Source organism: Vibrio satsumensis, assembly GCF_050337435.1.
Lineage (GTDB): Bacteria > Pseudomonadota > Gammaproteobacteria > Enterobacterales > Vibrionaceae > Vibrio > Vibrio satsumensis.
The window spans coordinates 173,015-221,179 of sequence record NZ_JAKJSX010000012.1 but is presented as its reverse complement, the minus strand read 5'-3'; the positions used below and the strand labels follow the sequence as shown (position 1 = coordinate 221,179).

The 48,165-nt window shown below is 41.7% G+C and carries 43 protein-coding genes and 7 tRNA genes (1 of these 50 running past the window's edge); 16 read left to right on the top strand and 34 right to left on the bottom strand.

Features of this window, described 5'->3' with window-relative positions; translation table 11 throughout:
* Window positions 1-8 precede the first annotated feature (8 nt).
* From L4C44_RS17040 to orn, 8 genes are all read right to left on the bottom strand, one after another.
* Window positions 9-85: transfer RNA gene (locus L4C44_RS17040), tRNA-Met, on the bottom strand.
* A 51-nt stretch (window positions 86-136) separates the two neighbouring features.
* Window positions 137-212 (bottom strand) — tRNA-Gly (locus L4C44_RS17035).
* A gap of 60 nt (window positions 213-272) precedes the next feature.
* A tRNA-Met gene (locus L4C44_RS17030) sits at window positions 273-349 on the bottom strand.
* A gap of 49 nt (window positions 350-398) precedes the next feature.
* A tRNA-Gly gene (locus L4C44_RS17025) sits at window positions 399-474 on the bottom strand.
* A gap of 56 nt (window positions 475-530) precedes the next feature.
* Window positions 531-607 (bottom strand) — tRNA-Met (locus tag L4C44_RS17020).
* 49 nt (window positions 608-656) lie between these two features.
* Window positions 657-732 (bottom strand) — tRNA-Gly (locus tag L4C44_RS17015).
* A gap of 53 nt (window positions 733-785) precedes the next feature.
* Window positions 786-861: transfer RNA gene (locus L4C44_RS17010), tRNA-Gly, on the bottom strand.
* 180 nt (window positions 862-1,041) lie between these two features.
* Entirely contained in the window at window positions 1,042-1,587 is a 546-nt protein-coding gene (gene orn, locus L4C44_RS17005) for an oligoribonuclease (RefSeq protein WP_017055371.1), read from the bottom strand.
* A gap of 150 nt (window positions 1,588-1,737) precedes the next feature.
* On the opposite strand from orn, the gene rsgA reads away from it, so the two are divergent.
* The 5 genes from rsgA (at window position 1,738) to L4C44_RS16980 (ending at window position 8,790) form a co-directional block, all read left to right on the top strand.
* Window positions 1,738-2,793, top strand: coding sequence for a small ribosomal subunit biogenesis GTPase RsgA (gene rsgA / locus L4C44_RS17000; protein ID WP_048663217.1), 1,056 nt, complete (start codon window positions 1,738-1,740; stop codon window positions 2,791-2,793).
* A gap of 125 nt (window positions 2,794-2,918) precedes the next feature.
* Window positions 2,919-3,830 carry an archaetidylserine decarboxylase gene (gene asd, locus L4C44_RS16995; protein ID WP_081230115.1) on the top strand — a complete coding sequence of 304 codons (912 nt, stop codon included), beginning with the start codon at window positions 2,919-2,921 and terminating at the stop codon, window positions 3,828-3,830.
* A 320-nt stretch (window positions 3,831-4,150) separates the two neighbouring features.
* Complete coding sequence (locus L4C44_RS16990; protein WP_428805439.1) at window positions 4,151-5,566, top strand: SLC13 family permease; 1,416 nt, start codon at window positions 4,151-4,153, stop codon at window positions 5,564-5,566.
* Between the two features lie 284 nt (window positions 5,567-5,850).
* Window positions 5,851-7,731, top strand: coding sequence for a methyl-accepting chemotaxis protein (locus L4C44_RS16985; protein ID WP_428805438.1), 1,881 nt, complete (start codon window positions 5,851-5,853; stop codon window positions 7,729-7,731).
* A gap of 171 nt (window positions 7,732-7,902) precedes the next feature.
* Complete coding sequence (locus L4C44_RS16980) at window positions 7,903-8,790, top strand: DMT family transporter (RefSeq protein WP_428805437.1); 888 nt, start codon at window positions 7,903-7,905, stop codon at window positions 8,788-8,790.
* Window positions 8,791-8,833: 43 nt separating this feature from the next.
* Here L4C44_RS16980 and epmA read toward each other — a convergent pair whose 3' ends face one another.
* Window positions 8,834-9,805, bottom strand: coding sequence for an elongation factor P--(R)-beta-lysine ligase (epmA, locus tag L4C44_RS16975; RefSeq protein WP_428805436.1), 972 nt, complete (start codon window positions 9,803-9,805; stop codon window positions 8,834-8,836).
* A 451-nt stretch (window positions 9,806-10,256) separates the two neighbouring features.
* Here epmA and frdA point away from each other — a divergent pair, with 451 nt between their 5' ends.
* From frdA to L4C44_RS16950, 5 genes are all read left to right on the top strand, one after another.
* On the top strand, window positions 10,257-12,080 hold the full coding sequence (gene frdA / locus L4C44_RS16970; RefSeq protein ID WP_081230121.1) for a fumarate reductase (quinol) flavoprotein subunit: 1,824 nt from the start codon (window positions 10,257-10,259) through the stop codon (window positions 12,078-12,080).
* Entirely contained in the window at window positions 12,080-12,844 is a 765-nt protein-coding gene (locus L4C44_RS16965; protein ID WP_009847917.1) for a succinate dehydrogenase/fumarate reductase iron-sulfur subunit, read from the top strand. The genes frdA and L4C44_RS16965 overlap by 1 nt, the downstream gene beginning before the upstream one ends.
* A gap of 1 nt (window position 12,845) precedes the next feature.
* Complete coding sequence (frdC, locus tag L4C44_RS16960; protein WP_102530487.1) at window positions 12,846-13,229, top strand: fumarate reductase subunit FrdC; 384 nt, start codon at window positions 12,846-12,848, stop codon at window positions 13,227-13,229.
* A gap of 12 nt (window positions 13,230-13,241) precedes the next feature.
* Window positions 13,242-13,628, top strand: a complete 387-nt coding sequence (frdD, locus tag L4C44_RS16955; RefSeq protein ID WP_017067166.1) for a fumarate reductase subunit FrdD — start codon at window positions 13,242-13,244, stop codon at window positions 13,626-13,628.
* A 431-nt stretch (window positions 13,629-14,059) separates the two neighbouring features.
* The gene (locus tag L4C44_RS16950; protein ID WP_428805435.1) at window positions 14,060-15,061 is read left to right on the top strand and encodes a histidine ammonia-lyase; all 1,002 of its coding nucleotides are present in this window, start codon (window positions 14,060-14,062) and stop codon (window positions 15,059-15,061) included.
* Window positions 15,062-15,162: 101 nt separating this feature from the next.
* On the opposite strand, the gene efp is transcribed toward L4C44_RS16950, so the two are convergent.
* Entirely contained in the window at window positions 15,163-15,729 is a 567-nt protein-coding gene (gene efp / locus L4C44_RS16945) for an elongation factor P (protein WP_019822013.1), read from the bottom strand.
* Window positions 15,730-15,762: 33 nt separating this feature from the next.
* On the opposite strand from efp, the gene epmB reads away from it, so the two are divergent.
* The 3 genes from epmB to L4C44_RS16930 all read left to right on the top strand — a co-directional run bounded on the left by epmB (window position 15,763) and on the right by L4C44_RS16930 (window position 17,938).
* Window positions 15,763-16,785 (top strand): EF-P beta-lysylation protein EpmB, encoded by a 1,023-nt coding sequence (gene epmB / locus L4C44_RS16940; RefSeq protein ID WP_371714705.1) that lies wholly within the window; start codon window positions 15,763-15,765, stop codon window positions 16,783-16,785.
* A gap of 13 nt (window positions 16,786-16,798) precedes the next feature.
* The gene (locus L4C44_RS16935; RefSeq protein WP_428805434.1) at window positions 16,799-17,344 is read left to right on the top strand and encodes a prepilin-type N-terminal cleavage/methylation domain-containing protein; all 546 of its coding nucleotides are present in this window, start codon (window positions 16,799-16,801) and stop codon (window positions 17,342-17,344) included.
* A gap of 105 nt (window positions 17,345-17,449) precedes the next feature.
* Window positions 17,450-17,938, top strand: coding sequence for an MgtC/SapB family protein (locus L4C44_RS16930; protein WP_428805433.1), 489 nt, complete (start codon window positions 17,450-17,452; stop codon window positions 17,936-17,938).
* A gap of 110 nt (window positions 17,939-18,048) precedes the next feature.
* Here the strand turns inward: L4C44_RS16930 and L4C44_RS16925 are convergent, their stop codons facing one another.
* From L4C44_RS16925 to L4C44_RS16900, 6 genes are all read right to left on the bottom strand, one after another.
* Entirely contained in the window at window positions 18,049-19,527 is a 1,479-nt protein-coding gene (locus tag L4C44_RS16925) for a sensor domain-containing diguanylate cyclase (RefSeq protein ID WP_428805432.1), read from the bottom strand.
* A gap of 269 nt (window positions 19,528-19,796) precedes the next feature.
* Window positions 19,797-20,354: a VC2662 family protein gene (locus L4C44_RS16920; RefSeq protein ID WP_009847923.1), complete on the bottom strand. Its 558-nt coding sequence runs from the start codon at window positions 20,352-20,354 to the stop codon at window positions 19,797-19,799.
* A 292-nt stretch (window positions 20,355-20,646) separates the two neighbouring features.
* The gene (locus L4C44_RS16915) at window positions 20,647-20,988 is read right to left on the bottom strand and encodes a four helix bundle protein (RefSeq protein WP_327785083.1); all 342 of its coding nucleotides are present in this window, start codon (window positions 20,986-20,988) and stop codon (window positions 20,647-20,649) included.
* 331 nt (window positions 20,989-21,319) lie between these two features.
* Window positions 21,320-22,966: a chaperonin GroEL gene (gene groL / locus L4C44_RS16910; RefSeq protein WP_081230126.1), complete on the bottom strand. Its 1,647-nt coding sequence runs from the start codon at window positions 22,964-22,966 to the stop codon at window positions 21,320-21,322.
* 51 nt (window positions 22,967-23,017) lie between these two features.
* The gene (locus tag L4C44_RS16905; RefSeq protein WP_004741353.1) at window positions 23,018-23,308 is read right to left on the bottom strand and encodes a co-chaperone GroES; all 291 of its coding nucleotides are present in this window, start codon (window positions 23,306-23,308) and stop codon (window positions 23,018-23,020) included.
* 183 nt (window positions 23,309-23,491) lie between these two features.
* On the bottom strand, window positions 23,492-24,616 hold the full coding sequence (locus L4C44_RS16900; RefSeq protein ID WP_428805431.1) for an LPS O-antigen chain length determinant protein WzzB: 1,125 nt from the start codon (window positions 24,614-24,616) through the stop codon (window positions 23,492-23,494).
* A 155-nt stretch (window positions 24,617-24,771) separates the two neighbouring features.
* On the opposite strand from L4C44_RS16900, the gene L4C44_RS16895 reads away from it, so the two are divergent.
* The 3 genes from L4C44_RS16895 (at window position 24,772) to L4C44_RS16885 (ending at window position 27,108) form a co-directional block, all read left to right on the top strand.
* On the top strand, window positions 24,772-26,115 hold the full coding sequence (locus L4C44_RS16895; protein WP_428805430.1) for an MATE family efflux transporter: 1,344 nt from the start codon (window positions 24,772-24,774) through the stop codon (window positions 26,113-26,115).
* Window positions 26,116-26,265: 150 nt separating this feature from the next.
* On the top strand, window positions 26,266-26,763 hold the full coding sequence (locus L4C44_RS16890; RefSeq protein WP_248368727.1) for a methylated-DNA--[protein]-cysteine S-methyltransferase: 498 nt from the start codon (window positions 26,266-26,268) through the stop codon (window positions 26,761-26,763).
* 93 nt (window positions 26,764-26,856) lie between these two features.
* On the top strand, window positions 26,857-27,108 hold the full coding sequence (locus tag L4C44_RS16885; RefSeq protein ID WP_428805429.1) for a type II toxin-antitoxin system Phd/YefM family antitoxin: 252 nt from the start codon (window positions 26,857-26,859) through the stop codon (window positions 27,106-27,108).
* Between the two features lie 36 nt (window positions 27,109-27,144).
* On the opposite strand, the gene L4C44_RS16880 is transcribed toward L4C44_RS16885, so the two are convergent.
* From L4C44_RS16880 to L4C44_RS16795, 18 genes are all read right to left on the bottom strand, one after another.
* Window positions 27,145-27,468: a nucleotidyltransferase family protein gene (locus tag L4C44_RS16880; RefSeq protein ID WP_428805428.1), complete on the bottom strand. Its 324-nt coding sequence runs from the start codon at window positions 27,466-27,468 to the stop codon at window positions 27,145-27,147.
* Window positions 27,458-27,904, bottom strand: a complete 447-nt coding sequence (locus tag L4C44_RS16875; RefSeq protein ID WP_428805427.1) for an HI0074 family nucleotidyltransferase substrate-binding subunit — start codon at window positions 27,902-27,904, stop codon at window positions 27,458-27,460. Before L4C44_RS16875 ends, L4C44_RS16880 begins: the two co-directional genes overlap by 11 nt.
* 433 nt (window positions 27,905-28,337) lie before the next feature.
* Window positions 28,338-29,870: a 2,3-bisphosphoglycerate-independent phosphoglycerate mutase gene (gene gpmM / locus L4C44_RS16870; protein ID WP_132764132.1), complete on the bottom strand. Its 1,533-nt coding sequence runs from the start codon at window positions 29,868-29,870 to the stop codon at window positions 28,338-28,340.
* Between the two features lie 593 nt (window positions 29,871-30,463).
* Entirely contained in the window at window positions 30,464-32,401 is a 1,938-nt protein-coding gene (locus tag L4C44_RS16865; RefSeq protein WP_428805426.1) for a polysaccharide biosynthesis protein, read from the bottom strand.
* 305 nt (window positions 32,402-32,706) lie between these two features.
* Entirely contained in the window at window positions 32,707-33,255 is a 549-nt protein-coding gene (locus L4C44_RS16860) for a sugar transferase (RefSeq protein ID WP_428805425.1), read from the bottom strand.
* Entirely contained in the window at window positions 33,255-34,217 is a 963-nt protein-coding gene (locus L4C44_RS16855) for a UDP-glucose 4-epimerase family protein (protein ID WP_428805424.1), read from the bottom strand. Before L4C44_RS16855 ends, L4C44_RS16860 begins: the two co-directional genes overlap by 1 nt.
* Complete coding sequence (locus L4C44_RS16850; RefSeq protein ID WP_428805423.1) at window positions 34,214-35,374, bottom strand: glycosyltransferase family 4 protein; 1,161 nt, start codon at window positions 35,372-35,374, stop codon at window positions 34,214-34,216. Before L4C44_RS16850 ends, L4C44_RS16855 begins: the two co-directional genes overlap by 4 nt.
* Window positions 35,374-37,002: a heparinase II/III family protein gene (locus tag L4C44_RS16845; protein ID WP_428805422.1), complete on the bottom strand. Its 1,629-nt coding sequence runs from the start codon at window positions 37,000-37,002 to the stop codon at window positions 35,374-35,376. Before L4C44_RS16845 ends, L4C44_RS16850 begins: the two co-directional genes overlap by 1 nt.
* A 46-nt stretch (window positions 37,003-37,048) precedes the next feature.
* Window positions 37,049-39,169, bottom strand: a complete 2,121-nt coding sequence (locus tag L4C44_RS16840) for a bi-domain-containing oxidoreductase (RefSeq protein WP_428805421.1) — start codon at window positions 39,167-39,169, stop codon at window positions 37,049-37,051.
* The gene (locus L4C44_RS16835; RefSeq protein ID WP_428805420.1) at window positions 39,166-40,272 is read right to left on the bottom strand and encodes a glycosyltransferase; all 1,107 of its coding nucleotides are present in this window, start codon (window positions 40,270-40,272) and stop codon (window positions 39,166-39,168) included. The genes L4C44_RS16840 and L4C44_RS16835 overlap by 4 nt, the downstream gene beginning before the upstream one ends.
* The gene (locus L4C44_RS16830; protein ID WP_428805419.1) at window positions 40,265-40,819 is read right to left on the bottom strand and encodes an acyltransferase; all 555 of its coding nucleotides are present in this window, start codon (window positions 40,817-40,819) and stop codon (window positions 40,265-40,267) included. The genes L4C44_RS16835 and L4C44_RS16830 overlap by 8 nt, the downstream gene beginning before the upstream one ends.
* A 1-nt stretch (window position 40,820) precedes the next feature.
* Window positions 40,821-42,104 carry an O-antigen polymerase gene (locus tag L4C44_RS16825; RefSeq protein ID WP_428805418.1) on the bottom strand — a complete coding sequence of 428 codons (1,284 nt, stop codon included), beginning with the start codon at window positions 42,102-42,104 and terminating at the stop codon, window positions 40,821-40,823.
* Window positions 42,105-42,144: 40 nt separating this feature from the next.
* Window positions 42,145-43,014, bottom strand: a complete 870-nt coding sequence (locus L4C44_RS16820) for a glycosyltransferase (protein ID WP_428805417.1) — start codon at window positions 43,012-43,014, stop codon at window positions 42,145-42,147.
* 7 nt (window positions 43,015-43,021) lie between these two features.
* Window positions 43,022-44,020, bottom strand: coding sequence for an ATP-grasp domain-containing protein (locus L4C44_RS16815; protein ID WP_428805416.1), 999 nt, complete (start codon window positions 44,018-44,020; stop codon window positions 43,022-43,024).
* 1 nt (window position 44,021) lies between these two features.
* Complete coding sequence (locus L4C44_RS16810; RefSeq protein ID WP_428805415.1) at window positions 44,022-44,924, bottom strand: 1-aminocyclopropane-1-carboxylate deaminase/D-cysteine desulfhydrase; 903 nt, start codon at window positions 44,922-44,924, stop codon at window positions 44,022-44,024.
* Window positions 44,911-45,681 carry a formyl transferase gene (locus tag L4C44_RS16805; protein WP_428805414.1) on the bottom strand — a complete coding sequence of 257 codons (771 nt, stop codon included), beginning with the start codon at window positions 45,679-45,681 and terminating at the stop codon, window positions 44,911-44,913. Before L4C44_RS16805 ends, L4C44_RS16810 begins: the two co-directional genes overlap by 14 nt.
* Window positions 45,678-46,778 (bottom strand): DegT/DnrJ/EryC1/StrS family aminotransferase, encoded by a 1,101-nt coding sequence (locus tag L4C44_RS16800; protein ID WP_428805413.1) that lies wholly within the window; start codon window positions 46,776-46,778, stop codon window positions 45,678-45,680. The genes L4C44_RS16805 and L4C44_RS16800 overlap by 4 nt, the downstream gene beginning before the upstream one ends.
* Before the next feature lies 1 nt (window position 46,779).
* Window positions 46,780-48,165, bottom strand: partial view of a lipopolysaccharide biosynthesis protein gene (locus tag L4C44_RS16795; RefSeq protein ID WP_428805412.1) — the 3' portion only. The gene runs 57 nt beyond the window's last position; the window shows 1,386 of its 1,443 coding nt (coding positions 58-1,443); the start codon falls outside the window, past its right edge — the gene reads right to left on this strand; its stop codon occupies window positions 46,780-46,782.

Below are 48,165 nucleotides of genomic sequence, written 5' to 3'. Positions count from 1 at the left end.
CTGTAATGTGGTTGCGGGAGCCGGATTTGAACCGACGACCTTCGGGTTATGAGCCCGACGAGCTACCAAACTGCTCCATCCCGCGTCCGGATGCATTATTTAAGTTAATGACTCTGTTCTCTAAAAAGAGAGAATTTGGAGCGATACATCGGGTTCGAACCGATGACCTCAACCTTGGCAAGGTTGCGCTCTACCAACTGAGCTAGTATCGCATAAGCTAACCGTTAATCTTGTCTGCTAAGGAAGCATCAAATCAACGTTCAACTGTAATGTGGTTGCGGGAGCCGGATTTGAACCGACGACCTTCGGGTTATGAGCCCGACGAGCTACCAAACTGCTCCATCCCGCGTCCGGATGCATTGTTTAAGTCAATGAATCTTGCCTTTAAAAGGCTGATTTGGAGCGATACATCGGGTTCGAACCGATGACCTCAACCTTGGCAAGGTTGCGCTCTACCAACTGAGCTAGTATCGCATTAGTTAATCGCTGCTCTTACCGCCTTGGGCAACAGATAGCGCCTAACTGTAATGTGGTTGCGGGAGCCGGATTTGAACCGACGACCTTCGGGTTATGAGCCCGACGAGCTACCAAACTGCTCCATCCCGCGTCCGGATGCATTGTTTAAGTCAATGAATCTTGCCTTTAAAAGGCTAATTTGGAGCGATACATCGGGTTCGAACCGATGACCTCAACCTTGGCAAGGTTGCGCTCTACCAACTGAGCTAGTATCGCATTATAAAAGGTCTTTCACCTTTCGATTACCGCTTTCGCCATAACCTACAAATTGGAGCGATACATCGGGTTCGAACCGATGACCTCAACCTTGGCAAGGTTGCGCTCTACCAACTGAGCTAGTATCGCAATCTGAAAACGTCTTTCGCCGTTCAGGGCTGCGAATTATAAGAGCATTTTTTTGTGATGCAAGTCCTTAATGCAAAATTACGAAACTTTTTACTCAACTGCTGTAAAAGCACACAGATTTGCAAAAAAATTAACTCTTATGTCCCTGAAAAGTTAGATAAACGTGATCATTTTATCCGACTAGATGTTAATAATCGTTTTTCGGTAGTACTGCAGCTCGGCGATCGACTCTCGAATATCATCAAGTGCAAGGTGACTTCCTGACTTAGAAAAACCATCTAGCACTTCAGGTTTCCAACGACGCGCAAGCTCTTTCAGCGTGCTTACGTCAACATAGCGGTAGTGGAAGTACTCTTCTAACTCTGGCATGTGCTTGTATAGGAAACGGCGATCTTGACCAATGCTGTTGCCACAAATCGGTGACTTACCTTTTGGTACCCATTTTTCAAGAAACTCAATCGTTTGTTGGATGGCATCTTGCTCTGAAACCGTGCTTTCTTGAATTCGCTTCACGAGGCCGCTGCCAGTGTGCGTCGTTGTACACCACTCGTCCATCTTGTCCAATTCACTCTGAGGTTGGTGAATAGCCAAAACAGGTCCTTCAGCCAGGATGTTAAGCTCACTATCAGTAACGATAGTAGCAATTTCAATGATTTTATGAGTTTCAGGATCAAGTCCTGTCATCTCTAGATCAACCCAAATAAGGTTCTGATCGCTAAAGGACATAAGGCGTCGCCTATTTGTTTATGTGTAAAAGAGGTACTATACCCAAATAACTATACTCAAACTAGCTTTAGGACCATCGAAATCACGTGGTACCAGCAACATCCTGTTTGAGTTCCCAATCATCAAGTTAGATGTGTTAAGTGAAAAATTGTGGCTAAAAAAAAGAAGTTAACCAAAGGTCAAGTGCGTCGTGTACGTAGCAACCAGAACAAGCGACTCAAGAAAGAAGATTCTATCCAGTGGGATGAGAACATGCTTGGCGGAACCAAAAGCGGACTCGTGATTACGCGCTTTGGCCAACATGCCGATATCGAAGATCTTGAAACTAACGAAGTTCATCGTTGTAACTTACGCCGTAGTATCGAGACTTTAGTTTCTGGTGACCGAGTGACTTGGCGCGCAGGCTTAGAATCCATGGCCGGCATTTCTGGCGTTGTGGAAGCGGTTGAACCGAGAACTTCAATGCTGACTCGCCCTGATTACTACGATGGCCTAAAGCCGGTTGCTGCGAACGTTGACCAAATGGTTATCGTATCGGCAGTGCTACCAGAGCTATCACTTAATATTATCGACCGCTATTTGATCGCTTCAGAAACAGTGAACATCGCGCCACTTGTTGTGCTGAATAAGGTCGACCTACTGACTGATGAGCAGATTGCTGAATACCGTGAAACACTGAAAGAGTACGAGAAGATCGGCTACAAAGTGATGTTCGTGAGTAAAGAGTCTGGCTACGGCATCAAAGAGCTGGAAGCTGAACTTAAAGACCGTATCAACATCTTTGTTGGTCAATCGGGTGTGGGTAAGTCAAGCCTAGTGAATGCATTAATGCCAACGCTAGACATTGAAGAAGGCGAAGTTTCTGAGAACTCAGGTCTTGGCCAACATACCACCACGGCAGCTCGTTTATACCACTTCCCTTCTGGTGGTGATCTGATTGATTCACCAGGAGTTCGTGAATTCGGCCTATGGCACTTAGAAGCCGATGAAATCACTGAAGCCTTTATCGAGTTCAAGCCTTACCTTGGCGGTTGTAAATTCCGCGACTGTAAACACAACGATGACCCTGGTTGTATCCTGCGCGAAGCAGTAGAAAACGGCAAGATCAGTCGATTACGTTTCGACAACTACCACCGCATCATTGAAAGCATGGCGAGTAACAAAGATAACCGTCAGTATTCACGCAACAAAAAAGCCGATCTCTAATCGCGTTTTTGTGAACAAATGTGTGCATTTACTGACAATTGGCGCGAATTTAAGTAACATCTCGCGCCCTAAACCGTCATCAACAGATTTAATTGAAAAACAATTAGCATTGGAAAATTAATACAATGGATAAGATTAAAGTTGGATTGCAGTACTGGATTCCACAACATGGACTGACTCGCCTAGTCGGCAAACTTGCGTCTGCTAAAGCGGGCGGCTTAACGACAGCGATCATCAACTGGTTCATCAAGCAATACAAAGTGAACATGGATGAAGCTCTGCATAGCGATCCAAAACACTTTAAAACATTCAATGAATTCTTCGTGCGTGAATTGAAAGATGGCATGCGCCCTATCGCTGAAGGTGAGTCAGTTATTGTTCACCCTGCCGATGCACGTGTAAGCCAATTTGGCCCAATTACTGACGGTCAACTGATTCAAGCTAAAGGCCATGACTACTCAGCTCGCGAGCTATTGGGTGGTGATGCAGCGCTAGCGGATGAGTTTAAAGACGGCGAATTCGCAACGCTTTACCTGTCTCCAAGTGATTACCACCGCGTGCATATGCCATGCGACGGCACACTACGCCAGATGATCTACGTTCCCGGTGATCTTTTCTCAGTTAACCCGTTAACGGCAGAGAACGTTCCAAACCTATTCGCACGTAATGAACGTGTCGTTTGTATCTTCGATACGGAATTTGGCCCAATGGCACAGGTGTTGGTTGGCGCAACGATCGTAGGCAGCATTGAGCAAGTATGGGCTGGCACCATCACGCCACCTCGCGGTAATTCGGTTTACAAATGGGATTACCCAGCACAAGGCAATAACGCAATCATCTTGAAGAAAGGCGAAGAGATGGGCCGCTTTAAGCTTGGTTCAACCGTTATCAACCTGTTCGCTAAAGGTGCGATCAAATTTGACGACACGATGCAAAATGGTGAGAAAACCGTTCTTGGTACCCCTTTCGCGCATATTGCTGGTAAAGAAGTTGAGACTGAAGCTGTTGATTCAACAGAGAACACTGACCAAGCTTAACGGCTTGAGTTAACTCATTTAGTTTTAAAGGCGCGTTACTTTTTCTATTTCTATATCAGAGAAGAACGCGCCTTTTTCTTAACTCTACCAATTCGTCTCCTACTCAAGCCCTAACAATCCAAGCTTTCAATCCTCAACCCCTGCCCAGCCAGCTGTTGCTTCTCACTCTTGCCTCTAATTGCTCAGATAAAAGATTGACCAAAAACAAAACAACTGTCGAAACCTTAAACAACTTTTCGATTTTACAATCCGTCTCCAAGTACCAAAAATCCAGATAACTTACTCTATTTGAAGATATTTTATTCATAGGGTCTTTGTACATGCCTAAACCCAATGTTGACGTTCTGGTCAAGCTGTTGATTTGTTTTGCGATTCCCTTAGGCGTGTTATTCATGCCGATAGATTCAATACCAATCGATGATCTCACGCTGATTCAACACCGCTTGTTGGCGATATTCTTGTTGGCAGCTCTACTGTGGGTACTTGAACCTGTTCCGGTATTCGCCACTTCCATTTTGATCATTGCACTTGAGCTGGTAATGATTTCTGATAAAGGTTTACACCTGTTTAGAAATCCACCCGCAGGACACGATCTAGGTGAGTTAATCAAATATACCGACATATTCGGTGCATTTTCGTCACCGATAATCATCCTATTCATGGGTGGTTTTGCTCTTGCGATATCCGCATCCAAGTACGAACTCGATAACAACTTAGCTCGAGTGCTACTCAAGCCATTTGGCACAGAGCCGCGCTTCATCATGCTGGGTTTAATGCTGATCACCGCCGTGTTCTCGATGTTCATGTCAAATACCGCAACTACGGTAATGATGCTGGCGCTACTCGGTCCTATCGTGGCGTCGGCACCAAGAGGCGACATGGGGATCAAAGCGCTCGTGTTGTGTATTCCCATTGCTGCCAACACCGGTGGTATCGCGACACCAATCGGCACGCCTCCCAATGCCATCGCATTACAATACCTAACGGGTGAAAACACCATCGACTTCCTCAGCTGGATGATGATGGGCTTGCCCTTTGTGATCATCCAACTCACCATTGCTTGGTTCCTTCTTCAGAAAATTTTTCCTTCCAAGCAGAAGAACATGGTGCTCAAACTCGATGGACAATTCAGAAAGAGCTGGCGAGCGATTGTGGTTTACATCACCTTCGCTGCGACAATCTTATTGTGGATGACCACCAAACTGCATGGCATGAACACTTATGTAGTGTCTATCATTCCACTGGCTGTCTTTACTCTCACTGGCATCATGGGCAAAGAAGAGCTCAAGCTGATTAACTGGGATGTATTGTGGCTGGTTGCGGGTGGTATTGCGATTGGGATTGGCTTGGATAAAACAGGCTTAGCCGCTGCACTCGCACACGCGATTGACTATGAATCACTCTCGCCTGCTGCTGTGGTACTGACGTTATCTATCGTGTGTTGGTTAATGGCGAACTTCATGTCGAACACCGCGACTGCCAACTTACTGATGCCAATAGCCGCTGCGATTGGTGCATCGATGGAAAGCCTAGTTGCGATTGGTGGTCTACAGGGCTTGCTGGTTGTTGTCGCCTTCTCAGCATCACTTGGTATGATTTTACCAGTATCGACACCACCAAACTCACTGGCTTACTCGACCGGACTTATCGAAAGCAAAGACATGGCGAAGATGGGCATCATCTTAGGAATTGTCGGCTTGTCAATGGTCTACCTCGCGCTGTTTATTATCACCTAGCACGTTAGCTTATTATCATCTAGCACGTTAAATCTTCACTACAACCCACCAGATAGCAATCGTGATTTCGCTACCTGGTGGGTTTATTCGATTTTGATCGATAGATAATTGTGATTCTACTTCACGGATTATTAAAAATAACGATGATTTATTTTAAATTTTTGATTTTAAACACATTTAACAACATCAAGACAGCGGCAATATACACACATCAAAGACACGTCAATTCACCATCAAGTACGTCGTTGTAGTTAGGTTATTGTCTAATCAGAGAGGAATGGACCTTGAGACATACTATTAAATTTAAAATTCAGATCGCCATTGCGGTCATTATTGCCGTCGTGAGTGGCGCTCAGGCATGGATCTCGGTTAATCAGCTGACTCAAGAGACTGAAGTCGCGATCAACCAAGAAATGAAAAATGTCAGTGTCGGCACTACCAATTATATTGCCGATTGGCTCTCTACTCGCAGCGATATGATGCTTGCTAATGAGCCGACCATTTCAAGCAGTAGTAACTCTGACCGCGAGTTGCTAATCACCAAACAAGCTGGGCAATTCTTGTCTGTTTATGCGGGATTCAGCGATGGCACTATCGCGTATGGCGATAAAGGTGAAGATTGGCCAGCTGGCTATGACCCACGCACCCGCCCTTGGTATAAAGATGCTAACGCAACATCAGACCTCGTCATTACTGAACCTTATCAAGACTTTGACGGCAGCATTGTCATCAGCTTTGCGAAAGCATTCAACGGTGAAAGACAAGGTGTCCTCGCAGCAGACTTAACCGTCACCAGCATTATTGATACGGTTCTCAATGTAAAACTGGATAACGATGGCTTTGCGTTTTTAGTGGATGGTAACAACAACATCGTTGCCTACACTGATGAAGAGCTAAGTCAGAAACCACTGACCAGTTTGAACCCAGGACTCACTGCAAACAAAGTGTCGCAATTGATCCAAGATCAAATGATCACCACGCTAACTTGGCCAGGCCAAGGGGATAAACTGGTGTACATTGCCAATGTCCCGAATACTGATTGGTCGTTAGGTATTGTTATCGATAAGAAAATGGCGTTCTCTGCGGTCTCTGACGCGATTCAATTCATCTCCCTAACCTCTTTGGTTTTGTACATCGTCATTTCGATTGCGAGCACAATGGTGATCAACCGCCTGCTTTCACCATTACAAACCTTATCAGAAGCACTGACTCAGCTTGCTCAAGGTAGAGGTGATCTCACTCAACGTATTGATATCACGCGTATGGATGAGATAGGCAAACTGGCCGAGCTTGTAAACCAGTTCTTAAGCCAGATGCAAAGCATGTTGAAAGGCGTCATAGAACACAGCCACGATCTCAACAATCATGCCGAAAAGGCCAACCAACTGGCGACCCAATCCTCCATTCGAGTTGAAAATCAGCAAAACGATATCAATCAAATAGCGACCGCGATTCATGAGATGTCCGCCACCGCAGCTGAAGTAGCTAGCCATGCTGAACTCACTGCATCTGCTTCTCAAGCTTCAGCCACTGCTTGTAATGAAGGTCAGGAGGTTATTCAACAAAACCGCGATGCGATTACTGGCCTCGCGACTCAAGTTGAAGACGCGGCCAATGTGATTCGTGAATTAGAGAGTAATGCTCAAAGCATCAACAAGATCCTATCCACCATTCAAGGTATTGCTGAACAAACCAACCTGTTGGCCTTAAATGCGGCAATTGAAGCCGCTCGAGCGGGTGAGCAAGGTCGCGGGTTTGCTGTTGTCGCAGACGAGGTTCGAGTGCTAAGCCAAAGAACGCATGGCTCAACGGAAGAAATCCGCGTGATGATTGATACGTTACAGAAGAATACCGAACATGCTGTTGAAAGCATGACCACCAGCACCCAACTGGCAGAGAACAGTGTTGGCTTCGCAGAGCAAGCCCATGGCAGCCTCACTAAAATCACGCAAGCCATCACCGAAATCAACGATATGGCGCTGCAAATAGCGAGTGCAGCCGAAGAACAACGTGCCGTGAGCGAAGACATCAGTCGTAATACACAAGGGATTAAAGATGCCTCTGATGATCTTGCACAACAAGCGGAAAGCAGCCGCAACAGCTCAAATGAGATGAGCAGCGCTGCCGAGTCGATGCGCCGAGATGTGGAGCGCTTTAAGGTATAAAGCTTCGCTAGTCAGACAAGCGAAACGGATAACCGGAACAAAACAGTAACTGAAGAGCAAGGCGGTAATTGAGCAGCAAAGTGGTGCTTTTGCTAAGAATCACTTTGTTCTCAGTTCGGTTTGATGCATATTGATGAGCTAATTTATCCCAGACACAAGGATGTTATTCAGATGGGATTCGAATGGTTAGCTCTCGCCGCTGCCTTTCTTTGGGCCATTGCGAGCCTAATGTCAGTAAAGCCTGCTCAGCACTTGGGTTCTTTCGCCTATAGCCGCTGGCGAATGGGTTGTACCGCAATCATCTTATCGAGTATGGCTTGGTTTACCGGAGGTTGGTCAACTGTCGAAGCCAATCTAGTCACGCCGATGATGCTGTCTGGCCTGATTGGTATATTCATTGGTGATACCGCCCTATTTGCCTGCTTAAACCGAATGGGACCGCGCCAAGCGGGTTTGCTGTTCTCTTGTCACGCCGTGTTCTCAGCCATTCTTGGTTACTTCCTATTTAGCGAAAGCATGACTTCTGTTGAGCTGATTGGCTCGGCTTTGGTGTTCAGTGGCGTCTTAACCGCGATATTCTTTGGTCGTCGAGGCCAAGCAAACAATCAACTTGAAACCATTAAAGGCACCGTGTGGATTGGTGTTGCACTGGGAATGACAGCTGCGATTTGCCAAGCATTGGGCGGCATTATTGCCAAACCCGTGATGCAAACCAGTATCGACCCAATTGCAGCCTCTGCCATTCGAATGATCACCGCCTTTGTTGCTCACTCGCTGTTTCGTTTAACAGGCGCTAAACTTTCACGCGCGATCAATCCAATGAATAAACAAATATTCGCAATTACCGCAGTTAACGGATTTTTAGCGATGGCGGTGGGAATGACGCTGATCTTGTATGCACTACAGGAAGGCAATGTCGGCATGGTCGCTCTGTTATCTTCAACCACACCTATCATGTTGTTACCAATACTTTGGCTGTACACCAAACAGAGACCAAATGCCTACGCTTGGATCGGTGCCATTGTTGCCGTAGTGGGTACTGGTATTCTGGTCAGCTGATGGAAACTGAGAGCTATTAGCTCTCAGTAAAAAAAGCAAAAAGCTAAGAACGTGGGAACGGGAAAGCGGTCACATCATCGATGTGGTCGTAACCCAAAGCCAGCATAATCAGCCTATCGATACCTAAAGCAACACCCGCACAATCTGGTAAACCCGCTTTTAATGCCTCAATCAAGTGATGGTCAATCGGTTGAGGTGATAAGCCCATCTCAATACGTTTGGCATTGTCGTCTTCAAAACGCTTGAGTTGCTCTTGTGGTTTATCCAACTCATGGAAACCGTTAGCTAATTCGATGCCTTTGAAATACACCTCAAAGCGATCCGCCACTCGTGAATCCTCGGGGTTAATCTTAGCTAATGCCGCTTGTGAGGCTGGGAAGTCATAAACAAAGGCTGGCACCTGTTGGCCAATCTTTGCTTCAACCCCGATGCTAAACAGCAACTGCAGCAAGGTGTCACGATCTTCTTCTGGATCTGCAATGTCGCTGAGCCCTAGTTTCGCGGCAGCCTGCTTTAAGGTATCCATAGAATCTTCTAATGGACACACACCCAGTACATCAATAAAGGCTTGTTGGTAAGTCATTCGCTCCGCAACACCTGATTTTAGAACCTGCTGTAACAGCAAACCCATTTCATCCATTAAGTCATGGTGATCAAAACCGACGCGATACCACTCCAACATGGTGAACTCAGGGTTGTGGTAACGGCCATTTTCTTCATTCCGGAAAGACTTACAAATTTGATAAATACAGCCACTGCCCGCCGCTAATAGACGTTTCATATGAAACTCAGGGCTAGTCATAAAGAACAAGGGCTGACCGTGCGCATAACCCGGCCCTACGAATTCAGTTTTGAAAGTATGCAAATGCACGTCCGTCACCGTGGCGTGGCTCATCGCAGGCGTATCCACTTCCATCACGTTTCGCTCAGCAAAGAACTGACGGATTTGATTAAGGATATCAGCACGTTGCTTTAACTGCTTAATGGTTGCGGCTGGTTGCCATGTTGAGTGCATTATTAAGTTCCATATTACTGAATTCTAGGCGACGGAAATTACCACCTTTCGCCTCTTTTGTAAGCTTCTATCTTTCTATAGATGAAAGCAAAATGTTGCTTTAATGAAGCCAGAAAATTACGTTCTACAATACAATTATCAATACAGCTTTCACATCCACATTGATAACAAAAATCATACTCAACAAGCCGTTAACACAAGCCCTGTGGGCTAATCGTTATCAACAATTCATTGCCGTGATTGCAGTCACATAACCTATAAATTCTATGCCTCCATATGCACTACCGACCTAAAAACCCAAATGCATCAACTTTTCGAATACCTTCCTCTCTTACACTGAACCTACCACTTAAGGCTTAGGGGTGATGAACGGTTGATGCCGTTTACTGCTCTCTAAATAAGCTTTTTATAATAACAAGCGGAATACTCCGCATCACACTGGAGAATAACTGTGAAGACAATTACCACAGATATCGCAGTCATCGGCGCAGGCGGCGCTGGTCTTCGTACAGCAATTGCAGCAGCTGAAGCTAATCCTGAATTGGAAGTAGCACTGATTTCTAAAGTTTACCCAATGCGTTCGCACACGGTAGCAGCAGAAGGCGGTTCAGCAGCGGTAATTAAAGACGAAGATAGCCTAGATAACCACTTCAACGATACTGTTGGCGGTGGCGACTGGCTATGTGAACAGGATGTTGTTGAATACTTTGTTGAAAACTCGACTCGCGAAATGATCCAAATGGAACAATGGGGCTGCCCATGGAGTCGTAAAGAAAACGGTGAAGTAAACGTACGCCGATTCGGCGGTATGAAGGTAGAGAGAACGTGGTTCGCAGCGGATAAAACCGGCTTCCACATGCTTCATACTCTGTTCCAGACTTCGATGAAGTACGACACAATCAAACGATTTGATGAGTACTTTGTGGTGGATTTGATCGTTGAAGATGGCGAAGTACAAGGCCTAATCGCGATTCATATGTCTGAAGGTGAGCTTGTTACGATTAAAGCAAAATCTGTTGTTCTAGCAACCGGTGGCGCAGGTCGTGTTTACCACTGTAATACTAACGGCGGCATCGTAACGGGCGACGGTATGGCAATGGCTTATCGCCACGGTGTACCACTGCGTGATATGGAGTTCGTTCAATACCACCCAACAGGCCTACCGGGCACTGGGATCTTGATGACCGAAGGTTGTCGTGGTGAAGGCGGTATCATCGTCAACAAGAACGGCTACCGTTACCTACAAGATTACGGCATGGGCCCTGAAACTCCAGTGGGCGAGCCGAAGAACAAATACATGGAACTGGGTCCTCGTGACAAAGTTTCTCAAGCATTCTGGCACGAGCAGCAGAAAGGTAACACCATCAAGCACCCACTTGGTGATGTCGTACACCTTGACCTTCGCCACCTGGGTGAAGAGTACCTGCAAGAGCGTCTACCGTTCATCTGTGAACTGGCAAAAGCGTACGTAAACGTAGACCCAGCAAAAGAGCCAATCCCAATTCGTCCGACCGTTCACTACACCATGGGTGGTATTGAAACTAACGGTACCTGTGAAACTCGCATTAAAGGCCTATTCGCCGTTGGTGAATGTGCTTCAGTTGGCCTACACGGTGCAAACCGCCTAGGTTCTAACTCGCTGGCTGAGTTTGTAGTATTTGGTCGCGTAGCCGGTGAACAAGCAGTGAAACGTGCAGCTGAATTCAAAGGCTGGAATGAAGAATCTATCGCTAAGCAAGTTAAAGCGGTTGAAGATCGCATCGCAGGTCTACTAAACCAAGAAGGTGATGAGAACTGGGCTGACATCCGCACTGAAATGGGTCACACCATGGAAGCGGGTTGTGGTATCTACCGTCAAGAAGACTTGATGCAAAAGACCATCGACAAAATCACTGAACTGAAAGCTCGCTACAAGAAGATCAGCATTAAAGACAAAGGCAAAGTGTTCAACACTGACCTACTTTACGCTATCGAAGTGGGTTACGGCCTTGAAGTTGCAGAAGCGATGGTTCACTCAGCGATCCTTCGTAAAGAGTCTCGCGGTGCACACCAACGTCTAGACGACAACTGCACAGAACGTGATGACGTGAACTTCCTGAAACACTCTCTATCTTTCTACAACGAAGATGCAGCACCAACCATCGACTACAGCGGCGTTAAGATCACCAAATCTCAACCTAAAGCTCGTCTGTACGGTGAAGCTGCAGAGAAAGCCGCTGCCGCTGAAAAAGCAGCAGAAGAGAATGCTAAGAAGAGCGAAGAGGAGCAAGCATAATGTCAGCGAATCGAATCCAAAAAATTGAAATCCTGCGTTATGACCCTGAGCACGATGCAGAACCTCACTTTCAAACCTTTGAAGTGCCATTTGATGAAACCATGTCAGTACTTGATGCGATCGGTTACATCAAAGACAACCTAGATAAAGACCTGTCTTACCGTTGGTCTTGTCGTATGGCGATTTGTGGTTCTTGCGGCATCATGGTTGATGGCGTGCCAAAACTGGCATGTAAAAGCTTTTTACGTGACTACCCGAATGGCTTCAAGATTGAGCCTTTGGCTAACTTCCCAATCGAAAAAGATTTGATTGTCGACATGACGCCGTTCATCGAGCGCCTTGAAGCAATCAAGCCTTACATCATTGGTAACGACCGTAAGCCAGAAGACGGCACTAACATCCAAACTCCAGAGCAAATGGCGAAGTACAAACAGTTCGCTGGCTGCATCAACTGTGGTTTGTGTTACGCAGCGTGTCCTCAGTTTGGTCTAAACCCTGAGTTCATCGGCCCTGCGGCACTTGCTCTTGCTCACCGCTACAACCTAGATAGCCGTGACAATGGTAAAGCTGAACGCATGAAGCTTATCAATGGCGACAACGGCGCTTGGGGCTGTACGTTTGTAGGTTACTGTTCTGACGTATGTCCGAAGAAAGTAGACCCAGCAGCGGCAGTAAACCAAGGCAAAGTTGAGTCTTCAATGGACTTCGTTATTTCGATGTTCAAGCCTGATGGATCGCAAGTAAAAACAGCAGAGGAGGCATAATATGAGCAATCGTAAGCCTTATGTTCGTGAGATGAAGAGAACATGGTGGAGCAACCATCCGTTCTACCGCTTCTACATGCTACGTGAAGCAACTGTACTGCCTTTGATTCTGTTCACTGTGTTCCTAACCTTTGGTTTGGGTGCGCTAGTGAAAGGCCCTGAAGCGTGGGAAGGTTGGTTGAGCTTTATGGCTAACCCTATCATTGTTGGTATCAACATCGTGGCACTGCTTGGCAGCTTACTGCACGCTCAGACCTTCTTCAGCATGATGCCTCAAGTAATGCCAATCCGCCTTAAAGGCAAATTGGTTGATAAAAGAATCATCGTACTGACCCAGTGGGCAGCGGTGGCTTTTATTTCTTTAATCGTTCTTGTTGTGGTGTAAGGAGCTTTCGTTATGAACACAAATTACAAAGTAAAACCTGTTAACCACAACCCACAACGCTCTGATGAGCCAATCTGGTGGGGCCTATTTGGCGCTGGCGGTACTTGGTTCGCGATGATCACACCAATCACGATCTTAGTACTCGGTATCTTAGTGCCAATGGGCATCATCGATGCGGACGCAATGAGCTACGAACGTGTGTCTGAATTTGCCACCAGCATTATCGGTGCACTGTTCATCATCGGTACGCTAGCACTGCCAATGTGGCACGCAATGCACCGTCTTCACCACGGCATGCACGACCTTAAGTTCCATGTCGGCGTTGCGGGTAAAGTGGGCTGCTACTTCGTTGCAGGCCTAATCAGCGCATTGTCTGTTATTTTCATCTTTATGATCTAACAGTTAAGAGCAGATACGGGATTCGAGTAAACAAGTATCGAAGAGCTTAAGAGCAGATGCGGGATTCGAGTAATCGAGATTCGAAGAGCTTAAGAGCGAAAAGACTAAAAGACTAAAAGCAGAGCAGGATTATCTTGTTCTGCTTTTTTGTTGCTTGTCGAATATCACACATCTAGCTCGCTCTTGCTTTTCCTGCTTTTCGTATCTCGAATCCCGTTTACTCGAATCTGCCTTTCCCGCTCTTCGTATCTCGAATCCCGTTTACTCGAATCTGCCTTTCCCGCTCTTCGTATCTCGAATCCCGTTTACTCGCATCTACCCTTACATAGGCTTACGCCGACTTACATTCCTTCATGTCACTAAATGATACTGTTGCGACCGATAACAAAAACAAATCATTGACCACGAACACAATCCACTTAGTGAATATTATGAAATCTATTTTTTTAACATTACTGGCACTAACACTTGCCGGTTGTAATAGCTCATCTGGAAGTAAATCTTCGACTTCCACCTCGCCGACACCCGCTACACCAAGCTCTTTAGTCACGGTTTATTCATCTGTTGAAAATTGCTCAACAGCTGCAGATGTCCCTAATTGTGCATTTGAAAAAGGTATCTATGTACTAAAAGCAGACTCATCGATTACTGATGAGCAGCACCAACGTGTAGTGACCCAAGCAAAAAACTTTACTATCTGGGCGAGTGAAGATGTTCAAAAGCAGTTGAACAAAAAGACTCTAATTATTGGGATCATGGCTAATGAACCTGACGGCTCTACTGCAGCAGACCAATTTATTATCACGCTAAGCCAAGCGAAACAAATCGTTGATGGTGTGGAATTGGTATACACCGCAATTGAAGGAAAAGATGAAACTAAAAAAGCAACGACATACCAAAAACTGATGCAGCTTTTTGATTACTACGTCGATGATAACCAAAACAATGTATTGGGTTCTGAGCTAAGTGACTCTTACGACGCCTTCAAAGTCGTGCTACTCCTTCAGGATGGCCTAGCATCAACGGCAGGTATGGAATCACTCCGTTTTAACGAGTGTAATTACGGTAATGGTCAACTAAGTACTCACCGTGCTCTTGGAACACCTAATCCATGTACCGATGATGGAAGCACTACCGATGACAACGGTAATGACATTTCTAATGGCACAGTTGACCCTATACATGAAGATACCAATGCAAATTTAAATCCTGGCTCATTACTAGGCCTGATGTATGAGTACAGAATTTCGCCAAAGCTGAGTGAAGGTGGTGGAGAACTTATTGGTTCAGCAGGGACTAAGTTCAAAGTAGCTGGAGAAGTTGCTTCTGGTGATTTAGACAGCGATCCTGCCTCTGTATTTATCTCTTGGGCAAACCCTGCATTTATGCCTTTGAATGACTACTTAAATAAATATTTCTTTGCTAACAAGTAGCTTAGTAAGCCATTTCTGATAATCAGATACAAAAAAGGTCGCTCATGAGCGACCTTTTCTATTTCACTGAACCATCCCAAAATAGGATGGGCACAATCAAATTACTTCACACGACCAACGTATTCGCCAGTACGAGTATCAACTTTCACAACTTCACCGATTGCGATGAATAGAGGTACGCGAACTACCGCGCCTGTTGCTAGAGTTGCAGGCTTACCGCCAGTACCTTGTGTGTCGCCTTTAAGGCCAGGATCGGTTTCAGTTACTTCGATCTCAACAAAGTTTGGTGGAGTTACTGTGATAGGGTTATCATTCCACAACGTTAGAGTACAAACGTCATTTTCAACTAACCATTTTGCAGAGTCAGCAACTGCTTTTACGTCTGCTGCGATTTGCTCAAATGTTTCGTTGTTCATGAAGTGGTAGAATTCGCCATCGTTGTATAGGTAGCCTAGTTCAACGTCAACAACATCTGCAAGCTCAAAGCTTTCGCCTGATTTGAATGTTTTCTCTAACACTTTGCCTGACAGCAGTTTACGAAGTTTTACACGGTTAAACGCTTGGCCTTTACCTGGCTTAACGTATTCATTGTCGATAATTGAGCAAGGCTCGTTATCTAACATGAATTTTAAACCGCCTTTGAATTCATTGGTGCTTACTGACGCCATGATTTTCTCTTCCACATCTTTGAGTTAATTTCAATGCCGCATATCATAACCCGAAAAGTCGAATCTGTTGAGCAAAACTGGCTCAAACAACTATCGAATGCGATCTCTGACCCGACAAAACTGCTTGAGGCATTGGAAATAGACCCAACACCGTGGCAAGCAGGCTTCGCTGCTCGTGAGTTATTTGCACTTCGGGTACCCCTTAGCTTTGTCGAACGAATGGAAAAAGGCAACCCACACGATCCATTGCTAAGACAGGTTTTACCGCTAAGTGAAGAGTTTGAGGTGCACCAAGGCTATTCCGCAGATCCCTTAGAAGAGCAAGACAACGCGATTCCAGGTTTACTGCACAAATACAAAAATCGCGCATTGATGATTGTGAAAGGTGGCTGTGCAATTAACTGCCGCTACTGCTTCCGTCGTCATTTTCCTTATCAAGATAACAAGGGCTCAAAGTCGGTGTGGCAAACCAGCCTCGACTATGTGGCTGCTCACTCAGAGATCAACGAGGTTATCTTATCGGGTGGCGATCCACTGATGGCAAAAGATAGCGAACTAGAATGGCTTATCAGTGCTATCGAACAAATCCCACATGTCAAAACCGTTCGAATCCACAGCCGATTACCGGTTGTGATCCCCACTCGAGTGACGGATGAACTGTGCCAATTGTTAGCGCAAACTCACCTCAATGTGGTCATGGTGAGCCATATTAATCATGCCAACGAAATTAACTTAGAGCTCAAAAAAGCCTTTCATAAGCTGAAGCAAAGTGGTGTGACTCTGCTTAACCAAGGCGTGATGCTTAAAGGGGTGAACAACAGCGCTAACTCCTTGAAAGAATTAAGCGAAAAACTATTCGATGCTGGCGTTTTACCTTACTATATGCATGTACTTGATAAAGTTCAGGGCGCTGCTCATTTCTATATTTCTGATGAAGAAGCGAAGCATCATTTTAAAGGGCTAATCTCTGAGGTTTCTGGCTACTTGGTGCCTAAGTTAACTCGTGAGATTGGTGGACGCAGCAGCAAGACGCCACTCGACCTCCACATTGAATAGAGAAGTTGTATCAATGAAACACAATACTTCAGTTGCTCCACCAGCAACCACATCCCGTCAAGCGCTTAAGTTCAACTCAAAAGGTTTCACCATCATCGAGTTGGTCGTGGTGATCGTGATTCTGGGTATTGTGTCTGTAACGGCCGCTTCGAAGTTCCTCAACCTGCAAACCGATGCTCGTATCTCGACATTAAACGGCCTTAAAGGCGGAATGGAGGGTGCAAGTGCTATGCTTTATGGTAAGACATCAGCATTAGGCTTAGATAAAGCAGCGAGTGCGTCAGTAAATGTTGAGGGCGACGATATATTGGTGGCTTACGGTTATCCTGCGGCGATGAATGATCAAGCTTGGGCATACCTTATCGAATCCACTTTCTTAGATGCAGTTTGGGATACAGGTAGAGCAGACTGGTTCTTTACCAATACTGATGCGAACGATGGCATTATTCTTTATGCGCCTTCGAGTAGAAAAAAGCAGGCTGATAACTGTTACCTTGAATATCAAGAAGCGACTGAGACCACGACACCTGTCTTCACCTTAACAACAGACGGCTGTTAGACTTTACGTCATCTTTATCAATCGTTAAGACAAAAAGTTTTTGTTCGATCGTCCGGTCTATTATTAGCATACTCAGCTCTATTCTAAATTTTTAGGAGGGGTGATATGACACAATTTATAGAACAAACTCTCAACCTTGCCCCCTTTAGCTGGGCAGGCCTTGCAGTATGCATGGTGTGTGGTTCGTTAATCGGCATCGAAAGGCAAACACGCGGCAAACCGGTCGGAATCAGGACATCGATTCTGATCATCAGCGGTACCTATTTCTTCCTCACCATGGCGATTAGCCTTTCCCCTAACACGCTCGATCAAGCTCGTGTGCTTGGTCAGATCATTACTGGGGTTGGTTTCCTTGGCGCTGGAGTAATGATGACATTAGATGGAAAGATTCATGGTGTCACTTCAGCCGCGATTATCTGGGTACTCGCTGCATTAGGTATGATGATCGCACTTGGTCACCTTTCCCAATCGGTCATTATCACGCTAATGGCGCTAGTAATTCTGCTTGGTGTCGATAAGGTGGAAAACAGCTTCCAAAGCCTGCGTCGTGGTGTTCATCAGAAGTGGATGCGAAAAGGTCGCGTGAAAAAATAATCTCTAATCTTAGGTGCAATTACTTAGAGACAATTGCTTAGACACAATTCCTTAGAGACAAAAAAAGAAGCCTAGTCAAACGACTAGGCTTTGAGTTTGTACGAAAGCGCTTAATACACCTGAATACACACCTGATTCTTACCCGCTGCCTTTGCCTTATAGAGCTGCTCATCAGACGAACGAATACTCTGGTTTTTCCATAAATGCCCAACACTGTCGAACTTATACAGAGAGTAGAGCGTCGCGCCACCAGATACTAAAACACTAATCTTGTCACCCGTAGGGCATCGATAACTCTGTAGGCTAATGTCGTTTTGAATTCGCTCAAAGATCGACGAAAGCAACTCTGATGATTCCCCCGTAATCGCAACAACAAACTCTTCACCACCAAATCGAGCCACGATATCTTGCTGTCTAACGCTGTTCAGCATCAACTGAGCAACATGGCAAATCACCTCGTCCCCCACTTTATGGCCATATTGATCATTAACGACTTTGAAATCGTCGATATCAAACACGCCAACACCAATAATAGGCTCTTCATCCTGAGCCAGTAATCGAGCTTCAAAACCACGTCGATTCAGCAAGCCAGTTAATGGGTCGCGCATTGCTAGGTCATTTAAACGCTGGTGTTCTTGTCTTGTATAGAAGCGCCATAACCATAAAACTGAGAGCAGATACAAAATCAAGAGTATCGAAAGTTGAATCTTCTCCATCTCCAATACATGCAGAAAGTGCTCGCTCTTATCTTCTTCAATACTCAGATACAACTGAGTGTTAATGTCACCAACATACAGAGGCTTGGAATAGGTAAAATCCATAAACCCGTATTTGTTTGCGCCTCGCGTACTCGTCACTTGATAGCCATGGGTAGGGTTCGATACGAGATTAGAGACATACCCATCCACACCCAACACCCCTTTGAATTCGCCATTAACGTAGATCCCTTTGGTTAAGGTCACCACTTTCTGACCTGTCAGGTAGTCATCGTACTGGCCGGTATACACCACCTGGTCTTGACCTTGAGCTAAGCCAAAACGAATCGTGTTCACCCAATAAGGCCTGCTATTCACAACCGAATCAAAGGTGTCGCCCTTGATGTAACTGGCAAAGTCAGAAGGTGAAGATATGATGAACTTCTCTTTTGAAATGAAGTAAATCGCAGAGATGGTATCAATGGTATTGGCAAAATAAGCCATGGTCGGTGCGATGAACAAGCGCTTACCCGCTTCGGCATAAAGGTCCGATTTCGGGTTGCACATCTCACGTGGGCCAGAGAACATAAAATCAAAACGAGGGGCATGTTGCTCCTCACTGGTAAAGTAGCACGTCTCACCTTCGATCTTTTTGTCATGCGAGAATACGTAGGTATCCCCATGCAGTGGATAAAGAGCCGTGATGTTGTACTCAAGCGCATTTATGATCTGTGTGAGCTCCACTAAAGAGCGTGTCACGCCTTGGTTTTCCATTCCATACTGTTTATCTGATTCTTCCGCTGAATCAACGAGCAACAAGCTCAAAACTACTAAAAAACTGGCGGTCAGGCCTAAGAAAGCCTTTTTAAAATCGACGGTATGGTGGTTAATCAAAGCATATAAATCATCATTGGAAATTTATCGCACATTGTACTTATAAATTAAAACATCGCAACAACAAATATAAAACAACATGCTTATTGGGTAATTTGAAGAAGTTTATCGAGGAAGTGGCATTGAATGTAATAACGCCTAAACAAGGGTTTAGGCGTTGAGAAACTTAGCCTTAAAAGCTAATTCGTAACTAAAAGCTAATTCGTAACTAAAAGCTAATGCGCTAACTAAAAGTCGCCAATAGTAAAACCAAAGGCTAAACGGCAGCGTTATTTAGCAAAGTTTACAATCGGGAAGCACGGGAAGAAACCGTTATCAGCACAGTTGATCAGGCCAATCTGCACGCCTTCGATTTTGTTGGTTTTGTTGAAAATACCAACCTGAACCGTGGACACTTCTGAAAGGTTCGCTGCACCAACATCAACCATAGTGTTACCTTCTGAGTAGTTGACGAAACTCACGTTCGCGCCTTTTACATCATTGGTAATGTTCACTGCACCAAGGTTAACACCGGTTGTTTTACCCGTGTTCCAGTTGAAGAAACCTAGAGATGCGCCGGTCATTTCTTGGTTCACTTTTGATGCACCGAAGATACCCAAGTTCACACCTGTTGTTGTTTGCGTCTCAGACATACCAACAACCGCAAGATCGACACCTTTAAGGTCGTTTACTTGTCCGTGAAGCAGAGCTAAACGTACACCGCCAACCGCATCTGAATCCGGTGCGTTGAAGCCGTTGATCGTTGAAAACATAACTGGCGATGAAGCAAATGCCGCTGGTGCCATTACCGCTGCCGACACAGCTAATACTGAAAGTAGTTTTTTCATTGGGGGAGTCTCCACTGACTTATTGTTGACTTGATTAATCCATTTTCAATCAAGCATTTATTATCCTTTATTCAACAGCTATCCATGTTAGATCAATGTCATAACTGTACTGTTGAATATAAGCCGCTAAACCATAAAGAGCAATGGTTAAGAGCAGATGCGGGATTCGAGTAAACCAGATGCGAAAGGCAAAGAGCAGAAGTAAAAGCAGATACGGGATTCGAGTAAACGAGATGCGAAAGGCAAAGAGCTAATGCGGGATTCGAGTGGCGAGATAAGAAAGCAGAGGAGATTATTGTTCTAGCGATTTGATTAAAGCTCCTAGCATGCGTGAGATTTGAAGCGCTTCAGATTGCCATTGCTCACCAACGTCCCTAGGAATAAATCCGACTTCAACGCCTATATCGGCTTGAGTTGCAAATTCACCAATTGAACCCTTAGCGATCGCGAAGAAGTGCTTACGCTCTTTCAGAGATTTTCGCTCACAACCTTCAGCGATATTACTGGGTACAGATAAAGCACTGCGAGTAATCTGGTCTTTGAAACCAAAATCTCTACACGTAGACATTCCCCGATAAACATTTATCGATAACTGCCGGCTTCGTTGCCAAACATCAAGTTTTCTATAAAGCACAATTTCTACCTAAAGACCGAAAACCTAATCATCTCAAAAGAACACCGTAGAAAAGTATTAATAAAGAACCAAGTTAGAGATAGTTCAGATCTTATGCTTTTACCTTCTCGAATTTCGTTTACCCTCATCTGCTTTTCAAGCTCTTCGTATCCCGCTCACTCGAATCTCGTATCCGTTCTTACGCTCTTCGCATCCCGATTACTCGCATCTCGTATCTGCTTTTAAGTATCTGCTCTTTAAAAACAAAAACGGAGACCGAAGTCTCCGCTTTAAAGCTTATATCTTTCAAAGCCTATGTATGGCTTTCTCTGTTACGAGAAAGGGGGATGATTTACATCATACCGCCCATGCCACCCATACCGCCCATGCCACCCATATCAGGCATTGCAGGGCCAGAATCTTGTGGCTTATCAGTGATCATCGCTTCGGTTGTGATCATAAGACCAGCAACTGATGCTGCGAACTGAAGTGCGCTGCGAGTTACCTTAGTTGGATCTAGGATACCCATTGCAATCATGTCGCCGTATTCGCCAGTAGCCGCGTTGTAACCGTAGTTACCTTCGCCAGCACGAACGTTGTTAGCAACCACTGATTCTTCATCACCTGCGTTCTTAGTGATTTGACGGATTGGCGCTTCCATTGCACGTAGTGCAACACGGATACCTACGTTTTGCTCTTCGTTGTCGCCTTCAAGGCCAGCAACTTTAGATGCAGCGCGGATAAGTGCAACACCACCACCAGCAACCACACCTTCTTCAACTGCAGCGCGAGTTGCGTGAAGTGCATCTTCAACACGGTCTTTCTTCTCTTTCATCTCAACTTCAGTCGCTGCGCCCACTTTGATTACTGCAACACCGCCAGCTAGTTTCGCTACGCGCTCTTGAAGTTTCTCTTTGTCGTAGTCAGACGTTGCATCTTCGATTTGTTGACGAATTTGAGAAACACGACCTTGGATCATCATTTCTTCACCCGCACCATCGATGATGGTTGAGTTTTCTTTAGTGATAGTAATGCGCTTAGCTTGACCTAGATCTTCTAGCGTTACTTTCTCAAGGTCTAGACCGATCTCTTCAGAGATAACCGTACCGCCCGTTAGGATAGCGATATCTTGAAGCATTGCTTTACGACGGTCACCGAAACCAGGGGCTTTAACAGCCGCCACTTTCACGATGCCGCGCATGTTGTTCACAACTAGAGTCGCTAGCGCTTCGCCTTCTACATCTTCAGCGATGATTAGAAGTGGACGAGATGCTTTAGCAACCGCTTCTAGAGTCGGAAGAAGTTCACGGATGTTTGATACTTTCTTGTCGATAAGAAGAATGAATGGGCTTTCTAGATCAACAGAACCTGCTTCTTGGTTGTTGATGAAGTAAGGAGATAGGTAACCGCGGTCGAACTGCATACCTTCTACTACGTCTAGCTCGTCTTGCAGAGCCTGACCTTCTTCAACTGTGATAACGCCATCACGGCCTACTTTTTCCATCGCTTCAGCAATGATGTTACCAACTGTCGCGTCAGAGTTTGCAGAGATAGTACCTACTTGCGCGATAGCTTTAGTATCTGCACATGGAACAGAAAGGCCTTTTAGCTCTTCAACTGCTGCGATAACCGCTTTGTCGATGCCACGCTTAAGATCCATTGGGTTCATGCCAGCAGCAACGGCTTTTAGGCCTTCAGTGATGATAGCTTGAGCAAGAACGGTTGCTGTCGTTGTACCGTCGCCCGCTGCGTCATTCGCTTGCGAAGCCACTTCTTTAACCATTTGTGCGCCCATGTTTTGGAACTTGTCTTCAAGTTCGATTTCACGTGCAACAGAAACACCATCTTTAGTGATTGTTGGTGCGCCAAATGATTTGTCTAGAACAACGTTACGGCCTTTAGGACCTAGCGTTACTTTTACCGCGTCAGCCAGAACGTTTACACCTTCTAGCATTTTAATACGTGCGTCGTTACCAAATTTAACGTCTTTAGCAGCCATCTTTATTTCCTTTAAATTCTTTATTCAGTCAGTTCAGGTTTATGGGTCGGATTACTCAACGATCGCCATGATGTCGTTTTCAGACATGATCAGAACTTCTTTGCCGTCGATTTTTTCAGACTTAGTGCCGTAGCCTTCAGCGAAGATAACAGTGTCGCCAACTTTAACGTCCAATGGTTGTACTGAACCGTTTTCTAGAATGCGGCCTTTGCCAACAGCTAGAATTACACCGCGAGTTGATTTTTCAGCGGCAGAACCAGTTAGAACGATGCCACCAGCAGATTTAGATTCAACTTCTTGGCGCTCAACGATAACTCGGTCGTGTAGAGGACGGATATTCATCGGTCAGATCTCCTGATAATTTCCATTTAATTTGATAGTTGCCACGATTGGCATGGGGTTAAAGAGTATGTTGGGGCGAAGTGAAAGATCCCAAGGGGGAAAAGATACTTTTTGTGAGGAAACTCAAACAACAAAGGATGTAAAAAGAAAAATGGCTAGTGAGTAATACTAGCCATATAAAGCTTAATCTTCTTTTCTAAACGCAAAGCGTATTAACACTATAGCAACACCTAATATTCCACCGAATAACGTGCCAAACATTACAATTATAGCTCGTTTAGGTTTATCACGAGTAATTGGCTGTGCAACATTTTCGAGGAAACGAAAGGTTTGAAAGTCAACAGTTCGGTCAATTTTAAGGTGGTTCAACATAGCTAGTTTCGCATTTATCGTTTGAAGACGAGGCTCGATAACACTTAAGTTTTTAATGGATTCTAAAGCTTGAACTTTCGCCTTTAAGGCCTTGGCTCCCAAATTAATACTAAACAGCTCTTTTTCATTACCTGTTTGGATGGGTTTATCAACGCCAGCAGAGATAGCAATTTGAGCGGCATATTTGGCTCTCTCAGTTTCAACTAACAATTGATTACTTGCCTGATTTTCTAGGATTTTTTTCTGCTGAATCAACTCATTTCGCTTACCATTCACCGTAGCACGTAAGTTATTAAATGCATCTTCATGAACTTTTAATTCTGTGATAGAAATGTAAGCCGTTAACAACTCGAAACTACTTTCCTTGGTCGTTGTTTGAAAATTAATAGTATATGGTGAATGACGGTCCTTCTTGTCAACTTTAGAAGCGGAAATTCTATCAAACCATTTAACATATAAGGATCTAGCTTCATCGGCAGTCATCTCAGAATTGCCAACAACCAAAGAGCTTTTAAACTTTTGAAAATCAGTACTATTATCTAAGAACACTTTCTTGTTATTAGTTGAATTAAAAGTATTCACAAAACGTGCAAACAGCAACTCAGAATCAATTAGACTATCTAACTCTTTGCTAACAAGGACAGTTCCATCTTCTTGATAGATATCAAAAATAGGTTGGAATTGCTTTACTTGCTGCTGGTATGCAGCTAGATTTTGAGGTTGAGCTTCTGTGATCTTAGCATTGGAAGACCACCACTCTTGAGCTAACAATGCAAAAACAATACTACTAGCAGTAAATAAAGCTGTAACCATTATGATTATTAGCTTTCCGTCCCACAATGACCTATAAAGCTCTCTCAGATCAACCCCTTCATTCGTAATATACATCGGTGTTTTTTGCGCGGAGTACGGTTGTGCTTGTGTTTGCTGCTTCACTGTAAATCTCTCAAACATTTAAATTATCAACTGCGGAATGCTATCACACAGTATGTCGTTAGTATTGTGTGATTTGTAAACTTTATGAAAGCGCTCTTCAGACAAACTACAATTCACGGTATCCTACCTATATTCTAGTTCTATCGGCGTTTTGCATGCAAGATAAGCACGGGCTATTAACCGCTCCTATTGAGAGTACATTGCGTACCATGACCATACCAACCATATTCGGTATGGTGGCGATCTTGATGTTTAACCTCGTCGATACCTTCTTTATCTCATTACTGGGCACACAAGCCCTTGCAGCGGTGAGTTTTACTTTCCCTGTCACCTTCGCCATCAACTGCATTACGATGGGCATAGGCATTGGCTTATCGACGTGTATTGGAAGATTGCTGGGCCAAGGTTGCGCGCAAAATGCGGCTCGCTTTACTTGCCACGGTTTACTGCTTGCTGTGCTGCTTGTTGGTTTTGCATCAACACTGGGGCTTATAACGCTAGAGCCTATGTTTACTCTGTTAGGTGCTGAACCTGAGTTACTGCCACTGATATCTGAATACATGTCAGTCTGGTACTTAGCGATACCTCTGCTTGTGATACCTATGGCAGGCAACAGCGCGATACGTGCGAGTGGCGATACCAAAACACCCGCCAAAATCATGATGCTGGCCGGCCTTATTAACGGCATTCTCGACCCACTGCTGATCTTCGGTTATGGGCCTTTCCCTGAGCTAGGGATTCAAGGCGCAGCCATTGCTAGCGGATTCAGTTGGTTTGGTGCCTTGTGTGGCTCACTGTATGTATTAACCATACGAGAAAAACTGCTTGCTCCGCCCAAACTAAAAAACCTCATCGATGACTGGAAACAGATCTTAACCATTGGCACACCCGCAGCCCTTTCCAATGCCCTCAATCCACTTGCTGGCGCCATTATCATGATGATGTTAGCCAAACAAGGAACCGAAGCCGTGGCGGCTTACGGAGCTGCCCAGCGTATTGAATCGATTCTTATCATTGTGTTGATGTCTCTGACCTCTGCCCTTACGCCTTTCATGGCGCAGAACTTTGGCGCAAACAACCCACAACGCAGCTTTAAGGCACTGTTTCTCAGTATGCGTTTTGCCGTGATGTTCCAAGGTTTGATTTTCTTAATGATGGTGCCATTGAGCATCCCATTAGCCGCCCTATTTTCTCAAGAAGAGTCAGTACGAGGCATCTTGTGGCATTACCTGTTAGTTGTCCCATTTAGCTATGGCTTCCAAGGTATTGTAATGATGCTGATTAGTGCGATGAATGCGATGCATCAACCACTCAAAGCCTTTCAGTGGAGCTTCATGCGCCTGTTTGTATTTACTCTTCCATTCGCTTGGATAGGTAGCCAGATTGATGGCGTCGAAGGGTTGTTTATCGGCTTAGCCTTAGGGAACATCATGGGCGGTATTTCAGGGTATTGCTTTGCGCTTCGTGTAAGGGCTAAAGCAGATGAGAAATACGAGTAGCGGGATGCGAAGAGCCTAAAAAAGCAGAGGCGGGATGCGGGTATCGAGATACGAAGAGCCTAAAAAGCAGATGCGAGATTCGGGTATCGAGATGCGAAGAGCTTGAAAAGCAGGTACGAGATACTAAAGACTAGAAAGAAGGAAGATGACATGGAAGACAGTACTTACAAAATGTTCTATGACGCACCGATTGGCAAGATGATCATTGTGAGTAATGGTGTGTCGCTTATTGAAATTGACCATGTAAATCATGAAGAGCTAATGACTAGCAATCCAGATGAGCTTTGCCAACTGGCGACGAAACAGTTAGATGAATACTTCGCAGGCAAACGTACAAGCTTTGATTTGCCTTTAAAGCCACAAGGTACTGATTTTCAGCTCAAAGCATGGACGGCTTTAACAACCATTCCTTATGGCGAAACCATCAGCTACGGCGAACAAGCAAAGAGAATGGAAAACCCAAAAGCCGTAAGAGCGGTGGGTGGTGCGAACGGCAAGAACCCATTTAGTATTGTTGTACCCTGCCATAGAGTCATCGGCGCAAATGGAACATTAACTGGCTACACCGGCGGCATGAACCGCAAAGAGTGGTTGTTGGATTTTGAGCGTTCGGTCTTAAATAAAAAGAAGCAAACCTTATCTCGCTAGATCAATAATATAAAGTTTCACCATCAAGAAGCGCCATTATCGCCAGACAACATATCGTCTATATTTAAAATTTCATATGAAGAGGTAATGATAATGTCTACTGAAACGATAAGTTACTTAAAAAAGCACGCGGCTAATCTCGATTTATCTGAGCCTATGACCATTACTCAAAATGGTAAGCCCACTTATACGATTGAATCTTATGAAGATCGAAAGCATAGAGGTGAAGCTATAGCGCTTATGAAACTATTGTCGTTTTCTATTGATGATGAAAAACATGGCCGAGTCAATTCAGGTACTCAGATTCGAGATAAACTGGCAAAGCGTAAGCAGTCGGTTCAATAATCAACACCATAGGTACGCTAATAAAAATACGCTCGATTATTTGAGTTTAATTCCATAGGTGTCAATATGTGCAAGTAGCTCATTCGATGTAATTCTATGCTTAATGAGCAAGTCAACCTTGAAGGGAAGTGACGATTGTTCTAAACGATCTTGCAAGCCTGCGACGACACTTAACGAAATACCGTGCCCCTCGATAACAATATCGATGTCGGAGTTATCTTTATAAGTTCCAAGGGCTCTAGAACCGAATACCCAGGCATGAATGACTGCGGCATTATTCAAAACAATATCCTCAATCAACTGATACTGATGAGGCTTAAGGCCGACAGAGTCTGGGTTAACCAAATAACTATCGATCACATTTACCCTCTTGTTCGCATTTACTCTCTTGATCACATTTAAGCCTTAAATAGAGTGTGACTTGCCCTATCACTGGTGAAAATGACTCTAAGATCAGTGACTGAGCTTCAAGGACATTTTCCTCATCATAGGTGTGAGACAATAAATTTCGTTTTATTAGTGCTTCAAGCATGATCTCACACTGCTCCGAAGATAGGTGCTTAGCTTCTAAGGCTGTACGAAAAACGCTCCTCGGCGAAGCCACATCAAACCCTTCAAACTCAAGTAAGTCTTTAAGAGTCTTCCATGTCAGCTCAAAAGAAAATTCAAAGGTTTGTACTAACCCGGCTAGCTCTAACTCATTGTAGCTATCTTGTGAGCACGCTCTCTCAAGCCTTTGCTGCGCTTTCATTAAGTTTTGCAGTCGTTGCTTCCAACGGTATGAGTTTGAGTTCATATAAACAACCTAGAGGTAAGGTAAAAGACAAGTATAGTATGAGCCTTAAGCTACCTAATCATTCAAGAAATGTCACTCTTTCGATATTCATCAAGACCGTTCTTTTCGTCTTTTGTTTAAGGTCGTGCCCTTATGTTCTCCCCTGCATGTTTTTCTTACCCAATACCTGCCCTTAAGCTCTCGCTACTCGCTTACCCACATACCGTATTAGCTCTTAAGCTCTTCGCATCTCGTTTACTCGCATCCCGCATCCGCTCTTAAGCTCTTCGAATCCCGTTTACTCGTATCCCGCATCTGCCCTTAAAGCTCTTCGAATCTCGTTTACTCGCATCCCGTATCTATACTCAAATTCCAGATACAAAAAAACGGCCACACTCGCGTGCAGCCGTTCTAGTATTCGATGAAAGTTAAAACTATTTATCTAAAACAGTAATTACTTAACGATCACGTCACCTGACATCTCAGCCGGGATTGCGATACCAGACAGAGAAAGCATCGTTGGTGCAAGGTCAGACAGCTTACCGCCTTCTTTGAACTCAACGTCTTTGTTGCCAACGTAGATAAGTGGCACTGGTAGGTTAGTGTGCGCCGTGTGGATGCCGCCCGTTTCTGGGTTTACCATCATTTCCGCGTTACCGTGGTCTGCGGTGATAAGCAGTTGGCCATCAGCTTCTTTGATTGCTTCAACTACTTTACCAAGACATTCGTCTAGCGACTCTACCGCTTTAACCGCTGCATCGTAAACGCCAGTGTGGCCAACCATGTCACAGTTAGGGAAGTTACAAACGATAGCGTCGTATTTGCCGCCTTTAATTGCTGCAACAAGCTTTTCAGTCAGCTCTGGTGCGCTCATTTCTGGCTGCAGGTCGTAAGTTGCGACTTTTGGAGAAGCAACAAGCTGACGCTCCTCGCCTTCAAACTCGTCTTCTTTACCGCCGTTGAAGAAGAACGTCACGTGCGCGTATTTCTCTGTTTCAGAGATACGTAGCTGCGTTTTGCCTTCTTTCGATAGCCACTCACCGTAGGTGTTCTCTAGAGAAGCCGGTGGGAATGCACAAAGAAGTGGGATGTCTGCTGCGTATTGAGTCAGCATCACGAAATCGATCGCAGGGAATACGTTACGAGCAAAGCCGTCGAAATCAGGAACGAATGCACGTGTAATTTCACGAGCACGGTCAGCACGGTAGTTCATGAAAATAACTGCATCGCCATCTACGATAGCTGCAGACTCTTCACCTTCTGCTTTGATTTCAGTCGCTTTCACGAACTCATCGTTTTCGTCACGAGCGTAAGCCGCTTCTAAGCCAGCTACTGCTGTGTCGAATGTGAACTCAGCTTTTGCTTGAGTCAGCAAGTCGTAAGATTCTTGAACGCGATCCCAGTTGTTATCACGGTCCATTGCGTAGTAACGACCAATAAGAGAAGCCACACGGCCTTTGCCTAGCTTAGCGAACAACGCTTGGAAGCGTGCTAGTGTGTTTTCTGCGCTACGTGGCGGCGTATCACGGCCGTCTAGGAATGCGTGTAGGTAGATTTTTTCTGCGCCACGCTCTGCTGCCATTTCAACAGCCGCGTAGATGTGATCTTCATGAGAGTGAACGCCACCTGGAGACATAAGGCCCATGATGTGAACCGCTTTATCAGCTTTCACCGCTTTATCGATAGCGTTAACTAGCGTTTCAGTTTGACCGAACTCACCGTCTGAAATTGACTTAGTGATACGAGTAAGATCTTGGTATACCACACGGCCAGCACCGATGTTGGTGTGACCCACTTCAGAGTTACCCATTTGGCCATCAGGTAGGCCCACATCTAAGCCAGAAGCCGAGATTAGCGTGTTAGGTTGGTTAGCAATAAGACCGTCTAATACTGGTGTTTTAGCGTTCGCGATAGCGTTGTCTTGGTTGTCTTCACGGTAACCGTAACCGTCAAGGATCACTAGAGCCATTGGCTTCTTAGCTGACATAGGACTGACCTCGTTCAATTCAAAATAAATCGGTATAAAAACAAATTAGCGTAATTTTACTACAGTTTACAGTCAAAACTGTAGCGGAAGATCAAGAAAGGGCGCAGGTAGGATGATCGAATGTGAAAAAAAGCGTCATTTTAGGAGGGCGTAAAGTAGGGATATGAAAGTTTATATCCCTACATCTACATAGGAAAGCTGGAACAACAATAACCTCACGGCTCTTCAGTTTAGAAGATTAATCTCAGTGTCATGATCTTCATCATCGTCCTGTGACTTTAGATCATGCACCACCGGTTGCTCTATCGCTGTGGTTCTGTTGGTAACATATTGAAAGCTAAAATCATCCCACAATATTTGATCCAAACTTTCTTCAATTTCTCGATTAGATGAAATATCTATTATCATGATTACTGCCTCATTTCGCTATTAAAGCTCACAGTAATTATGGACAATAAACAGAACACCTTCGAAAGAATTGTGTAAAAAACACGCTAACGGAAGGTCATAATTCACATCACCGAACCCAATGTCGGTCTAGGTTCTAGGTTCTAGGTTCTAGGTTCTAGGTTCTAGGTTCTAGGTTCTAGGTTCTAGGTTCTAGGTTCTAGAAGGAGCGTCTCTTTATACTGAGCAGCATTCCAAACTAAATCCCCGACCCCATCTGTCGGCTTAAACCCGGTTGGCGCATCGAGAAGAAGCTGGCGAATCGCATCATGTTGTAGGTTGTGACAAGCGAAATCCAAAGATTCAAGTAGCGTGTCATATTCATTAATCGGTAAGAACACCTCTTGTGCCGTCATGATTCGCTCATGAGCGGTTGGGGATACGTTATCGCCAATCAATAACTCTTCATAGAGCTTCTCACCCGGGCGCAGGCCAGAGAATTGGATCTCAATATCACCATGAGGGTTCTCTTCATTCTTAACAGACAGCCCTGAAAGGTTAATCAAGTTTGCTGCCAAGTCTGTGATTTTGACCGATTCACCCATATCAAGAACGAAAACATCGCCGCCTTTACCCATAGCGCCCGCCTGAATAACCAGTTGCGCCGCTTCAGGGATAGTCATAAAGAAACGGGTAATATCGCGGTGGGTAACAGTAAGTGGGCCACCGGCTTTAATCTGCCTTTTAAACAGAGGAATAACCGAGCCAGACGAGCCAAGTACATTACCAAAGCGAACCATACAGAAACGTGTGCCGTGCTCTTTTTGGTTCTCTTGTTCTGCCAAAGCTTGTAGGCCTAATTCCGCCATACGCTTGGTGGTACCCATCACATTAGTTGGGCGTACCGCTTTGTCTGTCGAGATAAGCACAAAAGATTCAACACCCGCTTCAATCGCTGCTTTGGCGGTATAGTAAGTCCCGTAAACATTATTACGCACACCTTCTACCACGTTGTACTCGACAAGAGGCACATGTTTATAAGCCGCGGCATGATAAACCGTTTGCACACCAAAAGACTGCATTGAGGTTAACAAGCGATGTGTTCGCTGTACCGAACCTAATAGTGGAACGATCTCCACATCATAACCTTTGGTTTCTTTGACGAGCGAAAGCTCACGATCAATTTGGTATAAGCCAAACTCAGAGACTTCAAACAGCACTAATGTTTTAGGTTGTTGTTTAAGGATTTGACGACAAAGTTCAGAACCAATAGAGCCGCCAGCACCGGTGACCATCACCACTTTACCTTTGATGTTGGCTTCCATCAGTGCTTGTTGAGGCGCAACCGCATCACGGCCGAGCAAATCTTCGATAGGAACATCGGTAAGCTCATCAATTTTCGCTTTACCTGACACAATATCGGCCATTTCAGGAACGGTTTGAATCTCAACTGGCAGCTGTGCCAATAACTCCAACACTTGCTTACGGCGAGCGCGAGAGGCGCTTGGGATCGCGAGTAAGATTTTAGAAACGTCGTGCTTTTCAATTAGCCCTTCCGTTTTATCCAAATCAATAACCGGCAAACCCAAAATAACGGTATTGGTGAGCGTTTTATCTTCATCAATAAACGCGCGTACTCGATAGTTTTCAGACGCTCTTAACGCGACAGCCAATTGTCGGCCACCAGAGCCCGCACCGTAGATAAGCACTTCTTGACGAATATCTTTTGACGTCGTCGCGACAAGATTGCGAACCACCAAACGAGAACCACCGCACAGCAAGGCTAAATAAGCACCGTAAATAATAGGCACCGTACGAGGGACAGGTTCTTGCAGGTAATAAGCAAACAGAGCCAAAGATATTGCCGACAATATTGCACCTGCCGTTACCACAAACAGCGCTTGAAAGGTGAGGTACCTAAGTACTGCGCGATAAAGCCCTAATTTAGTAAAAATAAGCACCGTCATTATTACTATTAATCCTGTCAGTAATAAATTATCGCCGTCATTCAAAAATTGGAAATCACCTAGTCTTGTCCACAACGCAATGTGCAGAGCAAATATAATGAGTAAAGCATCAATAGAAACACTGATAACCCGCTTGTTAAAACGAGAAAGGTGCCATATGAAGTTTAGACGTTGCATAAAGTTATTCTTATTTATGAGTATTTAATAAACCACAAAGACTGCATGAGTGGGATGTGTTGAACATTATTTAAATTCGCAAAGAGAACTTGCAAAAGATAACCCGAATATCTAATTCGCGCATTAATTTGTTATTTATATAAAAGCCCCAATAGTTCGACAACTTTCAGTTATTGGGGTATTTGTGAACGATTAATAAAAGAGCTTACACGAACAATAATCTCATGCCTGAAACTCTCAAGCCACTAAATCAATGATTATAAGAGTAAAGGTCGAAAATAGAAGGATTCGTTCTAAGAATAGGATTATTTAACGGCATCTCCAGAGCCACTGCCAGTCGCTGTCATCAAAATGTACTTGAAGTAATCTTTCAAAGTCAGCGTATCTATCATCTGTTTATCCATTTTAGCCAATAACTCCGGTGTAGACATGTCAATGTTCTGAACCTGAGCTAAGCCGGTTACACCTGGTAAAACATCATACACACCTTGTGCGTCACGCTCTCTGATCAATTCTTCTTGATTAAACAAATTTGGACGTGGGCCAACTAAACTCATTTCACCTTTCACAACGTTAATCAACTGGGGCAATTCATCAATCTTAGTCTTGCGTAGAAACGCACCCAACTTGGTAATCGAAGCATTACTGGCTAAGTGACTAGCTACGGATTTCGTTTCTACTGACATGGTACGAAACTTAATAAGCTTAAATGGCTTTTTGTTACGTCCTACCCGTTCTTGAATAAAGATTGGTGAACCAGTATCAAACATACCAATAATAGTCACAATAAGTAACAGTGGCCAAAGAAAGAGCAAACCAAAGAATGATGCTAAAAAATCAATAAAACGGATCATTATTTTTTACCTTGTAATTCTAGAATATAATCAGCGGTTTCTTTAAAACCATCTGCTAGAGTTTGAGGTGGTTGCCAACCTAGAGTATCTTTAGTATGGGTAATATCAACCTGCAAAGAGCCGGTTAAACGATCAATTACGCCTTCTTTTTTGAGCAACTTACCTACTAACTTATAGCACCATACTGGTACTGGTAATTGAAGTGATGATTTACCCAGGGCTTTACTCATCTGTTGTACCATTTCTGAAGTTGACACATCATGATCATCAGAAACAAGAAAAACCTCATTTACTGCCTTAGGGTGGTCAATACAAGTAATAATTAAGCCAACTAAATTTTTAACTGAAACTAAACTACGTGCATTATTAGTAATACAACCAAAAGGTAATGGTAAACCTTTAGAAACAAGTCTCATTAATGATGCAAAGTTAGCTTTTACCCCGGCACCATAGACAAGTGTTGGACGAATAATCACAACTTCTAAGCCGGTCTCTTTTGCTAACTCTAGCAATTGCTCCTCAGCTTCAGATTTAGATTGTCCATAGAAATCCTCAGGGGTTCTAGGGTCATCATACCTAAATGGCTTACCCAATTGAGACGACTCACCGTTAGACTTGATACTACTAATAAAAATGAAACGCTTAACACCGGCTTCAACAGCTTGCTTAGCCAAATTAAGTGTGCCAACGGTATTTACTTCTCGATAATCATCAAGAGGATTAGAAGATTCATCATTCATAATGTGCACACGAGCTGCACAATGAACAATACAGCTCACATTAACCAAGCAATCTGAATAATCAGCCTTACTATTTATTTCACGTTGATAATATGAATAGAGAGCTGAATCACTAAACTTAGGCTCTTTTCTATCAACAAAAACTAATTGTTGCGCCTTAGGCAAACTTGGAACTAAGGTTGCACCTAAAAAACCACCTGCACCTGTGATTAAAATACTCACTTTTTACCACCATATTGACAGATTGAATCTGCTAATTTTGCCATAATGTTACTACGTTGAAACTTCTGAATAAATCCATTACGTTCTTCTGCTTCTAATGAAAGCTGATTCAAGGCCTTAGATGCACCTTGGCTATTACTAGGGTAAAAAACAGCTGTATTAGATAACTCTTGGTTACAAAAATCCGCCGCATACCCAGAGACACCAGCAAGAATTGGTTTACCGGTAGCTCCATATTCAAACAACTTAGATGGTAGAACCTTCTTAAAAGCGTCATAATCATTTAAATGTAAAAATAATATGTCTGCTTTTTGATACTCTTTATTCAAATCTGAGCGAACTATTGGAGGTAGGATTTTTACATTCTTTAGTCCTTTACAAGAATTAACCAGATCCGGTTTCCTTCCGCCATCTCCTATCATTTTAAACTGATACTCAGGATGTTGCTGAGCTAAAGAAGGAATAATAGTATGTAAACCTTGCCCTTCCCCCATATTCCCTGCATATAAGATTATTTTCTCGTCATCGCCACATGCTTCTGAACTTGAAAAATCCACATTCAAAAACTCACTATCAATGCCATTAGTAAAAAAAGAATAAGATTCACACTTAAAATTAGAGTTGAAATAACTTTTAAAGCCCTCTGATACTAGGTTGATATGGCTAGCGCTATTAAATGTATATCTTTCAATTAGTGAAAGTAACGGGGAAAGTACCCTAAATAAGTTTGGATTCAGCACGTCTTTTAAGGTATCAAGGAAGATATCTCGTATATCCAAGTAAACTGGTATTGATTTACTTTTACCGATACGAGCACCTAAGAAAGCAGTGAATAATCTAGAGCTAGTGGCATAGATTAAGTCATAGTCTTTATCTTTAACAAGCTTAGAAACTTGCTTATAAAAACTATAAAAAGACACAACTTGATCTAACATTCCACTTTTATGGGAAGGTAATTCACATCTTTGAATGGTAACATTTCCATCTCTTTCCAAAGCTACGGCTTCCGATTTCAATGAAGCATAACGATTTGGTAATGTAGTTATCACATCAATATCTACATCTTTCTTTCTTAATTGCTCCACAAGTGAAGTCGTACGAAAAGAGCCTGCACATAAATCCGGAGCATAATAAAAAGACAATACTAAAATTTTCATCAATAATTCACTGATACTGTTAGAGCTTGATCCTCTATTGGAAAAACAAGCTTTTTATTAGGAATACTTTTACCAAACTCTGGATGCCAGGTAGAGTCTTCTATTAACACTTCACTGTTAGACTCTAAAGTTAAGATTTGAGAATCAGGTAAAGTTAGATATATAATTCGACCTTCCAGCGTAACATCGATATCTGGATGGACGTGTAAAAAGGCAAAAGCAGTATTCACGTGACCAGTTAAATTATCACTAATCACCAATTGTGAATCCGTAAACTGCCAATCACGGTTATGTGTAACCTTGCCTTTTAACCTCATATAACCATCATGTGATGCAGAGATTATAAGGGAGTCATCATTTTGAGCTATGGATCTCAAATTAGGATAAGCTCTTCTCGCTACACGAAATCCACTCCAGACTTCTGAAGAGTCCAACCCATCGACTTCAATAGTATTATGTGCTGCCGTTTTTCGTTGCCTTAGTCGTTCTTCGCTTAAGCCATAAACACTGGTCCCACTATTAACAAAAACCCTTTGACCATAGAAACTAGCCTCAAAGCTTAAAGTATCAGCATGCCCATGTCCTGGAAGATAATCAGGCCCAACTTTCGCAATATCTAAATGTGCTTTGAGCTTAGAGCTTTCAACGACAATATATCCAGCATCTGTATAATGTTGATAAGACAAGCCATCATGCTGTTCAAACTCAGATAAGTACTCAATTCCAAGTCTATTAGCATACTCGATTAAATCTTGAGTTTTCGCGGCAATACCTTTCGCAGAGTCATTAAATAACGACACATCACCATCTAAGTGATTCATACTCAAAGAGTACTTTATCATTTGGAGTATGATTTTTCTCCAAGACCCTTGACGTTTTAACAATTCTTTATGCTTATAAGCATTAGTTAAATTGAAAAGATCTAACATGCCTGCCAAGAGGATATTGTGATACATTGGTGATAATTCAAAGTTACTACCATCTTTAGATATTTGCTCTGGTATTTCTTTGTGTAATATTTCCAACCCTTTAGTTAACCACTCGGCAGATCGCTCATCATTAAAATAACAACCAGCGAAGACTAAAGCCTTTGCATTTTCAAATAAATGGTTACCAAGCAAGTGATATTCTAAATTATGCCTCAGATAGTGGGTTTGTTGGTATAGACTTTCTTCATACTTAGAGTTGGAAACATCAAAAGAAAGGAAGTATTTTATCCAATTAATAATGCGTAAAGAAGAAGGGTAAGGCTCCCAACCATTACCAACACCTATTGGATTATCATCAACCCACTGCTCTATGAGATTTAAATGGAGGTCTTTTCTTTCACTAGCACCAAATGCATTTAAATCATCAAAATAATGCAAGTTATATAACCACAATTTAGCCTGACTCTGATCGTTCCAGTGAGTCAATGTCGACTTTTCATTCAAGAATATAAATTCATTGTGACCACAATATGATGAAGCTAAAAGCTCTGAACGAGTCCACTTTTGAGCTAAGTCGGATGTAATACAATAACTATTTTCAACAACAGGGATTGTTCTTAATTTACGCTGAAAGCGATTGAGCACTTGAATTGGTTTTAAGTATTTTACTGTATAATACAGTCTAGTTAATCTATTCATAATAATAAAAGGGGCTAATAATAAGCCCCTACATCTACTAACACTACTATCTTAAGCTCGCTGCTACTTTACAACTTACTTTCGCTACTTCAATAATCTCAGAAAAAGGGATAGGTGAGGGCTTACCTTCTTTAATGCTGTCAACAAACGCTGTTGTGCAATTATTTTGGCCTTTATCTTGAGACATCAGTTTATTCTTAGAGAAACCCTTCCACCCAAAGCCTGTAAGTTTACGGAAATTATCAAGTTGAAGAACTGCATCGTTAGCAAAAACTTCAATTCTCTCTTTAGGGAACGCCTTGCCTCCATTAGCAAAGTAATGAATGGTACCAATTGATCCATCTTCAAATGATAGAGTAATACTCGCCTTATCTTCTCGTATTGCAACACCGGGGGTGTCACCAACGCACATTGCATTGAAGCCCGTAATTTTAGAACCTGTTAAATGCCTCATTAAATCAATATAGTGGCAAGCTTCACCAATAATTCTACCACCACCAACATTAATATCTTGTGTCCAGTGTTCTGCAGGAATTTCGCCAGCATTCATAGTCATAATGAATGTTTTAGGACCGGATACAGAAGAAAGAAGCTCTTTTATTTTTATGATTTGTGGGGCAAAACGTCGATTATAACCAACCATTAGTCGAGGTTTTTCTTCTAATTCATTATAAGTTTTTTCTATTAAATCGATTTCTTCTTCAGTTAAAGCTAATGGCTTTTCAACGAAAACATTCTTACTAGCCTGAAGGGCGCTAATAGTTTGTGATGAGTGTAAGTTATGCTGAGTGGCAATAACAACTGTATTTGTAGAACTATCTTGCATAGCTTCTTCAAAATCTGTCGATGCTTTAGCAAAGCCTTGCTTATCACCATGATGTACAGCACTAACACCACCACTAGTTACAACAGTATCTAGTTTTGCATCCGCATTTTTAAATGAAGGCATTAAAACACGGGATGCGTAGTTGCCAGCTCCGACAAATGTACAGACTACATCAGACTTTTCATAGGAAACTTCAGCAGATGAAATATTTACTAGTCTCCTGCTTAATTCTTCAACACTATCATTTGGGTAATCAAGAACAATACCCAGTGAAGAACGATCATCAAGACACTTGTATGCATCAATAGCATCATTAATAGAATAACGATGAGTAATAAGCGGTTTAACATCAAGTGCGCCAGATGACATCATATCAAGTACTGCTTCAAAGTTACGCTGCTCAGTCCAACGAACGTAACCAATAGGATAATCATTGCCCTTCTCTTCGTAATCACTATCATAGCGACCCGCACCGTAAGAACATGACACTTGGAAAGTTAATTCTTTTTCAAAGAAATCAGCACGAGATAATTCCAAGCCAACAACACCAACAAGAACAATTCTACCTTGTTTACGAGACATCGTTGCGGCTTGTGAAACTGGTTCATTAGATTTTGTTGAAGCTGTAATAATAACAGCATCTACACCGCGCCCACGAGAAAATATTTCTGCAGCTTTTATTGGGTTCTCGCCTTTTGATAAATCAACTACATCGGCACCAAGCTTCTTCGCAAGTTCACATTTTGAAGAATCAAAATCGATACCTAAAACACGACAGCCATTGGCTTTCAATAATTGAACAGTAATTAAACCTATTAAACCCAGACCTGTAACAACTACACACTCACCAAGAGTTGGTTTAACAAGACGAATGCCTTGCAGAGCGATAGCACTAAGAACGGTAAACGATGCCTCTTCATCAGAAACATTATCTGGAACACGTGCACATAAGTTTTTAGCAACTCGAACAACCTCAGCATGGTTGCCATTTGAAACAATTCGAGTACCTACATCAAACTCTGTTTGACCTGAATCGATGACAGAGCCAACATTACAATAACCAAGAGTCAAAGGTTGATCTAACTTTGACTTCACTGTATCTATAGTAGTTATCAAGCCATCAGTTTTAACCTTATCAAGCACCATTTTTACTTTATCTGGCTGTTGTCGAGCTTTATCAATAAAATTAGCCTTACCAAAATCAATAAGCATTCTTTCAGTACCTGCAGAAACAAGAGTCTTATTTGTCGAGATTAGTAAACTTCCTTTTTTAGACTGTGGACACGGAACATCTGCAATTGTTGTTTCACCATTAGCCAAACTTTGTAATATTTGTTTCATAATACACTCTGATATAAGTCAATTAATTTTGGTACAACCACATCGCTATGCAAATTTTCTTGAAAAAACTCATTGGCATTTTTAACATTTTCACGCACTAGATTAGGTTTGTTAAAAAACAATTCAACAGGAGATACTATATCACGAAGGTCGTCAATAAATATGCATCTGTCATTTAGAATATCACCAAGAAAGCCTTGCCTGGTTGAGAGAATAGGTATATTTAGCATCATAGCTTCATTTATTGAGTTATTATGCCCTTCTCCCACATGTTTACTAGGTAGAATAAAAGCACTATTAGCAGATAGAACTTTAAGAACTTTATCATGTGAGAGCTTTCCATGAGAGGAAAGGTTAAAGTTATCTTCCAATTCTGTATTTGATAAAAAATCACTAAAGCTAGGTGAATGCTCGCCTACTAAATTCAAGATTAACTTTCTATCTTTATTTTTTTTACAAAAATCATTAAGACCTATGATTAGTTCGAAAACACCTTTCCCTTCATAACAATAACCAATGAAACAGAAACTAGAGACTAAACTAGATGAGTTGGATATAATTTTATTTTTCTTTACTATCTCGGAACTTGGAACGAAGTTAGGCCAATAAATAGACTGACGAGAAAATTTTTCTTGTAAAAAATTTATATAGCGCTCGCCTTCGCACAAAACAAAGTCAGATTTTTTTATGATATATCTAACAGCCATTTTGTTTATTAAATTGGTCTTTTCAAACCAGGTATCAAACTGTCCCGCTTTTATTTCATAAACTACCTTTAAGCCAAAAATCTTAACTAATAGGATTACAAAAAACTCCCTTAGAATAGCTCCTCTATACTGAGCCAAAATATGAATAACTTGGGGCTCATTTAATTTAATCGAATTAAAAACTCGGATCAAATCTCTCGCGAGGCGAAATAACTTTGTATTCTTAAGATTTTTATCTCGTTCTTGAATGGTATGAAAACAAGGGATCAACGTAAAAGAATCAGAAACAAAAGAATCAATATAGGTCTTCATATTTCTCGTATAGCCGCCAGTCCCCCCCCCATAACTAGCATTTTTATTATCCAGTTCAGGGCCATACATGATCACTTTATTCATTTAGATACCTAATTATTCTTGCGGGGTTACCGCCGACTATAACATTGTCACCGGTTGAATGCGTTACAATAGAATTTGCACCTATTATTACATTATCACCAATGACTGTTCCTTTTAGTATTGTAACTTTATCGCCAATCCAAACATTATTACCTATCAATATCGGTGATGTGTTATACCCTGAAAAACAAAGTTTGTCATCGCTAAAATAATAACCATGATCATGATCTAAAATAGTTACTTGCTGACCAATCATCACATTATCTCCGATTTCAACCTTTTCAAATGTAACTATTCTCGAGTAAGAATTTATCGTAACGTTACTACCTATCTTCAACTTAGATTTAGAATAAATTTCCACAAAATCTGAGGTTATTAGTCGCTTGCCGATATAGGTTGACTTACTTAAATCAAGTGTATTCCATTTTCCAATTAACCCCCAATTGGGAAGAGACATACTATTTAAGTAACAGCCTTTTACAAAAAAGAACCTAATAAAACACAATATTTTATAAAATATAGATTTTCTTCTAATTGTTACTAACAAGCTAACTCCTAATATTACTTAATTTAATCTTATAGTGAAAAGCTATCGCAACGAATAAAGAAAGAATGATATAAACTTGACTAACGCTATGAGCTAATTTGTAATAAAAAATACCATGTAGAAGTAGCTGCGCATAAACAGTATATATAACAAGCAAACCTAAACTGACTACATCTTTCCGCCTAAAATAAAATAGTATCGATAATGAAAGTGAAAGTAAAACAGAGAAACCTATGATACCTATGGAACCGATTGACATATAAAAGGAGCCAATGAAAGTTTTGAATACGTACTTACTAAATCCGTAATTGGAAAGAAAGTGATAATGTTCGTCTAGCAGCGTCATATCGTTATCATTTCCCATGCCTACATAATTTAACAATGGAAATAATTTACTCCAATCGTAACTAAACTCAGAAACACTATTAACGTACTGATTAAACTCTCCAAACTGTTGACTAAAATACATCAACATATATTGAAAAAACATATAAACATTACCATCTCGATAAAACCTACCAATGGATAATGAAATAAACACCACAAAGAAGAATGCAAAGAATAAAGATGAATATTTTTTAATCTTTCTTTTTCTAGATTTATCTATTTGGTTGAAAAAAATCAAATAAGTAAAAACAAAAGAAAAGGACCACAATACAACGCCATCTCGACCAATTGATGCAAACACGTTTATAATATAGCCAGTGGAAGACCAAAATAATAATGTGTTAAGAGCTTTTTTTTCTGGATAATAACAAAATGAATAAAAGAAACACAATAAAGCTATGGGGTAAAATTGAGTCATTAATGAAATAAAACTAAATAAAACCCCACTCCCACTATCAGCTGTCCCCCCAACTACATGTGAACGAAGGTTAATTATAGATTCACCAGAAGTTACTATACTAATTAATTGGGGAGTAAAATATAGGTATACAATACAATTGCTAAAGATTAGAGTTTTGCAAAAAAACCAAAAAAGCCTTTCATTGCCCACGTATACAAATTTGACTCTCTCAATACGAGACAAGACTAAGGGTAGAGCAAATGCTAGAAAGCAAAAAACAAATAATAAAGTTGCAAACAAACTATATTTTTCGATATTGGGTACTAAAGTTGGGTCTAGGAACCAAGAGCCGATTAATGAGCCCAAGTATAATGCAATTACAAATGTGCATGAATTAAAAAACCGATATCCTCTTCCAAAATAAAACAACATCATATAAAGTAATATCAAAACCACGGCAATTGCATTATAAACATTAAGGTTCAAAATAAATAGCATAAATAGCCCATTAAAAACTCATATTAAATCCTGAAACAAATCACTTAACTTTGCTAAGTTTATATTTGATATTCCAAACAGCAGCGTATAAATTTAATAATAAAATCAAATAGCATTTATTAACAATATTTTGACAGCTGGATTTTATAAAAAACCTCGAAATATTAAAAGCGCTCATCCTATAGTTAAGTACTTTTATTGGATCACTTGGTCGAGATACCGATGTATCGAAAACTCTGTAATTAGCCGTAACTTCTCCAATATAATGAAACTGACCAAAGTCTTTGGCATAAAGCCAGAGCGGATAATCGGACATTTTCCAAGAATTCAGTTCACTTTTAAATTTTTCAAAAAAAGAGACACAGACAGATCTGCGGATTAAAACTGTCAGCGTAGGTATTCCGTTTTTAATATAATTTAAATTACTAATAAGACCTGAACCAAAGATTGAATAAACTTTGCCATTAGGGGATATTGCTTTCGCTTTACTGTAAGACAACGTATATTTATTATTTTTTTCTAAGGCCAGTATTTGTTTTTGTAGCTTTCTTCTGTCAAACCAGTAGTCATCACCATCACAAAACGCTATGTACTCTCCTTCGCAATGCTCTAAAGCAATAGGGATTATCTTTCTCCCTTGTGAGTGTTGATTCTCATCCTGTAATATCAACTTAATTATATTTGGGTAACGCTCTTTATAGTTGTTTAAAATATTGGTTGTTTGGTCCGTTGAACAATCATCATGAACGACTATCTCAAATTTATAATCACATAGTTGTGTTAGGAAACCATCCAAAGCACTTCTGATATACTCTTCTTGATTAAAGGTTGGACAAATTATGCTAACGTAAACTTTATCCTTATAATCCCAAGAGTCGATAATATTTTTCTCATTTCTTAAATCTGACATAATGGCATTAGTGTTCAAGTATAATAGGTTGTATATCTTTGATAACGGTAATTCCTGTTCTCACCGTTGCATCTGTAATTTTAGTAGATTTATGGTGCAGCCAATCAACGATCATTTTTGGAAGGTTAGCCCCTGCCAAGTGAGAAAATGGATATTGACCACCAAATCTAGCATTCATTTCTAATATATAGTAATTACCATCTTGTTCTAAACAGTCAGTATCAAGAACTCCTATATGCATTAGCTTTTCTGCTAAATCTCTTCCAATTGAACTCAATTTTGGTTCATCAATGATCATAGCTTGGTCTGTTTCGCCAGCTCGCATAGCCAATTTAATTTTACATAAGGTCGTGACATAGTCCTTATTAAAGTCATTGACAACCTCAATCCCATATTCAGAACCACTGATAAACTGTTGTAAAATAACTGCTTGTTCAATTTCAGCTTCAGATTCAAATCTTAAGTATGATTCTGATATTTCTTTCATAACTTTTTTGTAGAATACATTTAACTCATCTATGTTGTCTGCTTTATAAATTCCTATGGAGCCCATGCCCCAGCGAGGTTTTACAATTAGAGGATATAAAGCATCTAAAGAAGCCTCCTTAAGAGAAAGATAAGTTTTCGGTGTCGGCAATTTATTTTCAAGTAAAAATTGATATGTTTTCCATTTATCATTACATATTTCAATTACTTCTTCGTCAGAAACAACAACATGTATACCATTATTTTCAAACACTTTTTTATGCTTTGATAAAATTGGCAAATCTATATCGAATAATGAAATAATTGCACTTATATCGTTAGCAATGCAATAGTCGACCAAGTATTTTATATAATTTTCCGAATGAATTTCCGGAGTTATCGTATGAAAATCTGCCTGCTTAAGAGCATATGTTTCAATGCTGTTTGCCGCATACACCCTTCCATTATATGGTTTTAGTGCGTCCTTAAAATATTCGATTAGATAAGTTCTTCTACCTACAGAGGTTAGTAAAATATTCATTTTAAGCCATTAAGTTGAGTAATCCGCCAGTATGCCAAAATAGAACCGTTTTACTTGGCCCTAAACCCTTATGTTTTACGTGATCTTCCATTCCTAACCAAGCTTTTCCGGTGTATGTAGGATCTAGTATTATGCCTGTCGCTTCCGCAACCGACTTAATCAAGTCGGTAAGTTCAGATGTTGTCTTCTCATAGCCACCACATACAAACGAATCGTCAAATTTAATTTCGTTGAGATAGTTGTTATTTAACCCTTTGTATTCAATAAATTCGGCTACCGATTTTTCTACAGCGTCGTATCCTCTTTGCTGGTCCCGTGCTACACTAATCCCGTAAACTTGACAATCAGGAAAGTAACGCCTGAAGCCACAATGTAAACCGGCTTGTGTGGCTCCCGTTCCGCTAGCAACAAATACTGCATCAAATGTAATGTCTGTTTGTTCCTTTAGCTCTTTAACTGCATCGAAATAAGCCAACGTTCCTTCATTACAATGCCCCCCCCCCCAAATATAAAATGGAGAGTATCCCAGTGAGGACCATCGAAGCATTTCAGCATCCATTACCGTTGAAACATCTCCTATATCACAATACACTATTCTAACACCAAGAAGCTCCAATAGTTTCAAATTTCCGGATGATTTCTCTTTGGGTTTAGCGTGAATAATTATAGTACATTCTAAGCCTAATTCTTTACATCGAATTGCTGTTGCCCGGGTGTGATTGGATTGAATCCCACCACAAGTTACGACTGCATTACAACCGTCTAAAATACACTTATCTAGAATATATTTAGCTTTTCTTCCTTTATTGCCACCTCCTGAAATAGGGTAAAGATCGTCTCTCTTTATATATAAATCAACCCCTAAATTCTTATAGAAATTTAGGTTACATTCAATTGGCGTCATTTTTTTTGTACCTTAAGTTTATGGGTGTTCCACAAATCTCAGTGTATGCCGAAGGGTAATCTAGGAAACTAAATGCTCGTATTATATCTATAGATTTTTTTGTATTTAAATCATCAAACTCTATATATCTTTTCCCAGTTAAACTATTCCTATCAAAATATCGTTTTATATATCCCTTTGATACTAGCTCTTCAATAGACATACTTTTTGATTTCCCTATAAGGATTTCGTCAAAAACCTCTTTAAAGCCTTCTAATAGTGCATATTGTGTCTTTACAAATAAGTCATATGCATCATCTTTTTCTGAAACTTCAAATTCGCATCTCTTTATTACATTCCCAGTATCAATGCCTTCATTGATCCAATGTAATGTCCCACCACCGATGTTACTTCCCAAAAGAATCGTATGGACAACACTATATAAACCACCAAACTCAGGAAGTAACCCCCCATGGAAGTTTACAATACCCAAAGAAAACTTAGAAATCACATCCTTTTTAATAATCTTTGAAAATCTACAACTAATCCCTAGATCATATTCTTCGTTGCTACCTGATATTTCCGAAAGAGTTTTTATTTTCACTCGGTTAGCATTTGCATAATCAACTAGAAGCTCATCATCCCAAGGATCATTATTATTAACCTCTCCGTTTCCAATAACTATCGAAGATAGTTCAACGTCATCATATTCAGAAATAAACTTAGCTACTTTGGTTGCTATCGGTAAATCACCAAATATTATTATTTTTTTTTTCATTTCAGAAGCCCCAGTATGAAATCTATATCACTTTCCTTTAATTCATGATGTATTGGGAGACATATTACACTATTGGAAATGCTTGATGCTACTACACTTTGATGCTGGATAGTATTATCACTATTTTTATATAACTCGAAGTCTGTTATTAATGGATAAAAGTATCTACGAGCAAGTACACTATTTTCTGTTAATTTTTCATAAATAGCATCTCTACTTAAACCACATTCGTCTTCATTTATTATTATAGGGAAGTAAGAGTAATTATGGCGAACACCTTCGATATCATCTAAAAAGTAGATCCCCTTCAATTTAGCGATAGATTCTCGATACTGGTATGCGATTTTTTTCCGTTTTTCAATCGACTCATCAATGTGCTTTAGTGTCGCTAAACCAAAAGCTGCTTGTATTTCATTCATTTTGGCATTTGAACCTAAAAGTGATATTTGTGTCTCCGAATCAAATCCAAAATTTTTAAGACAGTCCAGTTTTTCTTTCATTTCTTTGGTATGCGAGACTACAGCTCCTCCCTCAATGGTAGAGTAGGCTTTAGTAGCATGAAAACTTAAAATCGACATGTCGCCAAAGTTCAAGATTGATTCTGCATTCTCTTCTACACCAAATGCGTGCGCTGCATCGTATATCACTTTTAAATTATGTTTATTCGCAATATTCTGAATAGCTCGATGTTCGCATGGATTACCATAAACATGTACTGGTAAAATTGCACTTGTTTTCTCGGTTATGGCAGCTTCTATTTGATCAGGATCGATATTAAATGTATGAGGATCAATATCGACAAATACTGGCGTTAGGTTATTCCACATGATTGAATGACTTGTTGCGACAAAGCTATAAGGCGTCGTAATCACCTCTCCTTTTAGATCCAATGCTTGCAAAGCCGTTACTAATGCGAGCGTACCATTAGAAAACAAGCTGATATATCGAACATCAAGGAACTCACAAAGGGCTTTTTCTAATTCCTGATGATAATACCCATTGTTTGTTAGCCATTTTCTTGACCAGATATCTTCAAGATAGGGAGTCAATTCATCTAATGGTGGGAGTAAAGGAGAAGTTACCGTTATTTTTTTCATATTATCTATTTTTTTTCTTTAAGAGAGCCGAAAGTACATATTGATATAAATCATTTTGAAATACTTTCATACTCAGAATATATAATGGAATTGCAATAAAAATCGTTAATAAAATTATAGTGACACTATTCATTGCCACGATTTCAGCTATCATTCTACTTAGTATGCATACAAAAAAGCTAAGTAACCAAATTGGAAGCAACCCTTGGAGTTGAGATATCAAAGTGAGCTTGCCTAATTTCCCGTTGTAATAGGTATTGATTAATAGAGAAATATGAGACTGTACAACAACGCCAATACAAATGGCAGTAACCCCTAGCGGGACAGTAATAAACAATATTAAAGTTGTGATAAGTTTCTTAATAATCTCTAGTTTTAAAAATAGGTCTGAACGTCCTTTAACTTGGAGATAGTTCAAGTTAATTGCATGTATTGGATACAGTACTAGGCCGAAGGCTAATATACTCACTAATATGGCAGCTGGTTTCCAAACATCACCTAATACTATAGGCAATAACGTGTCGGCCAATATAGCTAGCCCCATCAATAACGGGAAGATCACTACACCTGCTAAACGCAAAGTTAGTAAATATGCGGCATTAAGTTTTTCCGGGTACTCTTGCATTCCACTGAGCATCGGATAAGTAACCCGTTGAATAATTGCTGTAAATGTTTGAGCCGGCACTTTCGTTAATTGATTTGCCTGAGTGAAATGCCCTACATCGCTGGCATTAAACTGTTTACCAATAATTAATTGGTAAATATTCTGATAAATACTATCAATCAGTCCAGACAATAGTAGCTTAGAGCCAAAACCAAAAAGTTCGTTAAATGATTTCAATGAAGGACCGAGTGTTGGCCGCCAACGATAAAACATGTTTATAAGGACTACGTTCGCGAAGGCAAACGTAAGTGTCTGAGCAACGACTGACCAAACTCCAAACCCATGATATGCCATTGAGAGGCCAACGACGCTACTAGTCAAAACAGCTAATACAGACGCTTTAGCTTGCGTCTTAAAATCCATTTCTATCGTCAGTTTCGTCTTAGGGATAACAGTAAACGCGTTGATAATCACGACAAGTCCAATCCACTTCATTAGTAAATTGAGTTCTGATTGCTCATAAAACGCAGCTATCATGGGTGCACAAACATAGAGCAATACATAGCATAATAATGAAACAGTAATATTGAAGTAGAAAGCTGTAGCGAAATCACGCTCAGTTCTGTCAAGCTTACGAATAAGCGCAGAGCTCATGCCGCTATCAACAAACACCTGACTAATTGCAATAAATACTGTAAGCATCCCAATTAATCCGAATGCCGTCGGGCCAAGTAAACGTGCGAGCATTAACATCACCAATAGCTGAACTAATTGTGTCGTTAA

What these genes read in the sequence shown, in the direction of transcription:
- orn (WP_017055371.1), bottom strand. Translation starts at nt 1,587, where the DNA reads ATGTCCTTTAGCGATCAGAACCTTATTTGGGTTGATCTAGAGATGACA.
- asd (WP_081230115.1), top strand. Translation starts at nt 2,919, where the DNA reads ATGGATAAGATTAAAGTTGGATTGCAGTACTGGATTCCACAACATGGA.
- L4C44_RS16990 (WP_428805439.1), top strand. Translation starts at nt 4,151, where the DNA reads ATGCCTAAACCCAATGTTGACGTTCTGGTCAAGCTGTTGATTTGTTTT.
- L4C44_RS16980 (WP_428805437.1), top strand. Translation starts at nt 7,903, where the DNA reads ATGGGATTCGAATGGTTAGCTCTCGCCGCTGCCTTTCTTTGGGCCATT.
- epmA (WP_428805436.1), bottom strand. Translation starts at nt 9,805, where the DNA reads ATGCACTCAACATGGCAACCAGCCGCAACCATTAAGCAGTTAAAGCAA.
- L4C44_RS16965 (WP_009847917.1), top strand. Translation starts at nt 12,080, where the DNA reads ATGTCAGCGAATCGAATCCAAAAAATTGAAATCCTGCGTTATGACCCT.
- frdC (WP_102530487.1), top strand. Translation starts at nt 12,846, where the DNA reads ATGAGCAATCGTAAGCCTTATGTTCGTGAGATGAAGAGAACATGGTGG.
- frdD (WP_017067166.1), top strand. Translation starts at nt 13,242, where the DNA reads ATGAACACAAATTACAAAGTAAAACCTGTTAACCACAACCCACAACGC.
- L4C44_RS16950 (WP_428805435.1), top strand. Translation starts at nt 14,060, where the DNA reads ATGAAATCTATTTTTTTAACATTACTGGCACTAACACTTGCCGGTTGT.
- efp (WP_019822013.1), bottom strand. Translation starts at nt 15,729, where the DNA reads ATGGCGTCAGTAAGCACCAATGAATTCAAAGGCGGTTTAAAATTCATG.
- epmB (WP_371714705.1), top strand. Translation starts at nt 15,763, where the DNA reads ATGCCGCATATCATAACCCGAAAAGTCGAATCTGTTGAGCAAAACTGG.
- L4C44_RS16935 (WP_428805434.1), top strand. Translation starts at nt 16,799, where the DNA reads ATGAAACACAATACTTCAGTTGCTCCACCAGCAACCACATCCCGTCAA.
- L4C44_RS16930 (WP_428805433.1), top strand. Translation starts at nt 17,450, where the DNA reads ATGACACAATTTATAGAACAAACTCTCAACCTTGCCCCCTTTAGCTGG.
- L4C44_RS16920 (WP_009847923.1), bottom strand. Translation starts at nt 20,354, where the DNA reads ATGAAAAAACTACTTTCAGTATTAGCTGTGTCGGCAGCGGTAATGGCA.
- groL (WP_081230126.1), bottom strand. Translation starts at nt 22,966, where the DNA reads ATGGCTGCTAAAGACGTTAAATTTGGTAACGACGCACGTATTAAAATG.
- L4C44_RS16905 (WP_004741353.1), bottom strand. Translation starts at nt 23,308, where the DNA reads ATGAATATCCGTCCTCTACACGACCGAGTTATCGTTGAGCGCCAAGAA.
- L4C44_RS16895 (WP_428805430.1), top strand. Translation starts at nt 24,772, where the DNA reads ATGCAAGATAAGCACGGGCTATTAACCGCTCCTATTGAGAGTACATTG.
- L4C44_RS16890 (WP_248368727.1), top strand. Translation starts at nt 26,266, where the DNA reads ATGGAAGACAGTACTTACAAAATGTTCTATGACGCACCGATTGGCAAG.
- L4C44_RS16885 (WP_428805429.1), top strand. Translation starts at nt 26,857, where the DNA reads ATGTCTACTGAAACGATAAGTTACTTAAAAAAGCACGCGGCTAATCTC.
- L4C44_RS16875 (WP_428805427.1), bottom strand. Translation starts at nt 27,904, where the DNA reads ATGAACTCAAACTCATACCGTTGGAAGCAACGACTGCAAAACTTAATG.
- gpmM (WP_132764132.1), bottom strand. Translation starts at nt 29,870, where the DNA reads ATGTCAGCTAAGAAGCCAATGGCTCTAGTGATCCTTGACGGTTACGGT.
- L4C44_RS16865 (WP_428805426.1), bottom strand. Translation starts at nt 32,401, where the DNA reads ATGCAACGTCTAAACTTCATATGGCACCTTTCTCGTTTTAACAAGCGG.
- L4C44_RS16860 (WP_428805425.1), bottom strand. Translation starts at nt 33,255, where the DNA reads ATGATCCGTTTTATTGATTTTTTAGCATCATTCTTTGGTTTGCTCTTT.
- L4C44_RS16850 (WP_428805423.1), bottom strand. Translation starts at nt 35,374, where the DNA reads ATGAAAATTTTAGTATTGTCTTTTTATTATGCTCCGGATTTATGTGCA.
- L4C44_RS16845 (WP_428805422.1), bottom strand. Translation starts at nt 37,002, where the DNA reads ATGAATAGATTAACTAGACTGTATTATACAGTAAAATACTTAAAACCA.
- L4C44_RS16840 (WP_428805421.1), bottom strand. Translation starts at nt 39,169, where the DNA reads ATGAAACAAATATTACAAAGTTTGGCTAATGGTGAAACAACAATTGCA.
- L4C44_RS16835 (WP_428805420.1), bottom strand. Translation starts at nt 40,272, where the DNA reads ATGAATAAAGTGATCATGTATGGCCCTGAACTGGATAATAAAAATGCT.
- L4C44_RS16825 (WP_428805418.1), bottom strand. Translation starts at nt 42,104, where the DNA reads ATGCTATTTATTTTGAACCTTAATGTTTATAATGCAATTGCCGTGGTT.
- L4C44_RS16820 (WP_428805417.1), bottom strand. Translation starts at nt 43,014, where the DNA reads ATGTCAGATTTAAGAAATGAGAAAAATATTATCGACTCTTGGGATTAT.
- L4C44_RS16815 (WP_428805416.1), bottom strand. Translation starts at nt 44,020, where the DNA reads ATGAATATTTTACTAACCTCTGTAGGTAGAAGAACTTATCTAATCGAA.
- L4C44_RS16810 (WP_428805415.1), bottom strand. Translation starts at nt 44,924, where the DNA reads ATGACGCCAATTGAATGTAACCTAAATTTCTATAAGAATTTAGGGGTT.
- L4C44_RS16805 (WP_428805414.1), bottom strand. Translation starts at nt 45,681, where the DNA reads ATGAAAAAAAAAATAATAATATTTGGTGATTTACCGATAGCAACCAAA.
- L4C44_RS16800 (WP_428805413.1), bottom strand. Translation starts at nt 46,778, where the DNA reads ATGAAAAAAATAACGGTAACTTCTCCTTTACTCCCACCATTAGATGAA.